We start from the raw sequence: 55,067 nt of genomic DNA on the forward strand, positions 1-55,067 counted from the left end.
CGGCGATGGCTGTGGAGAGGATGCCGTTGCCGTCTCCGGAGCCGTGGGTTGCGGTAGCGGTGGCTCCGGCCACGGAGATGTGCGGGAGCGACCCCGTGTTGTGCAGAGCGAACCCGTGCTGCTGCAGTTCGGCCATCAGGATGCCGTAACTGGTGCCCCCGGTGACGCTCACGGTGAGCGACGCCTCGTCGATCTGGATGTCAGGGTCGAGGCCGGCGAGGCTGATCAGTGCGCCGGCGGTATCCGCAATGTCGGTGAAAGAGTGTCGGGTGCCGAGCGCTCGAACGCGGGGCCAGCGAGCCACAAGCTCTTGTACCTCGGTCACGGTGGTCGGCTGCTCGATCGTTTCGGCACCGTAGCTGAGGTTGCCGGCCCAGTTGGTGGTTTTTGGTGACATCGCGCGCCCTCTTTCCGTGCCCATCACAAAGCTCCTTGAGCGTAGTCAGCAGGGATGGATGTCGGCTGATTCGCCGTCATCCTCGTCGGCGTGTATTCTATTGATAACGAATCTCATTACCGCTATCAGCTACAGCTTTAGAAGGACACTCTCTTGTCTCGCTTCACCTCTGCTTTTTCTGTCACTCCGCGCTCGCGCGCGCTGACCGCCGGAGCCGTGCTCGCGGTCTCCGCGCTGACCCTTGCCGGATGCTCGACCACCGAGCCCGCCGAAGACGACGGCACAATTGCCGTCGTTGCCTCCACCAGCGTCTACGGAGATCTCGTCTCCACGCTGGGCGGCGACGCCGTGTCGGTCACCAGCTTGATCGACAACCCGGCCCAAGACCCCCACAGCTACGAAGCATCCGCCCGCGACCAGCTGGCTGTCTCCGAAGCCGAGCTTGTTGTGCTCAACGGCGGCGGCTACGACCCCTTCGCTGAAGCCCTGTACGAAGCGGCAGGCTCAGGCGCCATTCTCATCAACGCGGTGGACGCCTCTGGCCTGCTCGAGGAAGACGGCGACGATCACGATGAGGACGCCGACGACGAGCATGCTGACGAAGAGGGCCACGAAGACCACGACCACATCGAGGGCTTCAACGAGCACATTTGGTACAGCTTTCACGCCATCGAGCACGTTGCTGAACACATCAGCGAAGAGCTCACTGAGCTGAGCCCCGAGAACAGCGACGCTTTCGAGGCCAACCTCGCTGCTTTCCTTACCGACCTTGAAGGACTCGAAGACCAGGCTGACACCATCGCCGAGAGCGCTGAAGGTAAGGGCGCTGCAGTAACCGAGCCTGTTGCCGTGTACCTGCTCGAAGCGGTCGGTCTCCACGACGACACGTCGCCTGAGTTCACCGAGGCCATTGAAGAGGGTTCGGATGTTCCCCCAGCCGCTCTACTCGAGGTGCTTGAGTTGATCGATTCCGGTCATGCTGCGCTCTTGGCCTACAACGAGCAGACCGCAAGCCCTGAGACTGAGCGCGTCCGCGAAGCGGCCGAAGCGGCCGACCTCCCCGTGGTGTCATTTACCGAGACGCTGCCCGAGGGTGCAAACTACATTCAATGGATGTCTTCAAACTTGGACGAACTCGCGGTGGTCCTTGTCCCGTAACGATGGCAACGCTGTGAGCGATACCCCCGCTACAGCCACTACACCGGCTTCTGCCGCGGATGCTTCGGCGTCCGCGGCAGTTCCCGTGTTGAGCATCCGCGATGGGGTGCTCGGCTTTGGCGCGCGCACTCTCTGGTCAGACCTGAACCTTGATGTCGCGCCCGGAGAGTTTCTGGCGGTTCTGGGAGCCAACGGCTCGGGCAAGTCGAGCCTGCTGAAAACGATCCTCGGTCAGCAGAAGCTCGACTCGGGCACGATCACGGTGGCCGGGCATCCGGTTCGCCGCGGCGATCGTTGCATCGGCTACATTCCTCAACAAAAACTTGCGGCCCCCGGGACTCCATTACGAGGGCGAGATCTCGTGACTCTCGGAGTCAATGGGCACCGTTTCGGATTCCCGACCCTCCCCCGCGCGGTAAAAGACCGCGTCGACGAATTGATCGCTGATGTGGGGGCGACCAGCTACGCAGGCCAGCCCCTCGGTTCGCTGTCGGGCGGCGAGCAGCAACGCTTGCGGGTCGCTCAGTCCCTCGCTGCCGATCCCGTGCTGCTGCTCTGTGACGAACCGCTGCTCAGCCTCGACCTGCAGCATCAGCGAGGCGTGTCTGAGTTGATCGACCGCCGCCGTCGCGAGCACGACACCGCGGTTATCTTTGTCACGCACGACGTGAACCCGATTTTGAGCATGGTTGACCGCATCCTGTACCTCGCCGGTGGCAAGTTCACCATTGGCACACCTGATGAAGTGCTGCGCAGCGAAGTGCTGAGCGAGCTCTACGGCACACCCGTCGAGGTCGTGCGGGTGGGCGGCCGCGTCATCGTGGCTGGCACGCCACAGGGCGACCACCACCACGAGGAGGAGAGCGAATGACCTTCGACGAATTCTGGGGTCAGCTCGTCAACTTCACCAACTACGGCGAATTGCTCAACCTGGTGCGCTTCTCCCTGATTGCCGCCGCGGTGCTCGGCATCGCGGGCGGGCTCATCGGCGTCTTCGTCATGCAACGCGACATGGCGTTTGCGGTGCACGGCATCAGCGAACTCTCGTTTGCGGGAGCTGCCGCCGCACTACTGTTCGGGGTCAACGTTGTCGCGGGTTCGATCGCGGGCTCCCTTGTTGCTGCGATTCTGATCGGGATGCTCGGGGCGAAGGCTCGCGATCGAAACTCGATCATTGGCGTACTCATGCCGTTCGGTATGGGTTTGGGCATCCTGTTTCTGGCGCTCTATCCCGGACGCAGTGGAAACAAGTTTGGCCTCCTCACCGGGCAAATCATTTCGGTAGACAGCGAGCAACTCGGACTGCTGATCGTGATCAGCGTCGTGGTGCTGGCCGCCCTCTTTGTCGTGTGGCGTCCGCTGACGTTCGACAGCCTCGATCCGGAGGTTGCGGGCGCTCGCGGCGTTCCTTCCCGCCTGCTTTCGCTCGGATTCATGGTGCTGCTGGGTCTCATGGTCGCGGTGGCGGTGCAGATTATTGGCGCTCTCCTGGTGATGGCGCTGCTCGTGACGCCAGCCGCGGCAGCGATGCAGGTGTCGTCGTCGCCGAGGCTCGTACCCGTGCTCAGCATGATCTTCGGTTTTGTGTCGGCGACCGGTGGCGTTTTGCTCGCGATCGGCGGCTCCTTGCCGATCAGCCCGTACATCACGACTATTTCGTTCCTGATCTACATCGTGTGTCGCATCATCGCGGTGCGTCGCAACCGGGGCGGCCGCCGCAGCGCGAGCCGCGCATCAGGAGCCGAATTGATCACCGCTAGCCCAGCAGGCAAAAGCTAGAATGGTCGCTATGAAGCGCAATACGTGGCAGCGAGAAGCGGTGCGGGATGCTCTGACTGAGTCAGAGGGTTTCGTGAGCGCTCAGGCGCTGCACACGGCCCTGCGCGACGCCGGTAGCTCAATCGGGCTGGCCACGGTTTATCGCGCCTTGGCCGACCTAGCCGGAGCCGGCGACGCCGATTCACTGCAGCAAGACGGCGAGAGCCTGTTCCGCGCGTGCACGCCCGACTCGCACCACCACCATTTGATCTGCCGCAATTGCGGAACCACGGTCGAAATCAAGGCGGATGCCGTTGAAGAGTGGGCAAAGAACGTCGCCTCTGAACACGGTTTTACGCAACCGCACCACATTGTTGACGTCTTCGGGTTGTGCCCGGCGTGCTCTAGCACGTAACATATACCGTTGATCGAGCGGTATCTTCCGCTCTCGCAGACACATCCCACCCTGATTGAAACCGCGTGAAAACACGGCTCAAGAAGAATGCAGTGTGTGTGCCGACAAGTGATCTTGGGTAAGGCTTAGTCCTTACGGTAACTAGAACAGGAGTATCACCATGGCAGCAACCTGCCAAGTGACCGGCGCCATTCCCGGCTTCGGACACGCAATCTCGCACTCGCACCGTCGCACCAAGCGTCGTTTCGACCCGAACATCCAGAAGAAGACGTACTACGTACCGTCGCTTCGCCGCAACGTAACTCTTCAGTTGTCCGCAAAGGGCATCAAGGTAATTGACGCTCGTGGCATCGAATCCGTTGTCAAGGACCTCCTTGCACGTGGGGAGAAAATCTAATGGCAAAGGCACAGGACGTACGTCCGATCATCAAGCTCCGTTCCACTGCTGGAACCGGCTACACCTATGTGACGCGCAAGAACCGTCGCAACAACCCCGACCGCCTCGTACTCAAGAAGTACGACCCGGTGGTTCGCAAGCACGTTGAATTCCGCGAGGAGCGCTAAACATGGCTAAGAAGAGCAAGATTGCAAAGAACGAACAGCGCAAAGTTATCGTTGCGCGTTACGCCGAGCGTCGTCTCGAGCTGAAGAAGGCTCTCGTCGACCCCGCCGGAACTGACGAGTCACGCGAGGCTGCACGCCTCGGACTTCAGAAGCTCCCCCGCGATGCTTCGCCGATCCGCGTACGCGGTCGCGACGCCATTGACGGCCGTCCCCGTGGATACCTCAAGCAGTTCGGTGTTTCCCGTGTTCGCTTCCGTGAAATGGCTCACCGGGGCGAGTTGCCCGGAATTACCAAGTCAAGCTGGTAGATTCCAAGCGGTTCCGACGTTTTCTAACGTTTCGGAACAACTAACTGCACTACGTCCGAGGAGGACCACCTTATGGCTGACAAGTCGCTAAACCGTACTGAATTCGTAGCGGCGGTTGCCGCAGAGTCTGGCCAGAGCCAGGCTGCCGTATCCGGCGTCGTTGACGCTTTCTTCTCCGTGCTGTCCAAGTCGGTCGGCGAAGGAACCAAGGTTTCGATCCCCGGATGGATGGCTGCAGAGCGTACCTTCCGCGAGGCTCGTACCGGCCGTAACCCGCAGACGGGTGAAGCCATCGAGATCAAGGCCAGCCACGGCGTCAAGCTCAGTGCAGGCAGCAAGCTCAAGGCAGCAGCCAAGGGCTAAGTAGCAACTTTGAAAAGGGCGGCATCCTTCGGGACGTCGCCCTTTTTGCATGGCTGAGGGGCGAACGCCGCGGTGCGTGGCCGCTGGGCACACTCTCGGATAACCGCGAGTACTCTTGAAGCGTGTTACGAATCAGCCGGATAGCCGGTCCCGCGCTGCTGATCGTCGTCGCCTTTGTCGTGGTGGTAGCAGGTTTGCGGTTTGGCGGCGGAGCAGAAGCTCCGATTCTGCTTGACCCCGGCGCCGTCGTGCGGTGGGGCTTGCCCATCTCCAAGCTATTCGTGAACTTGGGGCTCGCTGCCACTATTGGTGCGCTCATGATCGCGATCTTCGCGATGAGCCCGAAGCGTGACGAATTCACGCTCACGCTCGACTTCGCCGCTGCTGGCGCTGCCGTCTGGGCCGTGGCATCCGCTTTCACGGGTTTTTTCACGTTCTTGGCGGTACGCAACCAGCCCATTGACCTCTCAAGCGCCTTTGGTGACGTTCTCGCGAGCTTTTTGACGGTCACCGAACTCGGTCAAGCCTGGCTCGCCACAGTGCTCATAGCGGCTGTTGTGACCGTTCTGTGCTTCGCGGTGCGCAATATGAGCGCGCTCGTGTTCGTTCTCGTGCTCTCTGTTGCCGGCCTCATCCCCATGGCGCTGCAGGGCCACAGCGGCGGAACGGCAGATCACGACGCCGCCACGAGCGCCATCTACCTGCACCTCGTCTTTGCCGCCCTGTGGCTCGGCGGGCTGCTCGCCATCGCGGTAGCCCGCCCTGCTCTGGGCAAGGATCGCCTCGCGATCGTGCTGCGCCGCTACTCGAGCATCGCGCTCGTGAGCTTCATCGTGGTCGCTGCCTCCGGCTATGTGAGTGCAGAAATTCGCGTCGAGAACTTAGCGAACCTACTGTCGCCCTACGGCATCCTCGTGCTCGTCAAGGTGTTTGCTCTGATCGTCATGGGGCTCTTCGGTGCCGTGTACCGCAACTATGCGATCGGCCGCCTCGAATCCAGCCCCCGCAAGGAACGCGGATGGTTCTGGTGGATCGTCACCGCTGAGCTCGCTTTCATGGGCCTCGCCTCGGGCGCTGCCGCTGCACTGGCTACGACACCCACTCCCGTTCCCGAGATCGTGGCCGCCGATGTGCCCGACTCCTCCCCCGCGGCCTACCTCACCGGGTCTCCGCTGCCGCCGCCTGTGAGTGCCAGCAACCTCTTTACCCTCTGGAGCTTTGACCTCATCTGGGTACTCATCTGTGCCTTCGCGATCTTCTTCTACCTCGCGGGGGTCTGGCGCCTCCACAAGCGCGGCGATAGCTGGCCGGTTCACCGCACTGTGTTCTGGGTTCTCGGGATGCTGTTGCTGTTCTACATCACCAACGGCGGCGTGAACGTCTACGAGGGCTACCTCTTCTCGATGCACATGCTCGGGCACATGACGCTCGGCATGATGATTCCCGTGCTGCTGGTTCCGGGCGCTCCCGTGACGCTGGCGATGCGCGCGATCAGCAAGCGCACCGACGGCAGCCGCGGAGCGCGCGAGTGGATTCTGCTGATCGTGCACTCGCGGTATTTGGCCGTCATCGGGCATCCGGTCGTAGCCGCCGCTATTTTCGTGATCTCACTGTGGGTGTTCTATTACACGCCGCTATTCCGCTGGGCGTCGACCGACCATGTGGGGCATGAGTGGATGATCATCCACTTCTTGGCCTCCGGCTACCTGTTCGTGCAGGCGCTCATCGGAGTCGACCCGTCACCACACCGCCCCGCGTTCCCGATCCGATTGCTGATTCTGCTGGCCACGATGGCGTTCCACGCCTTCTTTGGCCTCGGCCTCATGACCGGCACCGGGCTGCTGTTGGCCGACTGGTACGGCGCGATGGGCTGGGATACCGGCGTGAGCGCGCTTGAAGACCAGCGCATCGGAGGCGGTATCGCCTGGAGCGTCGGCGAGATCCCCACGATCGCCCTCGCGATTGCGGTGGCCATCATGTGGCGCCGCAGCGACGGCCGCGCCTCGGTTCGCTACGACCGCAAGGCCGATCGCGACGGCGATGCCGAACTGGATGCCTACAACGAGATGCTCGCTAAGCGCTAAGTAACGAATTCGCAGCGTGGCGGATGCTCGCTAGATCGCGTGGTCGCTTGCGTTGGCCAGCGGCAGATTTACGGTGAACGTGCTTCCCTCGCCGACAACCGATGCCACCGTCACCGACCCGAGGTGTTTGTTCACGAGCCCCTGCACGAGCGGGAGGCCGAGGCCGGTACCGGTAATACCGCGCTCCTCGGCATCGGGAGCGCGGTAGAAACGCTCAAAGATGTGCTCAACCGTCTCTGGGGCCATGCCAAAGCCGGTGTCGGTGACACTGACCATTACTTCCGTCGCGGTGCGCGCGAATGAGACCGTCACGGTGCCGCCCGCAGGAGTGAACTTGAGGGCGTTATTGACGATGTTCGTGAGAATACGATCGAGCTCGATGGCGGGCAGTGCTGCCCGTAACGGATCGCTGGCCGCGACCGTCAGCGTCAGATCAGCGCGCTGGGCAAGCGGTACGAGACTGCGCACGACCTCCTGCGCGGTATGCACGACATCGCTTGTATCGACGCTGGTCGACGGATTGCGGGGGCGGCCGAGCTCGAGCAGGCTCTCAACGAGGTCGGCAAGCCGCCGCGCGTTGCGAGCGATCGTCTCCACTGACGCGCGCTGAAAGTCATCCAGCTCTTCTTCTTCGAGCAACTCGACGTACCCGATGATGCTCGTGATTGGCGTTCGCAGCTCGTGGCTGGCAGAAGCCACAAACTCCTCTTTCTGGCGGTTCAGCTCTGTGACGCGTGCCGTCGCCTTCTGCTCATTCTCGAGCGCGAGCTGCTGGGCTTCCGCGGTACGACGCGCGGCAGAAACATCCACAAATTGGATGCTGTAGCGCTGCAGCGAGGCGGGTTTCTGGGCGGTGATGAGCACGTCGATGTCGGAATGGACTCCGTTGACGCCGGCCTGCCAACTGACATGATCGACGCGTCGGCGCACGGCCACCTTGATTCTTTCAGCGAGTGGGCCATGCCAGAGCACGACGGGCTCTCCATCGGCGTCCGTGCGTTCTTCGCGTTCGGGGCTGATGACGGCCGAGGCGATCTCGTTGGATTCCAATACGACGAACCCCTGCGGATACGTCTCCACGATGAGCAGCCCGACGCGCGACCCGACGAAACCACCCCGAAGAACGCTCTCGCGATCGGTCAGTCGAGAGGTAACCAGTCGGTTCTCATTCTGGGAAGAAGTTGCGAGGAGCACGAATGACGCCACAGAGAGCAAGAAAATCTGAATCAGGGTCGAAGGATCACCTCCCAGTGCGACCGCTTGGTCGAAGGGGCCACCACCGGCCGAGGTCAAGAAAGAGACAGCGAGGGCGATGCCGACGATCTCGAACAGCACCACGCGGGTCGGAAAGCGGAATGCAGCCCAGGCGATAACGGGCAGCGGAAGAAACGAGAGTGGGAGGTTCGCTGTGGGGCCGAAGACGTAGAAAAGCGCCCCGGCCAGAGCAAGCACTTGAACGGCGACTTCGAGCGGATGAACTTGGGTGAGCCGCGTCGCGGGAAGCAGCGCGAACGGAACGATGATGAGCACGGCGGTCCCGTGGGCGGCGCTCACTCCGACCAGGGTGTCGACAAAGGATCCGCCGTCGAAAATAACGACTGTGGCCCCAGCGAGAAACCCAGCTACTATCGCCCCGGCCGCTACCGCAGCACAGAGGCGGTACGCGATCGCGAGGCTATCGAGAGCGGGTCGAGTGCGACCCGCTGCGGTCAGGATGAACGCCACCAGCCAGGCCTCAGCGCTATTGGCGATTCCGAAGGACACGGCGACGAGCAGTTCTCGGCCGCCGACCATATTGGACATCGTTGTGACCGCAATCACGGCGAGAGCGCCCCAGAGCCGCTGGGAGCGGTGGAGTCGCAAGACCAGCAAGACGCTGACGCCAGCGGCGGGCCACCACGCCGCGACGTGGGAGCCCGGAGCGGAGATAGCGACGAAGCCCCATCCCAGCAAAAACACAAGAAAGAGCAAGATAACGGTGGAGGCAGAGGTCACGGAGACCCGCCGAACATCTCCCGGCTTAGTCAACTGCGATCTTGCCATTGCGGCCCCCAGACTCCGACTAATGACAGACTAGTGGCAAGCCTGAGCGCCGGTGCTCGGAGATTAAGCCTGTGGGGAGGCGTAATTATGGCCCTGATCCTGATCGTAGAAGACGATGAAGATGTCCGCGCGCTCGTGGTTCACCGCATGAGACAAGCCGGTCACGAAGTGCAGACCGAGCACGACGGCGAAGCCGGTTTGGGGGCTGCTCGCGCCACCGTTCCTGACCTCGTGATCTTGGACTGGATGATGCCGCGACGCAACGGCCTTGAAGTCTGTTTCGAGCTGCGTGCTGATCCTGCCTTCGAGAAAACCCGCATCCTGATGCTGACAGCCAAAGCGCAAGAGCAAGATATTGAACGAGCGCTCGCCGCGGGTGCCGACGACTATGTCGTCAAGCCGTTCTCCTCTCGGGAACTGCTGGCGCGGGCGACGGCTCTGTTGTCGAGATGATTGACGCGGTCGAGGCGCTCCCAACTATTCCGGGACTCATGATGGCGTTGCTGCTCACGACGGCGACGGTGTGCGGGGTCTTGGCCCTCACTGTCGTAGGCGAGCGTGTCATCCGCACTATCGTCAACGACCGGCAGAAGAAACGGCGAGACCGAGTGCGCCCTGTGCTGCTCGACATCATCGACGGAAACACCAGCTTCGCGTTCTCGCGTGCTGACACTCGAGCCCTCACGCGATTAGCCGCCCACACTGCAACGCAAGTTCGTGGTGACGACCGCGCAGCGCTCACCACCTGGCTGGTCACGCAGCAGTTTCACCGCGAGTGCCTAGCCCACATGAAATCCCCCTTTGCGTTGACGCGAGCGCGGGCGCTCGACCGCTTTGCTCCTCTTGCAGAGCTCGCTCCCGTCTCCGTCGAACGGATGCTCACCGACCGAGATGCGCGGGTGCGCAGTCTCGCCGCTCAGGTCATCGGCCGCGCCGGGCTGAGTTCTCTCGTGCCCGCGCTGCTGCGTAGCGCTGAAGGCTCAAGAGACATCCCTGCGCGCATCGTGTCAATGGCAGTCTTGCGAGCAGCTCCTTCCACCATCGCCGATTTCGGTGACACCCCATCCGACAGCAGTGTTCGTGTTCGCGCGATGGCACTCGACTTGGCCGGGCAACTGAACCTGGTGGATGCGAGAAGGGTGATCGAGGCGGGGCTCTCCTCCCCCAGCGAAGTCGTGCGGTTAGCGAGCATCCGCTCGCTTCAACGGCTCGGTTCGCCCCTGTCGTTGCCCGCTCTGCAGGCCATGGCCACGTACAGCGCCTACGAGCACTCTCACGCGCAAATAGCGATCTACGAACTGCAGGCCGAATGATGCTCGACGTACTTTCGCACGTCACCTACTGGGTCACCTGGGTACTAATCGTTTACTACGGGATGTACAACGGCATCTTTCTCGTGGTCTTACTGCGGGGAGCGCTTGAGGTTTCGCGTGAAGTGAACTGGCCCTCGTCGATGTCGCTCTCCGAAATCTTCGCGAACCCTCTCACGCCCGGGATCTCGGTCATTGTGCCCGCCCACAACGAAGAATCCGGCATCGTAGATGCGGTGCTGGCGCTGCGCAATCTGCGCTACCCCCTGACGCGCATCATTGTCGTTGACGACGGATCGACGGATGCCACCTTCGAGAAGCTCAAAGAAAACTTCGACCTGCGCCTGTCTCCCCGTGAACTCGCAAACGCACCGCATCACGAAGGCAAGATCATCGATCTGTGGGCTTCGCGCAGTGGTGATCTCACAGTCGTACGTAAGGAGAGCGTGCGGCTGCGCTCGGATGCCGTCAACGCGGGATTGCGCGTCGCTGACCAAGAAATCGTCTGCATGATCGACGCGGATTCGCTGCTCGAGCGCGACGCCCTCCTTCACATCGCAGCGCCGTTCGTTGCTGATCCCACCGTGCTTGGCGTGGGCGGAGTCATTCGTCCGGCCAATGGGGTCACGGTCTCGCGAGGCGCCGTCACGAAAGTGGAGATGCCAAAGAAGTGGGTCGAGCGCATTCAGGTGGTGGAGTACTTGCGGGCGTTCCTTGTGGGGCGCACGGGCTGGGCATCCATCAAGGGCCTCATGATCATTTCAGGAGCGTTCGGCGCGTTCCGGCGTGACGCCGTACTTGAAGTGGGCGGGCTCGATGCGACATCGCTTGCCGAAGATGCCGACCTCGTCGTCTCCATTACCAAGAAGGCGCGAGACGAGAAACGGCCGTACCGTATTGCCTTCGTTGCCGAACCCGTGTGCTGGACCGAAGTGCCCAACACCTTTAAAGCGCTCAGCACTCAGCGCCGCCGCTGGTCACAGGGCCTTGGCGAACTTATCGCTAAGCAGCGAAAGATGATCCTGAACCCCCGCTACGGTGTGCTCGGGATGCTCACGCTCCCCTACTTCGTATTGTTCGAATTCTACGGCCCTATCTTCGGTGTCATCGGTGCGTTCATTGCGCTCGCCGGTGCCATCACCGGCCTCATCACGTGGCAACTCTTCGCGCTCGCGTTCTTCGTCTCGGTGGGTCTCTCGCTGATCTCCTCGTTAGCTGCTGTGTTGATCGAGGAGAATGCGTACCATCGCTACTCGCGGCTCCGCGATGTCATCACGCTTCTGCTGACGACTCTCGCGGAACTGATGGGTTTCCATCTCGTACACACCTGGTGGCGGCTACAGGGCGTCTATCGCGCGCTCTTCAAGCGCCCGAGTGAATGGGGAACCATCGCCCGCTCGGGCTTCGATCAGGAGCAGAGCGAGAACCCTGCTGCACGCCCACAATCGCAGTCCTGATGGCGTCGAGCGGGGCGGATGCTCGCTAGTTGGGAAACTGCTCCGTGACGAGTAACTCGTCATCCGGCATCAGGGTAACGAGGTAGCTCGAGGTGAAGTCAACGTCTTGGTCGAAGGTGGAGACCGAACCATCGAAGATCGATCGCACATCAACCTTGAGGTGGGCGGCGGCATCCGTCGTGGGCATGAGCCAGGTTCCCGCTTCGGAGCCGGGAACGAGTGAGACCGCGGGGTAATTCGCGATGCTCCATTCGGGCGAGGTCACGATGCGGTTCGACATGGGCTGGCCGAAGGGGCATCCCGTGGGCAGAAGAACAACCTGGGTGGCACATTCGTCAAGGTAATCGTTTACCTCGCGTTGCACGTGAGACACCATTGCTTCGTTCGCGACGACCTCGAGGTTCGCACGCACGGTGGCCCCAGGCTCGACCGCGGAAACCATGATCGGATCAGCCTTGAGAAACGCGGAAGTGTGGCTGATCTCGAAACTGCTGGGGGTGAGAACTACATAGGGTGCGGCGGCGCCGAAACTCGGTGTGACGAATTCGGAGCCATTGGCCGAGAACTCTTGAGAGTTCGTGACGGTGAGCCGAACGATCTCGAGCGGTGGGGTGACGAACTTCCAGTCGGCGAACACCCCGAAGCTCGTTCCATCGCGCTCAACCGTGAAGGTCGAACTGGAAGCCGTTCCATCGAGAACGAAATCGAACGTCACGGTCTCGGTGCCATCCGCGTTGATTGTGCGGTCGACGAGCTCGATGTCGTCGAGGGTGCTGAGTGCCGACGGTCGCAAAAGATCGTGCGAACCGGCGAGCAGCATCGAGCCGGCGCCGGTGGTGTCGATGGGGGTTGCGCCCGCGCCATCATCCGACGAAGCGCCGAACTCTTCAGGCAGCTGGATGTCGGAGATCTGCAAGGCGGATGCCATGTCGTGGCGCGCGAGAGCTCCGAGGTAGCTGCGCACAAAGCCACCCGCACTGAACAGCGTGGAGTTCACGATGAGAACCGTCGTGATGAAGGCAGCAATGATGAGCCCGAGCACGATAGACCAGGTGACAAGCTCGCGACGCATTCACACATCCTAAACCGCTGAGGTGAGAGATCCCCTGCACACAGAATGCGGCGCGCAGGCACAGTCGAGGCCATCAGCAGCATTAGGGTGATTGAGTGTCCACAATAACCCTCGCGCCCGAGCAGGCAGCCGTCTTCGCTGCCATCGAGACGACGCGCGAGAACCTCTTTGTTACGGGGCGGGCGGGCACCGGTAAATCCACGCTCCTTAACCATTTGGCGCACAACACCTCCAAGCAGATAGTGATTTGTGCACCCACCGGGGTTGCCGCGCTCAATGTGGGCGGTCAGACGATCCACTCGCTGTTTCGTTTGCCTATTGGCGTCATCGCCGACCACGAGCTCGAACAGACTGATCAACTGCGCAAGCTGCTCAACACGATCGAGACGCTCGTCATCGACGAAGTCTCGATGGTCAATGCCGACCTGCTCGACGCGATCGACCGCAGTCTGCGTCAAGCGCGGCAACGCAAGAAGGAACCGTTCGGCGGCGTGCAGGTCGTGCTCTTCGGCGACCCGTATCAACTCGCTCCGGTTCCGGGTGACCCCGACGAACGCGCGTACTTTGAAGACCGCTACCGCTCTATCTGGTTCTTCGACGCTCTCGTGTGGCAAGAAACCGACCTGACGATTTACGAACTCACGAGCATCCACCGCCAGCATGAAGATGAGTTCAAGTACATGCTCAATGCGGTGCGTCACAATGGCGTCACCGCCGAGATCGCGGCCCGCCTGAATTCCGTCGGCGCTCGCCCCGCACCGAACGACGGAACGATAACGCTGGCGACCACGAACAGCACCGTGACACGCATCAACGCCTCGGCGCTCGCCCGCCTGCCCGGTCGAGTGCTCACCGCCAAAGCGCAGATCTCGGGAGAGTTCGGCGGACGCGCGTACCCGGCCGACGAAGCCCTTGAGCTTAAGGTCGGTGCTCAAGTGATGTTCCTGCGCAACGACACGCAAGAGGGCGGCACCCAGCGCTGGGTCAACGGCAGCGTTGGCACCGTGGTCAAGGTCGCCGACACCGTTTGGGTCGAGATCGACGGGCGCGACTACGAAGTGAAGCCCGCTGTCTGGGAGAAGTTCAAGTATTCGTATTCGGCGCGCACCAAAGCGCTGCGTAAAGATGTCGTGGCCGAGTTCACGCAGTTTCCGCTGCGCCTGGCGTGGGCCGTGACGATCCACAAGTCGCAGGGTAAGACCTATGACAGCGCGATTGTCGATCTCGGGCCACGTTCGTTCGCACCGGGCCAGACCTATGTTGCACTCAGTCGCATCAGCCGGCTTGAGGGGCTGTACCTCACGCGCCCGCTGCGCCCGAGCGACATCATCGTCGATGAAAACGTGGTGCGCTTCATGTCGCGATCGAAGCCCATTCCCGCCATTCAGGCGTAGCGGACTGGGCTAGCGCTCCCCCGGGTTGGGATCGCACTCCCCCGCTTTCGCGTTCGTGCGGTGCGACCTTCGCCTACTTCACGCTGCCGGCCGTGATGCCTTCCACGATCTGCTTATTGAAGACGATGTAGATCACAATCATCGGCAGCGTCACGATCGAGAGCGCCGAGAAGAGCAGCCCGTAGTCGGTTACATACCGGCTGGAGAATGCGAGCAGTCCGGTGGGAATCGTTTTGAGCGCGTCATCCTGAATGTAGAGCAGCGCGAGCAAGAACTCGTTCCAGCTCGAGAGCGCCGAAAAGATGGCGACCGTCGCGAGACCGGGGCGAAGAAGCGGCAGAGCGATCGATCCGAAGACGCGCAGGTCGCTGGCCCCGTCGATGCGCGCGGCTTCGAAGAGTTCATGGGGTACGGCATCCAGATAGACCTTGAGCAAGTACACGGCCAGCGGTAAGCCCATGGCGGTGTACGGGATGATGAGTGCCCAGCGAGTGTCGGTAATGGCCAGCTGGGTGAACATGGTGGACTGTGCAATGAAGTACGACTGCAGGGGCAACAGCAAGCCCAGGGCGAGTAACCCCATGAGAAGGTTACGACCGCGAAAGCGGTAACGGCTGAAGGCGAAGGCTGCGGCGGCCCCGAACAGTAGGATGCCCAACACCGAAGCGCCCGTGACGATGATGCTGTTCAGCGCGTACTGGCCGATATGGCCGACCTCGAAGGCCTCAACCCAGCGACCGAAGTCGATCTCGGTCGGCAGCGCAAAGGGAGTCGCGAAGATCGCGGAGTTTGATTTGAAGCTGGAGAACACCATCCAGAGCATGGGGAAGAAGAACACCACGGCGATGACCGCGAGAGCAGCAGTGAAGAGCACATCGGGTAAGCGCCGGGGAGTCGTGCGCCCGGCATGATGCCGACTACCGGGGGCTCGCCGTGCAGCGGAGGGTGCCGTGCGTTTGGTCAGGCTCATGAGCGCACGTCCTCTGGCTTCTCACGATTCACTCGCATAAAGATCAGGCCCAAAGCAACGACGACAGCAGTGAGCACGACCGCCATCGCTGAGCCATAGCCAACATTCTGGAAACTGAATACAGACTTCACGAGGTAGGTGGTGGGGATCTCGGTGGCGCCGTACGGGCCACCGTTGGTCATGACGTAGAAGAGATCGAAGCCTTGGAAGCCGCCGGTAATGCAGAGTAAGAGTGCGACGGTGATCGCATTGCGGATCATCGGTACCTTGACGCGGCGAAAGAGTTGCCATTCGTTCGCGCCATCGAGTCGAGCAGCCTCGACCACCTCGGTCGGCACTTGGTTGAAGGCAGCATAGAAGATAGTCATGTAGAAACCGGCATATACCCAACCGGAGACCACGCTGACCGCGATCAGCGCCGTGGCGGGATCGCCTAGCCAGACGCGTTGGAGGCTATCAAGGCCCAGAGTCTGTAGTGCAGCGTTGAGAAGACCGAAGTCGTTGTTGTAAACGAAAGCCCACAGCACGGCCACTACGACCATCGGCAACATGACGGGCGTGAAGATGGCGACGCGGAACCAGAGCGAGCCGCGGCGGTGCACACTCACGAGGCCAGCGAGAACGAGGCCAACGACGACCTCCAACACGATCGTGATGGCGATATAGATGAGAACGTGCACGAACGAGTCGCGGAACAGCGCGTCGTTAGCGGCTTTGAGGTAGTTGTCGATGCCGACGAACACCATGGTGCCGTAGCCGTTCCACTCTGTGAAGCTGTACGCGAACGTCATGATTACAGGGAAGAGCACCGCGAAGCCGAAGACCGCCATGGCGGGCACCACGAAAAGATACGGGGTTACCGTACGGTTCGGCTTCATGGGGAGATCCCTTCGAAAGAGAGAACTGGTCGTCCGCCTTCGGGTGACGGACGACCAGAGGAGGGGCTAGCTAGCGGGGCGGCTAGCTAGCGAGGCGTTGCTAGCCCAGCTTCTGATCTATACCGGCAACGGCATCCGCCGGAGCGGTCTGACCACCGAGCACCTCAGCAAGGGCTGCGTACAGCGCGTTGGCGGTCTCGAGGTCATACCCGTTGTCGGGCGGGAGAACGATCGCCGGGGCAGTCTCCAAGAGCGAAGTGAGCGACGCCGTGCGCGAGTCGATGTCTTCGCCGGATGCCGCCGAGAGCGTCATCGGGGTAAGTTCTGCTCCGATGAATTGCTGAACGTTCTCGTCGCTGTTGAGCAGTGCGAGGAACTCTGCTGCCTCATCCTGTTTCGTGCTCTTGGCATTGACGACGTAGCCGGTGACAACACCGATCACGCTCTCCTGGTTTCCTTCGCCGGGCATGGCGGGGAGGTTGACGTAGTCGAAGTTGAGGTCGGGTGCCTCGTCGATTGCCCAGCTGACAAGCCAGGAACCAATGGCATGCATGGCGGCTTTGCCCTGGAAGAACAGTTGCGCGCCTTCGTTGTCGTCAACCGCATTCACGCTTTCGTTGACGCAGTTGTGGTCGGCGAGTTCTTCGACATAACCGAAGGCTTCGATCCACTCGGGGGTGTTGAAATCGGTTTCGCCGGCGAGAGCTGAGCTGTAGGCGTCCTCGCCAACTACCCGCGAAGTCAGATGGGCGAGCCAGTTGCCGGCAGCCCAGAGATCCTTGTTTCCGGAGGCGATGGGGATGATTCCCTGAGCATCAAGGGCGTCACACGTGGCGAGCAGTTCGTCCCAGGTGGTGGGCGGGGTGAGTCCGGCATCCGCGAAGATGTCTTCGTTATACCAGAGCACGTTGGTGACGTCAGCGGAGTGAGGCACCATCACGACGGCGCCATCGACGGTGAGCGAGGTGAAGACTTCGTCGTCGAAGAGGCCAGCGATGGGGCCGGAGGTCACGGCATCCGTCAGGTCGGCGGCAAAACCGTCAGCGGCACGCTGTTCGAGCCGCGCGCCTGCCCACTCGAAATAGATGTCGGGAGCGTTGCGGCCATTGAGCAGGTTGGGCAGCCCAATGGTTTGGTACAGATCGTCGTCTTGGTAGTTCATTTCGACGGTCACGTCGGGGTTGGCGGCCTCGAACTGGGCGGCAACGTCGTCCCAGACGCGGATTTGGGCTTCTCCGGGGGAGCCCATGGCGATGCGGAGTACGTTGTCGTCGGAGCCTTCACCGCCGGCAGAACAACCGGTGAGGATCAGGGCTGTGGCGCTGAGGGCAGCGACAGCAGCGAGAGTCGTCTTTCTCGTGACGGGCATGATCATTCCTTTGCTGTAGGTGATGCAGTGTCGGGTGATGCAGTGCGGGGTGGAGCAGGTGATGCGGGTGGTGCGGGTGGTGAAGCCCCGGCGGCAACGAGCTCCGCCAAAGTCATATCGAGCAGGTCGCCGAATACTCGGCGGCGAGCGGCGCGGAGCGCGTCGAGGAAAGGACGAAGCCGCGCGGGGCCGTCGGTGGTGAGCTGGCCTGCCGCTGCGAGCTGTGCGACCTCGACGAGAGCGTGAGCCCCCACGCGGAACGATTCGAGCCAGGGGCGAACTTCGTCAATGAGCGGTTGGTTAGTGACTGGACCGTCGAGCAAGCGGTCGGCGCTATGCACCATCGAGTCTGCAATCGTGAGCAACTCGGATGCCGCAGCGACGGGGTCGCCATACTCCGACTCAAAAGTGAAGCGTTCGAGGGCCTCGCCCAGGGCGGGAGCATCGTCAGCAGAGAGGCACGAGGAGCGAACGGTGTCGGCAAAGACGCTGAAGTCTTCGGCGTTTTCGGGACCAACGACATCCAGAATCGCTTGCTTCCAGCTGGCTTCGGGGTCGTAGCCCTCGGGGTCGCGCAGGTAGTCGGCGATCGTTGCGAAGGGAATCTTGGAAGACTCGAAAAGCTCCATACCGTTGGCGATAATGCCGGTCGAGAACCGGTGTAACTGCGGGTCGCGGCCACGATAGGGCCCGATGTGCAGCTCATGGCCCATGGCGACATCGTTTACGGGATAGTTATCCCAGTAGGTAGCGGGGCGACCTGTCGCGCGAGCGAAAACGGCGGCGTCGGTGAGGTCGAGCGTGGCCGAACAGATGGCGCGGCCCGTCCAGAAGAGGTCGATGCGCGGGTCAATGCCGAGCCCGAGCCGGCTGATGTACTCCTCGTCGCCGTATCCCCAGTACTGCGTGGGGCACACGGTGAGCTGAGTGCTCGAGTCAAACTTCGCGAACACGCGGCCAACGACCGATTGGTGGGCGGTGACGAGATCGGGGAAGGCCGCTCTATCCGCTGGATGCTGCAGCCGGGTGGGAATGTCATCCAACAACAGGCCGAAGCTGGTGACGCCCAGTTCGCGCACGGAGCCGAACTTGGCGAGCAACATGTCGATGTCGTCTTCGCTGGAGTACTTCATCGTGAGTCCGGGGGAGAGGCAGTACATGAAAGTCATGTCGTGCGTGGCACAGCGCGCAATGAGTTCGGCCAGGCGCTCAAGCTCGGAACCTTCGTAGGGGGTGCGCCAGTCGTGACGCACGAGCGGGTCGTCTTTGGGGGAGTATACGAAGGTGTTCATGCCCCGCTCCCCGAGAAAATCGATCAGGTTGAGGCGCTGTTCATGGCTCCAGGGCGCGCCGTAGAACCCCTCGATAACGCCGCGGACGGCGAAGGGCGAGGGGATGGCGCCGCCCCGAGAGCTAGTGGTCATGGTGTCGTTATCCGGCCAACGAATTGGTGGTTGCTGAGATCTCCGCTGGCCGTGTTACTGCTTTCGTAAACATCGGGAATCACTCCGGCATCGACGGAAAGTTGAATCGCTTCGGCCATCACGGCGTTCAGAATTGCTGCTCCCACCACAGTAGAGGTCGCGGAGACTCGGCTGCCCAGGCCAGCGATATCGACAGCAGCATCCCCGACGGCGCCACCGTTATCGATCACGACGGTCGCGAGCTCGTGGAGTCGCGGCAGTGTGGTGGGGCGGGCCTCGGGGGAGGTGGCGTGGTTCAGGCTGGTGATCGCGATGACGGGGGTGCCACCAGCCATCGCCAACTGCACGAGTTCAGAAGTCACGGCGTTGCTGCCCGAGTTAGATGCCACGATCAACACGTCATCGGGGGCGATGGGGTGATCGCGCAACAGCGCCGCGGCGAGGCCGGGCAGGCGCTCGAGCGAGGTGCTGAGCAGAGCGCTCGTGTGCAGCATGAGGCCCTCGAAGAGCAGGGGCTTCACGTTGACGAGACCACCAGCGCGGTAAAACAACTCCTCCGCCAGCATGTGTGAGTGGCCAGTACCAAATATGTGGATGGTGCGCTGGGCGACAAGAGCGCGAGCGACGATGCGGGCGGCGGCAAGAATGTTGCCGCCCTCGTCGGTGCGCAGCCGCTCGACGAGGGTCGTGGCGACATCCAAGTAACGAGCAGCGGGCGAGTGCTCGTCGAGGGTGGTGGGGCTCGGGCTCGGGTGAGTCATGCGAGGTTTCCTTCTTTCCACACGTGGATGAGGCTGCGATAAAGATTGTCGGTGGCGCCCGTGCCGATCAACAGCGCGCCTTCCAGCGCCGAGCCATCGGCGGGACGGAACGACATACCTTCAGCGGCGAGGTGCTCGACGAGGCGAGCGAAAAGCAGAGTGTTGGGGCCGAGCAATTTGCCGCCGAGCGCGAGCGGAGCATCCGCTGCCACCCAGTCAACGGCTACGCGTGCGGTGAGAAAGAGCTCGCGCGCGGCTTCCTCCATGATGCTGTTGGCAACGGCATCTCCGTCGCTTGCTGCGGCGAGAACCGAGCGCGCGAACTGAGAAATGCGATTGACCGGGCGGTGAGCACTATGAAGTCGGGCCGCGAGATTGCTGAGCCCGTCAAACTGCTCGGCGGCTCGAGCACTGAGCGCCGTTTTTTCTCCGCGGCCGTCGCCGGCACGGAGTACCGCCGAAATTCCGCGGCTGCCGAGCCAAAACCCGCCGCCAGAGTCGCCCAAGAGGTAGCCATCACCATCGACCGTGTGCGTTTCCCCGTTTTCGCGCACGGCGAGGCACGCGACGCCCGTTCCCGTATTGAGCGAGACGCCCGCCTCGGCAGACAGGGCGCCGGCGTGGGAGGTGGCAGTGTCATTGGCGATCCACACTTCGCTCGCCCCCGTGGTCGTAGCCACCAATTCGGCTAGGCGTGAAAAGGAGGAAGCGTCGGCCGGAACAGTCGTCAGCCCCATGATTACGCGGTCAACCGGGGCGAATTTGCCATGGCCCCACGCCACAGCGACTGCACCAGCGACGGACCGCATGGTGTCGCCTTCGAGACGGCTGACGCCATCCACTTCAACGGTGCCCGGCTGTGCGCTGCTTTTGAGCCGGATGCCAGACTGGCCGCCATCGACAGCGAGCACGCGAAGCATTAGCTTTTCCGAGCCTGATCTGAAGTGAACGCTCCGCCGGAGACCTGCGCGGTGAGCTGGTACTTGTCGCCGCGGTAGAAACAGTTAGCGATCATAATGATGTTGCCCCGTGCGTCAGAATCGACCATCCGAATGCGCAGGCACGCTTGGTTCTCACTGATGGTGAGCAGCTCGCGCACACGCTCGTCGGGCAGCACGGGCTCGATTGAGACGTTCGCAGCACCGGGAGCGATGCGGTATCGGTTGCTCAGGAGCTCGTAGAGCGAGCCGCCGAGATCGCTGCCGTTGATGCCGGGAACGAGGGCTTGGGGAATCCAAACGGTCTCGACGGCCATTGCCTCGCCACTGCCGAGGCGCAGTCGCGTGAAACTAACTACAAGGTCGCCAGGGGTGATGTGCAGTTGGGCGGCGATAGCGGAATCGGCGGGAGCCACGCGATAGGCGAGCAAGCGTGCGCTCGGCTCGAGGCCACGGTCGCGCATGTCTTGTGAGAACGAGGTGAGCCCGAGCAATCGAACGAACGGCTGAGGGGTGACGTAGGTGCCGGAGCCGTGGCGGCGTTCGACCAAACCTTCGGCCACAAGGGCATCGACGGCGCGACGAATGGTCATGCGGGCGACACCCCAGCGGGCGCTCAAGTCGCGCTCGCTCGGGAGGCTCTTGCCGACCTCCGTGGAGGCCACGAGCTCCCGCAGGCGTGCGCGAAGGGTGTGCCGGGTTGACTCTTCTACGACTGTCACCCTCTCATTGAAGCCCATTTTGAGGGGAGCGGTAAAGAGCCGAGTAGACCAATTTGGGGTGCATTGTGTCGTAACATTCTCGAAACATCCCTCTAGCTGCGCCCTTTGAGTAGGCGAATATTGCTCTTTATTGGGTCTGCTTAGACCACTGGAGCCGGGTTGGGACGTGGTCAATGTAGACCAGTTGACGCGACCGCTAGGGTGAATCCATGAGCAACATTCGGCCCGCGGCGCTCCATGATCTTCCCGGCACCTATCGTGTGTGTCTTCAGACTGCGGATGCCGGGGCCGACGGCAGCGCACTCGTCGAGAATCCTGACCTCCTGGGCCACGTCTACGTGGGCCCGTATCTGGTCGGTGCCCTCGATCTTGCGTTCGTCATCGCGGACGAACTCGGAGTCGCCGGCTACGTTCTGGGTGCCGCCGATACGCGCGAATTCGAACAGTGGCAAGAGCGTGAATGGTGGCCGGTGCTGCGCGAACAGTATCCGGCAACTGCGGGCAGTTCGCTCGACGACGAACTCATCGCGCAGCTTCACACACCGGTGAAGTCGCCGGCAGCGGCGGTCGACAACCATCCCGCCCACCTCCACATCGACCTACTGCCACGCGTGCAGGGCACGGGGGCGGGGCGCGCAATGATGGAAACGCTCTTCACGGCGTTGCGCGCTCGCGGAGTGCGCGGCGTTCATTTGGATGTTGGCGAAGACAACCACAATGCGATCTCGTTCTACCATCACCTCGGCTTCGTTGAGCTGGCTCGCGGCACCGACTCGATCTACCTGGGAATGGAACTGTCATGATCTTGCCTGAATCGACAGCAACCCCGCTTCGGGGCGGCCCGACAATGCGCTGGGGCGTTCTCGCTCCCGGCGGCATCGCCACCGACTGGGTCGCGGCGATGCACGCGAACACCGACCAGCGGGTAGTCGCTGTGGCGTCTCGCTCGGCCGATCGCGCCGCCGATTTCGCCCAGAAGCACGGCATCGAGCGCAGTTATGGCAGTTACGACCAGCTCGTTGCTGACCCCGACGTCGACATCATCTACATCGCCGCGCCCAACGTGTTTCACCAGCCTCTGGCGCTGCTTGCGATCGCCGCGGGCAAGCACGTTTTGATCGAGAAGCCTCTCGGTATCGATGCCGCTGACGCCCAAGTAATTGTGGATGCCGCCCGCGCCGCTGGTGTCTTCGCCATGGAAGCCATGTGGACCCGCTTCTTGCCGCAAACCACGATCGTGGCGCAACTGTTAGCAGCCGGCGAGCTCGGAGACGTGGCGATGGTCACGGCAGATTTCGGCGCCAACTTTGGCGAACCATCCGGTCAACCCGTCTTCGACCCGGCGATGGGCGGCGGTTCGCTTCGCGACATCGGCATCTACCCGGTCTGGTTTTCGCAGTTTGTGCTCGGCGCCCCCAGCGCAGCCGTGGCAACGGGGCGGATGCTCGCGAGCGGTGTTGATGCGCAGGCGGCCATGATTCTCGACCACGCGACCGGTGCCCAGGCTGTGTTGCACACCACGATGCTCGCCGACACGCCCACGGAGGCCCGCATCAGCGGCACGCGCGCTCGCGTCGAGGTGCGCACTCCGTTCTATGCGCCGAACGGGTTCGCGTTTGTGCGCGATGACGAACGCACCGAGTTCACGGATCGCACAGGGTTGCGGGGCCGCGAGGGGCTCGCTTTTCAAACGACGGCGATTGCGGCGCACGTTGCGGCCGGACGAACGGAAGCGCCCGAGCATCCGCTCGATGCATCGCTCAGCGTGCTGCGCACGCTTGATGGGCTGCGGGCGCAGGTAGAGGCTGCGGGGTAGCCCAGCTTCAGAGGCGACCGCGGGCAGGGTCACATTGGTCCGCGCATAAAGAGCCCAAGGCGGGCCGTGCCGGTTCGGCGACACGACCCGCGCGGCAGGCTAGGCGGCCGCTTTCGCGCGCGACAGGTCGATGAACAGGTCGGTGTTGAACTTGTACGCGGCGAGCACTTCGTCAATGACTCGGTCGCGTTCAGCGTCATCCCACTCGACAGCATCAAGCTGATCGCGGTACGTGATTTTGAACTCTTTGGGCTTGGCAATTTCGTCGAACAGGTAGAAGCCGACGCCGTTGGTGTCGAAACCGAACTGGCGTTGCATGATGGTGCGGATGACCTGACCGCCCGACAGATCGCCGAGGTAGCGGGTGTAGTGGTGGGCGATGAAGCCACCGGCCCAGTTTTGGGCGGCGATTTCGCGCACGCGAGCGGCGTAGGCGGCGGCGGTCGGTAACGCAGTGATCTTGTCGCGCCAGTCGGCGCCGATCAAAAACTCGAGGTCTGCTTCGATCGCGGGGAGGCGGGTGAGCTGCGACGTGATGAACGGCGCCGCCTCGGGGTTGGTGGAGAAGTGGTCGGCTGCCGCTTCAATCGCTTCATAAATGAAGTAATGCTGGGCAACAAGAGCAACGTAGTCTTCGCGCGTTCCCTTGCCCGTCATGAGGTCTTTCATGAAGTCGGCACCCTCGCTATCGCCGTGGCTCGACCAGGTGCGCTCGCGAAGTGCCTGCGAGAACGGAATTACTGCCACGGGGTCTCCTAGCGAAAGCGGGGTTAGGTGACCCTCACTCTAGCGAAGGCGAATTGGGCGAAACATCATCCGAAAGTTGGGTCTTCGGCGGGACTGTATCGTGAGCAGGTGAGTGCAACTGAACAGCCCCGAGTGCTGGCAACGACGAAGCAATGGCTGGCGCTCGGCGTACTGATGTTGCCGACACTGTTGGTGTCGATCGACAACACCGTGCTCAGTTTTGCGCTGCCGAGCATTGCCCGCGACCTGCGCCCGAGCGCGGTTGCCCAGCTGTGGATTGTTGACGTTTACCCCCTGGTCTTAGCCGCGCTGTTGGTCGGGATGGGTAATCTCGGCGATCGCTTCGGTCGCCGCCGTTTGTTGCTCATCGGCGCCTCGGGGTTTGGCATCGTTTCGGTGCTTGCGGCGTTTGCTCCGGATGCGACCACTCTTGTTCTCGCTCGCATTCTGTTGGGCGTCTTTGGCGCGATGCTGATGCCGTCGACGTTGTCGCTGCTTCGCTCGCTGTTTGTCGATCGCCGTCAGCGCCGGCTCGCGATCGCGATTTGGGCCGCCGGGTTCTCGGCCGGTTCGGCCATCGGGCCGCTCGTCGGGGGAGTGTTGCTGGAGAACTTCTGGTGGGGCTCGGTATTTCTCGTCGCCGTGCCGTTCCTGCTTCCGCTGTTGATCTTCGCGCCCATCTTGATCCCTGAATCGAAGGATCCCGCCCCGGGACCGTTCGACTGGGGCAGCATCATCTTGTCGATTCTCACGCTCGGGCCGGCCGTCTACGCCATCAAGGAGCTCGCCACCGAGGGCGTGGGAGTGCTGCCCATTGCCCTTTTGGTAGTCGCCGCGCTGTCCGGCACTTTCTTTGTGCGCCGCCTGCTGGGGCAGACAAACCCCATGCTCGATATGCAACTGTTTCGAGTGCCCTCGTTCAGTGGTGCCGTGCTCGTGAATCTCGTGAGCGTCTTTTCGCTGCTCGGCTTGCTCTTCTTTCTCACCCAGCACCTCCAGCTTGTGGAAGGGCTGAGCCCCTTTGACGCGGCCCTCGCCCTGACCCCGGGCATTCTCGTGATCATCGTGGCTGGGCTAGTGGTGGTGCCCGTAGTGCGCTTTGTACGGCCGGGCTATCTGATGGCGGGTGGCCTCACGCTGTCGCTGCTCGCGTACGGTTTTATCGCGTTGACCGGCAGCGAAGCCACGGTTCTGAGTTACATCATCGCGTTCTGTGTTCTCGGTGCCGGTATTGGTTCGGCCGAGACCCTCTCAAACGACCTGATCATCTCGAGCGTTCCGCCAGACAAGGCGGGAGCGGCATCCGGAGTCTCCGAAACCGCGTACGAACTGGGCGCTGTGCTGGGCACTGCGGTGTTGGGCAGCATCCTGACCGCGTCGTATCGTTCAACGATCGAGATTCCACAGGGGGTCGCGCCTGGCGATGCAACAGCGGCCCGCGAAACGTTGGGCGGCGCGGTAGAAGTCGCCTCGACTCTGCCCGCAACGACCGCCGAAGAGCTGCTTATTTCGGCGCGTCACGCCTTCGATTCGGGAGTCGTCACCACCTCGTGGGTGGCCGTAGCGCTCATGGCGGTGGCGATTGCGATCACTCTGGTGACGTTGAGGTCAGTGCGCAGCTAACGCGGCGATTGGTCGTACTTCCCCGTTAAACACTGACGCCGGAAGCCCGACTGTCGGCTCCGATGCCCACGACAAGCAGCACGACGGCCGCGGCGAAGTGCAGAACATTGTCGGCCGGATTGATCGCCAAGATATTGAACTCCGAGCCGACGAGAAGCAGCCCCGCGAAACCGAGAACGAGAAAAGTGAAGCCGAGGCCGGCGTTGACCGCACGTGATGCGGCCCGATGTGAGAGCGCTGCCAGCACCAGAGCGGCACCTATCACTATGTGGATAACGTTGTGGAAAACGTTGAGTTGAAAGAGATTGGCGAGCAGCCCGCCCTCGGTGGCGAAGAAGCCGACGCCGTTCGTAACGGTGAAACCGAGTAGCCCGAAGAGCACAAAAAATGCGCCCACAATCGCGCCGAGCATGCGGTTAGGTGATCGAGTCATGAGTACTTCCCCCTTGCGCACCCTAGGTAAGTGCGCGATCGTGCTCTCTATTGGTACTCCTAACCGGGGGCATTTGGCTAGGGGAGCGCCGGGTGAAACATAACGCGTTGTGGCGGATGCCGCAGCAACGCTAGCTGTGAGGTCGAGCCTCAACACCCAACTTTTCACACGCGGCGTCGTACAGTTTCACGATCTCATGGCGGATCTCCGCGCGCTCGGTGATCTCGGTGCTCCAGGGCACGGTTACGTGGTGTTCGATGCCATCGACATCCGAATACTGCCAGGTGCCCTCGGTGCCGTCGAGCGACACCATGGCCGCGGAGATGGCGGCAGATTCCGCAAACGCACGAACGATGAGCAGATTGTCATCGTTGTGGTCGCTATTCATGTGGGCGAGAACTGCGGACACTATTTCTGCGCTGAAGGTGATCACGGGTCTACGGTAGCTGGGAGTTGAGTTCTTTGAGTTGAGGCATACCCTCTAGGGGTATAGCGTGGCGCTCATGGATCACTCTCACCATGTCGCTCAGTTCCGCCGGCTTTTCTGGATAATGCTGGTGATGGCAATTCCGGTTGCCGGCTTCAGCATGATGTTTGCGCAGATCCTGGGGTACTCGCTGCCCGATGTCGCGCTCCTTCACTGGATCTCGCCGGTTCTCGGCACCGTCATGTACTTCTGGGGCGGCAAGCCATTCCTCACGGGCGGTTTTTCTGAGTTGAAAGCCCGTAAGCCGGGAATGATGCTGCTGATTTCTCTGGCGATCACCGTCGCATTCGTTGCATCATGGGCATCCACTCTCGGCCTCATCGCGGCCGAGCTCGACTTTTGGTGGGAGCTCGCGCTACTCATCGTTGTGATGCTGCTCGGTCACTGGGTCGAGATGCGGTCGCTGGCTCAGACCTCCAGCGCGCTCGACTCTCTTGCCGCTTTGCTTCCGGATGAAGCGGAGAAGGTTGAGGGCGACGACTTCGTCACCGTGCCGCCGGCTGACCTCGTGGTGGGCGACGTCGTCATCGTGCGCCCCGGCGGACGAGTGCCCGCCGACGGCGAAGTGATTGACGGTTCAGCCGAGGTGGATGAGTCGATGATCACCGGAGAGTCGCAGCCGGTTAAGCGGGGCCTGGGCGACCGCGTCGTGGCGGGAACCGTTGCGACCGATAACTCGATCCGGGTGAAGGTCACCGCGATTGGCGAGGACACGGCGCTCGCGGGCATCACGAAGCTCGTCGAAACGGCGCAAAGCTCGTCGTCACCCGCGCAGCGCATCGCCGACACCGCGGCGGGCTGGCTGTTCTGGTTCGCTCTCGGTGCCGCGGCGATTACCGCTACAGTGTGGACGCTCGCGGGGAGCCCCGATGATGCGATCGTGCGCACCATCACCGTGCTTGTGATCGCGTGCCCGCATGCTTTGGGTCTTGCGATTCCGCTTGTCGTCTCGATTTCTACCGAGCGTGCTGCTCGCGCCGGGGTGCTCATCAAGGATCGTCTCGCTCTTGAAACCATGCGCAAGGTTGACACTGTGTTGTTCGACAAGACTGGCACCCTCACCAAGGGCGAGCCCGCTGTCACGCACGTGGTCGCTGTCGGGGAGTCGAGTGACGATGAGGTGATTCGGCTCGCTGCCGCCGCAGAGTTCGACAGCGAGCATCCGCTGGCCAAGGCCATTGTGACGGCAGCGAAAGATCGTGACCTCGACCGGGCGACAGCCTCACAATTCAGCTCGTCGAGCGGCGTAGGTGTCGAAGCCACCGTCGACGGAGCCACCATCAGCGTTGGTGGACCGAGCATGCTCCGCCAGCACGACCAAACCGCGGTCGAGGTGACCGCGACGTGGGCGGCTGAGGGCGCAATCATTCTGCACGTGCTCTCGGACGGGCACGTGATTGGTGCGATCGGTCTCGCGGATGAAGTGCGCGAAGACTCCCGCCAGGCTGTCGATGCACTCCACGATCGTGGCATCACCGTGGTCATGATCACGGGCGACGCGGATGCCGTTGCTCAGTCAGTAGCCGCCGAACTCGGCATCGACCGGGTGTTCTCGGGCGTGCATCCCGAAGACAAAGCAAGCAAAGTCGCCGAACTGCAGAAGGCAGGCGCCACTGTTGCCATGGTCGGTGACGGCGTGAACGATGCGCCGGCCCTTGCGCAGGCGGATGTCGGAATCGCGATCGGCGCCGGAACTGACGTAGCGATCGCTTCCGCCGGCGTCGTGCTCGCCAGTGACGACCCGCGCTCAGTGCTTGCCGTGATCGAACTCTCGCGCCGCAGCTACGGCAAGATGCGCCAAAACCTATGGTGGGCTGCCGGCTACAACCTCCTCGCAGTGCCGCTCGCTGCTGGCGTGCTTGCGCCTATCGGCTTCGTGCTGCCCATCTCGGTGGGCGCGCTACTGATGTCGGCCTCGACCGTTGTTGTCGCGGCGAACGCGCAGCTGCTGCGTCGCCTCGACCTGCGGCCCGAGGCGGTTATCGCCAAGGACTAACCAGCGGCCGAGCTCTCACCGTGTGCGCGCTTCGGCGTCGGTGGCGCTGTGATTTCGTCGTCAGCATAGTTTCAGGATTGAGAGGGGCAGTCGGCGGAATCGAAGTCGTCGGGTTCGGCGCCGATGCTGTTCAGCGCCTTAGTGAGGACCGCGAGTTCGTTCGCGTCGAGACGGTCGAGCACGCGCCGACGGGCGCTGTCGCGGTGGCTGGGCCAGGCCGCTTTGAGGCGTTTCAGGCCGACGTCGGTGAGTACGACATCCGCGCCCCGACCGTCGCTAGCGGAGCGCTCTCGGGCGACAAGCTCGAGGGCTTCGAGGCGGTTCACGGTGCGGGTCGCGCCGCTGATGGTCATCGATAGCCGGGTGGCGACTTCGTTGATGCGCAGGCGCTGGCCTTCTGCCTCAGAGAGGTAGGTGAGGGCGAAGTAGTCGGTGAGAGGCAACTGCTGGTCGCGCTGAAGGTCGGCATCGAGCACGCGCGGAACGACGCTAATCGCCCGCGAGAGTGCCTGCATTAGAGCCTTTTCGTCGCGCGTCATGCCGTTGTTGTGGTGAGCCATAACGCAATTGTACTTGATCAAGCAAGTAAGTGTTATAGTTGCCCAGTCAAGTAAATTCTCACCGAGCGACAGGCTCGAGATCGGTAAAGGCGAGACCATGAACGAACACGAAAGCGCGACCGCGGTAGTAACTGGCGCGGCGAGCGGGCTCGGCAAAGACATTGCCGAGGAGCTCGCAGCGAAGGGCTACACCGTGTACGGAACGACGCTCAGCAGTGAGCCGGCAAGCGGCAACCCGCGCATTGTTCTCTCCCGCGTTGACATCACGAACCCTGATGCCGTGCGTACCTGGGCCGAGAACGTCGCGGTCAAGTCCGGGGGAAAGGTCAACCTGCTCATCAACAACGCGGGCATCCTGACCCCAGGCCCGCTTGAGCTTGTGCCTCTTGACGCGATTCGCCAAGAATTCGAAGTCAACACCTTCGCGCCGCTCACCGTTGTCAACGCATTCCTGCCGCAGCTGCGAGCAGCTCAGGGGCGAATCGTTCAGATCAGCACCATTTCGGCCGTATTTCCGATGGCGTTCAACGCGCCATCCGCTGCCTCCAAGATCGCCGTCGAAGCGCTGATGAAGGCGTACCGCACCGAACTTCACCGCTTCGGGGTTGAAGTCACGATTATCCAGCCCGGCAGCATGCTCACGGGAGGCCCCGCCAAGTCGGCCGCTCTCCTCGGCCAACTCACGAACTCTCTCACCGATGACCAGCGCGAACTCTACGGCGAAGCTCTTGCCCGTTTTGCGGCTGGGTTCAACGACGGCCAAGCGAAGGGCCTCACTTCGGCGGCCGCGGCAGCCGAAGTCATTGACATCGCCGAACGCATCCCTGCCCCCAGCACCGCCACGATCGGTGACGACGCTGCGCAGCTCGTGCAGTTTCTTCGAACCTCTACGGCCGAAGAGCAAGACGCCCTGCGTCTCACTCTCGCCTAACCAACACCGCCTAACCCATCCCACCCCTAGAAAAGGAAACAGATCATGATTGAAGCAGTAGACCCCACCGACGAGCGTGCCGTTCGTAACAAGAACAACCTCATCGACTTCTATGAGCAAGCCATCAACCAGAAGAACTCGGTTGAAGCGGCAAACAAGCTCGTCGCCGACGAATACATTCAGCACAACCCGCTGCTGCCGGATGGCGCTGCCGGACTCGGTGCCACCTTCGCTGCTCTCACGGCTGAGCGCCAGAACGCGCGCGTCGTCATCCACCGCATCATTGCTTCTGGCGACTGGGTGTGGGCACACGTCAACTTCCTCAACCTGTACAACGATGACGCTGACGATCTGGGCGTGGCCGGCGTCGACATTTGGAAGATGGATGCCGACGGCGTTGCCCTCGAGCACTGGGATGTTCTTCAGCCCATCACGGCCGCGGTTAGCCCCGTCAACGGTCACGGAATGTTCTAACCGAACCCTGTTGCGGCAGTGCGCCGCGGATGTTGGCCTCGGTCGAACACCCGGCGTACTGCCTCTCTGTCTAAAATCTTTACCTCAGAATTGGAGCCCTCATGGACTACGGTCATCCGTTGAAATTCGGCGCGTTTGTGACACCCGCGAATGCATCGCCGCAAGCACCCGTCGAAACGGCGCAGCTCGTGGAGTCTTTGGGCTTCGATCTCGTCACTTTTCAGGACCACCCTTACCAACCCTCGTTTCTCGACACGTGGACGTTGATCTCGTACGTTGCGGCGAGAACTGACCGCATTCACATTGCGCCGAACGTCATGAATGTTCCGTTGCGTAATCCCGCTGTTGCGGCCCGAGCGGCGAGCAGCCTCGACCTTCTATCGGGCGGGCGCATCGACATGGCGTTGGGGGCGGGAGCGTTCTGGGATGCTGTGGTCGCCATGGGCGTTCCGCGGCTCACTCCCGGAGAATCGATCACCGCACTCGAAGAGGCGATCGACATCATGCGGGGAATCTGGGATGCCGGAAATCGGCAACTTTTGCGCTTGGATGGCACCGTGCACAGCGTTCGCGGTGCTCAACGCGGGCCGCTCGCAGCTCACGATATTCCGATCTGGATTGGCGCTCTCAAACCGCGCGGCCTGCGCCTCATTGGTCGCAAAGCCAATGGCTGGCTGCCGTCGCTGGGGTATCTCCAGCCCGGAGATTTCGCGCGTGGCAACGCCACCATCGACAAGGCAGCAGTATCGGCCGGCCGCGATCCTCGCGAAATTCGCCGGCTCGCCAACATCACCGTTCCTCAGACTGGTTTGGATGGCTGGGCTGAGCAGCTTGCAACGCTGGCGTTAGAAGACGGTGCGAGTACGTTCATCCTTGCCAACGACAGCGCGATGGTCTTGCAACTCTTCGCCGAAGAAGTGATGCCTGCGGTACGCGAACTGGTCGCGGCGGAGCGAGCCCGCACGGGTCTTGAACCAGCCGAAGTGAAGAGCGCCGCAGCGGTCGCCGCGCGGCGAAGTGGGATTGACTATGACGCTGCGCCCGAGGGTGTGCGCACCATTGAGCCCGGCGACTACAACTTTTCCAGTGTGAAATCCACCTACATGCGCGGCGGTTCCCCGGGTCTGGTATTGCAGCCCAGCACTGTGGAGGAGGTTGTCGAGAGCGTCGAGTTCGCTCGCACTCATCGCCATCTTGAGCTTGCTGTGCGCAGCGGAGGCCACGGTATCAGCGGCCGAAGCACCAACGATGGTGGCCTGGTCATCGATCTCAAAGAACTGAACTCGATCGAGATTCTCGACCGCGAAGCGAAGACCGTACGCATCGGGCCGGGTGCCCGGTGGTCTGACGTCGCGACCGTCTTGGGCGACGAAGGCTGGGCGTTGAGTTCCGGCGACTACGGCGGAGTAGGAGTGGGTGGGCTCGCGACGGCGGGTGGCGTCGGCTGGCTTGCGCGCCAACAGGGGCTCACGATCGACCACCTCATCGCCGCCGATATCGTTTTGGCCGATGGCTCGCTCGTGCACACCAGTGCTGAAGAGAACCCGGATCTGTTCTGGGCGATCCGTGGTGCCGGCGCCAACATGGGAATCGTCGTCAGCTTCGACTTTGTGGTGGAAGAAGTCGCCGACATCGGATTCGCCCAGCTGGGTTTCGATCCCGGAAACATGCCGGAGCTGCTCGAACGGTGGGGTGCTGCGATGGAGGAAGCTCCCCGCGACCTCACGACCGAGCTTGCGATCGTTCGCCAGAACTCGGCGCCGTACGTTGGCGTCAACGTCTTGGGTGCTGTGGCGTCAGACGAACCAGACACCATCCTGAACCGCCTGCAGCCGCTCGCCGAAATTGCGCCCCTCACCAGTCAATCCGTTCAGCTTCTGCCGTACAGCGCGCTGATGGGCAATGCCAGCCCGGCACCACATTCCGGGCGGGGCGAACCCGTTTCTGCATCCGGCCTCATCGAGCACCTCACGCCTGACGTTGCCGAGGCGTTGGCGCGCTTCATCGAAAGCGGGGCCAGCACGTTCATCCAGATTCGCTGCGTCGGCGGTGCCGTCTCAGATGTTGCGGCGGATGCCACGGCCTACGCCCATCGGTCAGCAAACTTCGCGATCAGTGCGGGCAGCTCCAACGCCCAACGCCTCGCCAAAGAGTGGGCCAAGGTGAAGCCCTTCCTCAGCGGAACCTACCTGAGCTTCGAAACATCGCTCGACCCCGAACGAATCCACGATGCCTTCCCGCCGCCGACACTCTCCCGTCTTCGCGACATCAAGGCGCGCGTTGACCCGCAGGGGCTGTTCCGCGACAACTTCTCGGTGATTCCGGCGGCGGGCGCACCCGGCGAGTGGCGTAACTAGCCGAACGGGTCAACGCTCGGAACGTTCGCTCTCCCCATCGACCTCAACACACGCTCAACGGAACGTGCGTCACGGATTCTTTGGGAACATCTCCGTGAGCTCGTGAAGGTACTCGGGCACTGGTCCAATGAGCGAGGACGCTAAGAGCTGCCCTGTTTCGATGGACAACCCATCTGTGGTGGCGAACTGACGGGCCGCTGAAGGCGATGTCCACCACTCGATCACAACGAGTTGTGATGGCTGGCCGATCACGGGGTAAACGTTGAAAGAGATGCAACTTTCTTGGCCCCGAACGTTCGGTATCTGCCGTTCGTACGCAGCGATGACCGCGTCTCGCAGGCCCGGCTTGAAGTCGAACACCGCAATCGCCACGAGTTCGCCTGGTTCAGCGGAGCGAGAAACTTCATCGTCCTCACTGACAATCGCGTCCTCTAAAAGGAACGCGACCGGAGGTTCGACGAGACCCTTTTCGGCGACTTGCATCAGAGCGACCTCGTAGGACTGCGCGCGGTGGAACGCCACCGCGTCGGCGTCTACGAACCGTTCATCCCCGTAAAACAAGTCGGGCTCGTGGCGATCCTCGTACAGGCGGATCCCAAGACACCCTTCTTCCTCAACAGAGCCGGTGCGGACCCCTAGCAGCGCGGCCTTCACCTCAGCGCGAAACTCAGGCTTAGCTCGGAAACAACCAAGAACGTGAACCATGATTCTCCTCTTTGGGCCCAGACAGCCCCCTGACGGAGCAGTGGGGCCAGCGTATCAAGCACATCGAAAAACTGATGTGGGTTGGGGGCAAACTAGCCACCGAGCCAGCCGCCATCCACGTTGAGGATGGCGCCCGAGAGGTCGCTGCCGACGCCCCAACGGCCGGCCGGAATGAGGTCGCCGGAATGCTTGCCCTGCCGGGTTTTTCCATGTGGCTTTCGCGGCATTTCCTCCCTCGCTGCGCTCAGTCCGGTATTCCACGGTCCATTGCGCTCTCCCCCTCAGCCGCTACTTGATTCACTCGCCAGACAGGCAAAACAAATGGTGGCAAAGAGGAAAGAGTCAGAGATGGGAACCCTGCAGATGGACAGCAGCGAACGTCGGATCGTGGCAGTGGACAACGCAGTGCGCGCAGTCGAGGCGTACCTGCCATTCGTCGTAACGCTCGAGGCAGACATGGGCGGAATGTTCGCCCTCCGCATCGACCTCGGCACCCGCGGAAACGTCGACGACCTCCAGTGGTACTTCGGCATCGCCGGCGGAACCACCACGATCGCGTCAGGGCTTCACCTCGACGCTCGACCCGTAGAAGTCGCGGGCTGGATCACCGAACAAGCGCGACGCGCTGACTCGCCCGCCATCAGTGACCTCGTCCGCTAAACGACTGCCGAAAGCGGCCCAATGGACACGCTAGAAAACTTCGGACCCGAACCCGTCAGCCCCGAGCAAGAGAACCTGCAGAAGGTGATCGACACGTTCGAGCGCGAGATCCACGCACACCATGGCGACATCCACGCCGCAGCATTCGAGGTATTCCGCCTGATGACCGGGAACTGAAAGCTCCAGAGAGGTAATCGAATGTCGGTCTAGGACTGAAGCGGCTGCATGGTTTCGGCTACATCCTCTGTGGCTTCGGGTTCCACGCTCGCGGCGATGCCAGCCGTCGTGCTGCCTGCGCTCATTGCTTCTAGATGCTGATGCACGATCTCAGCGAACGTCGGGCACTTCGCCAATATTAGAGCCTCGCGTAGCGTCCTGCTGTTTTCCCGCTTTCGGTAGTAGGCCAGCTGCTGGTTGATCACCTCGTCGACGGCCTCCGGGGCGTTCTCGGCGATCAACTGGAAGAACGAGTCGGCGGAGTGCACCTCGTAAGGCAACTCGTCTGCGACATTGTGAAACCCCTGGTCATCGGTAACTAGGTAGCTGGCCTCGCAGGTAACCGATGCGGCGTAGACGTGAGTGTCGTGCTCGTCGTCTCCAGGGAAAACCATCCCCGCGGGGAAATCGCGGACGGTCTCATCGAGAGCCTTCTCGATGATCTCCTTTATGTTGCCTGTGCGTTGTCCTGGAGCGCTCGGGTTATTCTTTCGACTCCAGTACAGAACCTCGGCGATAACGTCGTTGGAGCTCGCTACGGTGAACAATTCGCAGCGGGTCTCTCGCCGAAGCAGGAACAGCCAGTCCCGAAGGGTCTTCGAATATAGGACGTTTGCGTCCACGAAGACAATCGGTATTCCCATCCAATCAGGATAGAGGTGTTGTGGAAACCTCGCAAAGAGTGGTGCTTTATTCGCCGCCGAAGTCGGCTTCGAGCAATTCCTCGATAGCAACCGAACGTGCAGTTTCGCGCGCCTGTTTGAATTCCGACAGGTCGCTCCAGCGCACCCTCCGATGTGTGCCTCGATTGACGGCGGGGAGCTTGCCGTCGGTGATCAGCTTCACCAGCGTGGGACGAGAGACTCCGAGAACGTCAGCAGCGTTCGACGTGGTCAACAGTTCAGGCATCGACTCCAGCACCACACGGCCGCCCTGCTGTACCCGGTGCACGACGGAGTCGAGGAGCTCGGCGAAACCAGCCGGCAGCTGAATGCTCCTGCCGGTCTCTGTTGTGATCGTCACACCGGAGAACTTCTCATCGCCAACCTCTGCGACGACTTCGACAGCCTCGGCGCGTAGTTCATCAGTGATAGTCACCGACGAGCGCGCCACTGTTGACACAGTCATGATCTTTCCTTCGCTAAGCCGAGGCACTGCTCTCTTCCGTTGAAGAGAGTGGCCAATCGTCTTTCGTTTGTAAGTGTAAGCATAATCGATCGTGCTGTAAAGGTCACGCAGTGCTACGGAGGAGCGCGATGGCATATAGGCGGTTGGAGAGATAGGCGCCTATTCCACATGAGATGCCGGCCACCCCCGGCCTTGGCTATAGCGAAATAATTCTGCAAGCCAGCAGCAACGGATAAAGCTGCGTCCCATAAGCCGATCCCCAAACGGGACTACTTCTAGCCGCTATCGAGAGATCGGTACGCCCCGTTCTTCCGCGATTCAGGAATCCCGTAAAGCCTGTCCGAGTCAGAATCTCGAAAGGGCCCCCTAAACGGTCCCGCAAAGCAGTGCTCGTAGTTGCCGGCGCTGCTGTCGCTGCACATTTTCGGCATACCCAGAAACAACTGTTGGCACCCACCGACGAGGATGGATGCCAACAGTCTGCTGGGGGAGAGCTAGCGACCGAGCCAGCCGCCATCCACGTTGAGGATGGCGCCCGAGACGTAGTCGGAGGAGCGCGAGGCGAGGAACACGGTGGCACCTGCGAGGTCGCTTCCGACGCCCCAACGGCCGGCCGGGATGCGGTCGAGGATCGCCTTCGAGCGGTCGGGGTCGTCTTGCAACGCTTGGGTGTTGTCGGTCGCGATGTAGCCGGGGGCGATCGCGTTCACGGTGATGCCCTTGCCGGCCCACTCATTCGAGAGTGCCTTGGTGAGGCCGGCGATGCCGGACTTCGCTGCCGTGTAGCCGGGCACGTTGATGCCGCCCTGAAAGCTGAGCAGCGATGCGGTGAAGATGATCTTGCCGCGACCGCGCTCAATCATCGAGCGAGCAATGGCCTGAGTGAGGGTGAACTGGCTCGACAGATTCACCTGAAGCACGCGATCCCACAGCTCGGTGGGGTGCTCGGCGGCGGGGGCGCGCTCGATGGTTCCGGCATTGTTGACGAGGATGTCCACGGTGCGGGTCGAGAGCGTCGTACCCAGCGCCGCTACGGCATCCGGGTCGGCAAAGTCGCACGCGATGCCCTCGAAAGTGCGGCCGTACGAGGTGACTGCCTTTTCGATGTCGCTGCCCGAAGCTTCGATCGTGGCGCTGACGCCGATGATGTTCGCGCCGGCGGCGGCGAGTGCCTCGGCCATGGCGAAGCCGATTCCGCGACGGGCGCCGGTGACGACCGCGGTGGTTCCGGTGAGGTCAAACATGACGTTCAAGGGGTTACCTTTCTCTGTCGTGCTCACTTTTGGCCCGCGACATCCACGAGAATCTTCATCGCTTTGCCCGCGGCAAGGTCAGCAAAAGCTTCGCTGGTCTGCGACAGCGGCACAATGCGCGTGATCAACAGATCGGCCGGGATGACACCGCCATCAAGCAATTCGATGGCCTTTTCGAAGTCGGTGCGTTGGTAAACGCGCGCTCCCATAATCGTGAGTTCGCGCCAGAAGACGCGCTGCAGGTTGATCTCGCGGGGCGTGGGGTGGATGGCGACAACTACGAGAGTTCCGCGCACCTTCGCGAGGTCGGTGGCGCCGAGCACGGCAGCCGCAGCACCCGATACTTCGAAGACCACGTCGGCACCGGCATCCCCGGTCCACTCGTTGACCCAGGCGACCTGATCAACTTCGAGCGGGCTGAGGGTGGTGAAGCCGAGGGCGTCGATCTGAGCACGGCGGGCAGCATCGATTTCGATGACGGCAACCTCAGCGCCAAACTCGCGCGCGACCGAAGCGATGAGAACACCGATGGGGCCGCCACCGATAATCACGGCCTTGTCGCCGGGCTTGAGGCCCGAACGGCGCACATCGTGCACGGCAACGGCCGTGGGTTCGACGAGCGCAGCGTGATCGAGGCGCAGCTCGGGCGGCAACGCAACCAGCGTTTCGGCGGGAACGTTCCACTTTCCCTGCAGGGCGCCGGGGGAGTCGATGCCGATGAAGTCGAGGTTCTGGCAAATGTGCTGGTTACCGGCGAGGCAGGCGGGGCAGGTGTTGTCCCACCAGAGCGGCATGACCGTGACGTGGTCGCCGACGTTCCAGCCGTCAACGCCGTTGCCGAGAGCGGAAATGGTGCCGCTCATCTCGTGACCAAAGGTCAAAGGCAACTGCACGCGGGCATCCATATTGCCGTGCAGGATGTGCATATCGGTGCCGCACAGCCCGTTGTAGGCGACCGCAATTTGAACTTCACCGGCGGCCGGAGGCTTCGGTTCGTACTCTTTGACCTCAAGGCGTTGCTCGCCTACATAACTCACGCTCAGCACTGGTGCGCTCCTTTGCGATTAGTGGTGCGCGCGGGTCGAGTGTGAGCCGGATGCCGGAATGCGGCCCGTCTGAAGCACTGTTTCCCTTGCGCCTATTTCTGCGTCATACTAGCATGATCAAACGATTGTTCACGAGTATCTACAGAAGGCTGAACAGCAATGACTGACCACCACGGCGCGCCAACGGAGTCTGCGCCACTGGACCGCCCCCTCGAGGGAATCCTTGTTCTGGACTTCAGCCAATTCTTGGCCGGACCAGTCGCAGCGATGCGTCTCGCCGACCTCGGAGCCCGCGTCATCAAGATCGAACGCCCCGGCACGGGAGACATCGGTCGCACCCTCGCTTTCGCCGGTCGCGAGTTCGACGGCGACACTGTTTCGTTCCACGCGATGAACCGCAACAAGGAGTCGATCACCGCTGACCTCAAGGTCGCCGACGACCTCGCCTACGTGAAAGAGCTCGTCGAACGTGCCGACGTGATCATCCAGAATTTCCGCCCCGGCGTAATGGAGCGCATCGGGCTCGACTTTGAATCCGTGCGCGCCATCAACCCCAGCATCGTCTACGCCAGCGCGACCGGCTACGGCGAAGAAGGCCCGTGGAAGGATCGCCCGGGGCAAGACCTGCTCGCTCAGTCGATGTCGGGCATCCCGTGGCTCAACGGCTCGAAGACCGACGGCCCCGTGCCGGTCGGGCTCTCGATCGCCGACCACCTGATGAGCTGCCACATCGCCCAGGGAGTGACCGCGCTTCTCGTGCGCAAGTTCCGCACCGGCAAGGGTGGCCTCGTGCAGACGAGCCTGCTCGAAGCGATGCTCGACCTACAGTTCGAGCTGCTCAGCACCAAGCTCAACGACGACAGCATCACGGTGCAGCGCCACGGCGAACACTCGGCTCACGCTTTTCTCGCGGCGCCGTACGGCACCTATCCCACCACTGATGGTTACATCGCCATGGCCATGAATCCACTGCCGAAACTGGGCGACCTGCTCGGCATCGCAGAACTCAGCGCCATGCTCGACCCTCAGCTCGCCTGGGATCGCCAAGAGTATGTCGAAGAGGTTCTCGCCGCGCACTTCGCGACCGGCACCACCCAGCAGTGGCTCGACATTCTCGATGCCGGCGACGTGTGGTGTGCTCCGGTGCTCACGCTCGACGAACTGTTGGCCTCGGGCGGGTTTGAAGCGATTCGGATGACGCAGCCCGTCAGCCGCGGAGGCAACGACCTGCTGACCACCCGCAGCCCCATCCGCGTTGACGGCCAGATTCTCACGAGCACTAAAGCGGCCCCGACTCTCGGAGAAGACAACGACAGTGTGCGGGCTGAGTTCCCGTCGCGCGCTGCTGCTGCCGCCGGTGCTGCCGGTGCCGCTCCCGCCGCAACCGCAACCGCGACCCAGGAGGCCTCCGCATGAGCCCGACCGTCATCCGCGGAATGACCTGGGAACACGAGCGCGGCTACGGCAGTGTCGTGAAGGCGGCCGAAGCGTATCGCTCGGTTGCTCCCGATGTTGAGGTGCAGTGGGAGTACCGCTCACTGCAGGCTTTTGCCGACCAAGATCTGGAGAGTCTGGTTGAGCAGTACGACCTGCTCGTGATCGACCATCCGCACATTCCGGTTGCGGCAGAAGACAAGCTCTTCACTCCGCTGAACGGGCGCGGCTTCGACGCCGAGTTGGCCACGCTGGCCACCCAGTCGGTCGGGCGCTCGCACGAGTCGTACCAACACCTTGGACAGCAGTGGGGCCTCGCGCTCGATGCTGCCGCGCAGGTTGCTGCGTACCGCCCCGATCTTCTCGAGGCACCGCCGCGCACCTGGCCCGAGGTGATCGCGCTCGCCGAAGAAGGCCGGGTGCTGTGGCCGTTCAAGCCCGTCGACTCGTACTCGAGCCTCATCACGATCGCCGCCGGACTCGGCGAAGACCCGATGGCAACGCCCGGTGTCTTCCTCTCCGAAGACGTGCTGACCCGTTCGATGGAACTGCTCACGCGTCTGGCCCGCTTGGTGCCCGCCGACAACGCCGGCTTCAACCCGATTCAGGTCGCTGATGTGCTCGCCGAGAGCGACACCTTCGCGTACTCGCCGCTGCTCTTCGGCTACACAAACTATTCGCGTGCCGGCTACCGGTCGAACCGCGTTCAGTACATCGACATCCCGAGCTCGACGCGCGGCCTCGCCGGTTCGCTGCTCGGTGGCGCTGGAATCGCAGTCTCGTCACGCAGCCAGGTGATGGATGCCGCGATCGCGCACGCCTTCTGGCTCGCCTCGGGCGACGTGCAAGAGAGCTCGTATTACGACGGTGGCGGCCAGCCCGGCAATGCGGTCGCGTGGGAAAGCGCCCGCACCAACGCCGACAGCCTCGACTTCTTCACCGGCACGCGCGCAACGCTCGAAGGCGCCTACCTGCGCCCTCGCTTCGCGACCTACATCGAACTACAGAATGCGGTCTCCCCGCTCGTGACCTCAGCCCTCCTGGGCGAAATCACAATCGCTGAACTACGCGAACGCCTCGATGAGGGCGTCGCAGAATGGCTGGTGCGCTGATGCTCACGAAAGACCGCTGGTATGACGACCACGAGGTAGGCGAGCGTCGCGAGACCGTCGGCCGCACCATCACCGAAGCCGACATCGTGCTGCACGCTGGACAGACCGGCGACTTCTTTCCGCACCACATGGATGCCGAATGGATGGCGACGCAGCCGGCCGGTCAGCGCATCGCCCACGGCACGCTCATCCTCTCCGTTGCGGTGGGAATGACGGCGGGCGACATCAACCCGCAGGCCATGAGTTATGGGTATGACCGCATCCGCTTCATCCGCCCCGTCTTCATCGGCGACACCATTCGAGTGACGGCGGAGATCAACGAGATGTCGTTGCACGCGAAGCGACCGGAGCAGGCGGGCTACCTGCACGAACTGGTGACGGTAACCAACCAACATGGTGACACCGTGATGGTGCTGACCCACCTGTATTTGGTCAATCGACGTACCAGCGAGTAGTTGCCCGAATACACTGGCAACCATGGCTACCTTGAGTGATGTTGCAACCCGCGCCGGAGTTTCGGTGTCGGCGGTCTCGCGTGTGCTGAGCGAAAAGCCGGGCGTGCGGGTGAGCGTGGCAACCCGGCAGCGCATCCACGATGCCGCGAAAGAACTCAACTACCGGCCCAACTTCACGGCGCGGGCGCTCAAATCATCGCGCACTCACGCCGTTGGCCTTGTGGTGCCTGGCGTCACGAACGCCATCTTCGCTGAGCTGATGCGCGGTGTCGAAGAGGAAGCCCGCACCAAGGATTACATGGTGCTGATCGCGAGCACCGAACGGTTGCCCGAGGGCGAAGAGTCCATCCCGCGCCTCATGGGCGAGGGCCGAGTCGACGGTGTTCTCGTGCAATTCGGCGACCACTTGAGTGGTGACGATCTGCGCACCGTGACCGACAGCGGCCTGCCCGTGATCTCCATCAACACCATCAACCCTGGCAAGGGCGGTTCCGTTCGCGTTGAAGATGAGGCCGGGATGCGCCTGGCGACCGAGCACCTCATCGAACTGGGTCACACCCGCATCGGCTACGCCGGCGGTGTGCCGACATCAGAGTCGGGCCAGCGTCGTCTCGCCGGGTTCATGGAAGCGATGGCGACCGCGAAGCTCACCGTGGAGCCCGAACTTGTCACTGACTTTGGTTACTACCCCAAGCAGGGTGCTCAAGCTTTGGATGCCATGGCCGAGCTCTCGACGCCTCCCACCGCGGTGGTGGTGGCGAACATCAACGCTGCGCACGGTGTGCTTTCCGAGGCACGACGGTTGGGCATCCGCGTGCCTGAAGACATGTCGATCGTCGCGATGCACGACACCTGGACGGCCGAAATCGCGTGGCCGCCACTCACCTGCGTGCGTCTGCCGCTCTACGAACTCGGCCGCGCCGCGATGGCGAGCCTGTGGGACAACATCAACTCCGGCACCGCCGAAGACTGCGTTATCGCCGACCCAGCACCGGAGCTGATCGTGCGTGAATCAACTGCGCCACCCGCGCGCTAACACTCCCTGGAGAAACCACTAGTGAAGACCAGATCAACTCAGCGTGGACTTGAACTGACCGAAATCGGCCTCGGTGCCGCCCAGCTGGGCAATCTTTATCGCGAAACCACCGACGCCGAAGTCGAAGAGGGCGTGGCTGCGGCCTGGGATGCTGGCGTTCGCTACTTCGACACTGCACCGCACTACGGGCTGGGACTCTCCGAGCGTCGCCTGGGCGAACAACTGCGCACTCACCCGCGCGATGAATACGTCATCTCCAGCAAGGTCGGCAAGCTTCTCGTACCCAACCCCGGTGGAGAAGACCGGATGGATGACCAGGGTTTCGCCGTGCCCGCCGTCACCAAACGACAGTGGGATTTCAGTCGCGACGGCATCCTCCGCTCGGTCGAAGAATCTCTCGCCCGCACCGGGCTCGACCACTTCGATGTGCTCTACATGCACGACCCCGACGACCACTTTGAGCAGGCATCCACCGAGGGCATCAGTGCGCTCATCGAGCTGCGCGAGCAGGGCGTCGTGAAGGCGGTCGGTGCGGGCATGAACAGCTCCGCGTATCTGGCTGAGCTGATCCGTCGCGCCGACGTCGACCTCGTGATGTGTGCTGGACGCTTCACTCTCATCGACGATTCGGCGCTCGCCGACCTGATGCCCCTCGCGCTCGAGCGCAACGTTGGCGTCGTCGTCGCCGGGGTCTACAACTCCGGCCTCCTGGGCAGAAACCGTCCCAGCCCCGACGCCACTTTCGACTATGAACCCGTACCGCCGGCAATTCTCGAGAAGGCCAATCGAGTAGCAGACGCGTGCGAAGCCCACGGTGTCACGCTGCCGGAAGCGGCCATCGCTTACGTGCTGCGGCATCCGGCGGTTGTCTCGGTGGTGGTCGGCGCTCGCGGTGGCGACCAAGTGCGTTCAAACATTGAGCGGTACGAAACGGCGATGCCTGAGGGGCTCTGGGCCGACCTCGAAGCTGCCGGGTTGGTTGCTGCGCTCTAACTTCGCGTGACGACCGCTCCTTCACGGATGCGGTCTCACGCGCTTGTGATCAAACGATTGATCAGATACCGTAACCACTATCGCTCGCTATTAGAAATGAGGAGCCCTTTCCATGGGACTCACTGACACAGCCCTAACCATTACCGCCGTGCGCGCAGTGTTGCTTTCGCACCGGTACCAGCCCGGAGAAGAACTCACGTGGGTAGGTGGCACCATTTGGTCGTGGGATGCCGCGCTCGTCGAAGTAACCCTCTCTGATGGAACCACCGGAGTCGGAGAAGCGGGAGCGGGCATCATGGCCGCCGCCGCCGTGCCCGGAATCGTCGATGCCTTCCGCCCCTATGTTCTCGACCACGAGTTCGCTCACCCGCTCGAAGTTGCTGACCACCTGCGCGCGTACACCGCCTTCTGGGCACGTGGCGGAATGCTCAACGGTGTTGCCGGAGCAATCGAAACCGCGGCCGTGGATGCGGTCGGCAAGCGCCTCGGCGTTCCCGCCTACGAGGTGCTCGGTGGCCTCAAGCGCGACTGGATCGAGTCGTACGCCAGTGGCGGGCTCGGCACCACCTTCGGCGAGGTTTCCGACTGGGCCGCGGCTCAGATCGAAGCCGGCTTTGGCACTGTGAAGTTCCGCGCCATGACCGATCCAGACACCACCATCAAGCTGCTCGACCACGTGACCGCGCTGCTGCCCGAGGGCGTGCAGTTCGTCATCGACGCCGTGCAGGCCTGCGCCTCTGACCCGTGGCCCGTCGACGAAGCGATTCGCGTCGGCAAGAAGGCTGCCGAACTCGGAGCCCGCTGGTACGAAGAACCTTGCCAGGCGGATGACGTGGCTGGCTACGCCGCCGTGCGTGCCGCCGTGAACGTGCCGATCTCCGGTGTCGAATCCAACGGAACCGTGCGGGACTTCGCGCAACTGCTCGACGCCAACGCGCTGGATGTTGCTCAGCCCGACGTCACTTTCGTGGGTGGGCCCAAGGCCTTCGCGCAGGTTGCCGAGCTCGCTCACGCCACCGGCGTGAAGACCGTGCCTCACGTGTGGGGCAGCGGCGTTACGTTCGCCGCCAACCTGCACACCGTGCTTGCGAACCCCTACGTGGAGCTCTTCGAGTACTGCACCCTGCCCAACCCGTTGCGCGAAGCGATGCGGGTGGAAGAGGTTGACTTCCGTGACGGCGGAATCGTGGCTCCGAAGGCTCCCGGCCTCGGTATCCAGCTGACTCCCGAAATCGAAGCGCAGTTCCCCTTCAGCCCCGGAGGTGGACATGTCATCCGCTAACGCCGCCGGCGCCGCCAACGATTCAGGTTTCACGCCGCTGCCCGGCGATGAGCGCCTCACGACCGCGATTCTGAGCGACTCGTGTGATGAATCCGGGCTGCGTAACCAGGTTCTCAACCAGCGCTTCGCTCCGATCACGCCCGGTTCGCGTGCCTTCGGGCGTGCCCGCACCGTGCGGTTCGCTCCGGCGCTCGAGTCAGATCTCGACGATCCGTATGAGGAGTCGATCGACTTCATCGACGGCATCGGCGCTGGTCAGATGATCGTGATCGCCACCGACAACAGCAACGACTCGGGCTTCTGGGGCGAACTGTTTAGCGCGGCGGCCCTGGGTGCGAAGGCCTCCGGCGTCATCACCGATGGCAACCTGCGCGACACCGACAAGATTGCCGAACTCGGCTTTCCGTCGTTCTCGCGCTCGCGCCGCCCGATCGACTTTCGGGCCCGGATGCGCGTAATCGCCTCGGATGTTGTTGTCGAGTTGGCGGGGGTACTCATTGCTCCCGGCGACTTGGTGATGGCGGATGACGATGGTGCCGTCGTGATCCCGCGGGCGCACGAAGAAGAAGTGCTCACTCGCGCCCGCACGCGCGCGGCCAACGAATCAACGGTCTTGGCAGAACTGCTGGCCGGCGACTCGCTGCGCACGGTGTGGGAGCGGCACGGCATTCTCTAAACTGGCCACCTGCGAAGGGACAAACCGTGGCTTTTCCGATCATCGACGCTCACCAGCACATTTGGGATCCCAACCGGGCCCACTATGACTGGCTCGACGAATCACTGGCACCGATCAATCAGGTGATGACCTTCGATCAGCTCCGCCCCGAATTGCAGGATGCCGGCGTCGATTACACCGTTCAGGTGCAGTCGGCCGACAACTTCGATGACACGCGCTTGATGACGGAGTGCGCGGCCGCCAACCATGAAGTCGCGGCGATCGTGGGCTACGCGCCCCTCGACCGGCCCGAGCAGGCGGCCCGCACGATTGAGGCGTGGGAGGGCGACACCCGCATGGTCGGGGTGCGCACTCTCATCCACAATCAAGAAGATCCCGAGTGGCTGCTGCGACCCAACGTCGATGAGGGGCTCACGGTGCTGGAGCGCGCCGGGCTCACCTTCGACGTGGTCGCGGTGCTCCCCGAGCACTTGGCGATTATCCCGGAGCTGTCGCGGCGGCATCCGGAACTTCGCATGGTTATCGACCATTTGGCTAAGCCGCCGATCGGGCTCGACGAGCGTGAGCCCTGGTGGTCGGCGATTGCGGCGGCAGCCGAGAACCCGAATGTGTACGCCAAGGTCAGTGGCCTGTATTCGGCAGCCGGTGACCCGCAGCAGTGGACCACCGAATATGTGCGGCCGTTCTTTGAGCGAGCACTCGACGTGTTCGGCCCTTCGCGCCTGATGTACGGCGGCGACTGGCCCATTTCGGTGCTTGCCGGCGGCTATACGCGCGTCTGGCAGGGCCTTCAGCCCCTCCTTGACAGCGTGGATGCCGCTGACCGCGAGCAGTTGCTTGGCCGTACCGCTGCGGAGTTCTATCGCATCGACCCCGCGCGCATTGGCTACTGAAGCGCTGCGCGCGAACCGTTAGATAACAGTTGAAAAACCTTTGATCAAACGTTTGCACAACTCCCACGGTTGGTATAACGTTTGAGCACCGGAGAAACCGAGCCGTTCCAGCGGCTCGATTTCTCCACTACGAAGCAGTAGTAACCCTCACCAAGGAGTGTCAATGAAGACGAAGAGGTTCCTTTCCGCCAGTGCAGGAGTGGCGATTATTTCCGCCGCTGCACTCGTTCTATCCGGCTGTTCAGCAGGTGGTGGCGATGCCGCCCCCGAGCAAACTGACTCGGGTGGAAAAATCACGGTATGGGTTGACCCGCCCCGTGTTCCCGCCGCCGAAGCTTTCCAGGAAGCTCACCCGGAGATCGAAATCGACGTTGTTCAGATCGACGGCACTGTTGGTGGCCAGACGGTCAAGCAGGCGTTCGCTAACTTCGACTCCGCCGGATCCGGATGGCCTGACGCCATCTTCTTCCCCTCCAACGACGACATCGCGTGGGCAACTGGCGCAGCCAGCAACTACGCAGCCGACCTCACCGATCTGCTTCCCGATGTCATCGATGGTTACGACCCCGCAGTGCTCTCGTTCTGCGACATCGATGGTCAGATCCGTTGCCTGCGTAACGATGCTGCCCCCGACGTGTTCTGGTACAACAAGGCCTTCTTCGACGAGAACGGCTACACGCTGCCCACCACATGGGAAGGCTATGGCGACCTCGCCGTACAGATCGCCGACGAGCACCCTGACAAGATCAGTGGATTCCTCGGTGACGCTTACGCTGTGAACCGCTACCTGCAGGCTGCAGATTGCCCCACAAACGACCGCCTCTCAGAGTCGGAAGTTCACATCAACCTCGATGACCCGAACTGTGTTCGTGCCAACGAACTGCTCACGCAGATGTATGAGGGTGGCGCACTCACCACGCAGGGCATCTTCGATGGTGACGCCGCAGCAGCTGGTGTCAACATGGTCATGAGCCCGGGTGCTGTCTGGTGGGGTAACTACCTCTTCCGCGACACCTGGAAGATCCCGGCCGAACAGATGAGCGCAAGCGCACCGTTGACGTGGGAAGGCGAATCAAGCCCGACCGCCGGTAACGAAGGTGGCGGCCTCTGGGGCGTCTCCTCACACATCACCGGAAAGCAGCTCGAGAACACGCTGACCTTCGCAACCTTCGTTGCGACTGACCCGGCGTGGCAGGTCGAGCTTTCGACTGGTCTCCCCGGTTATGGCCCGATCCAGGATGCTTGGCTCGACAAGCTCGCGGATGACGCCTACTTCGCCGACGTTCCCGCAGTGCAGCAAGCATTCAAGGACGCAGCGGCAGCAGTAGCTCCGTACTCGTACATGCTCTACGACACCGGTGCTGCGTGGACCGAAACGGTCAGCCCCACGCTGATCGCTGACGGCTCCATGAGCGACGCCCTCAGCACCTTCGGTACAGAACTCGTGAACCGCGCCGACTCGGTCGGCTACACGGTCACCGCCGAATAGAAGTACCCAGCTAGGCACAGCATGTGTGGGGGTTTCAGATCCTTGAAACCCCCACACTCTGTTCCACTCCCGAACTCACAGGCGAGGACAACATGAGCAGCTCAACGCTAGCCACGAAACGCACGGAGCCACCGGCTTCCGGCCCCCGTGTATCCACTACACCCCGGCGTCATCGCACACGCCACGCAGAATCACGCGGCGCTTGGATCTTGCTCGCCCCGTACCTCGCGCTTTTTCTCGTTGCTGCGGCAATCCCCATCGGCTACGCCTTTTGGATCGCCCTGCAAAAAGCACCAACTCTCGTCAACCCGGCCAGCGGGTTCGGCGGTATTGAATCGTTCATCACGGTAATCACCGACTATCGGTTCTCCGGAACGTTCATCAACATCTTCTCCGTCATGATCGTGTGGTTGCCGCTCATGATGATCGGCATCGTCGGTTTGGCCCTGCTGGTTCACGCCAGCCCCGGCCGCTTCGGTGCCACGATGCGCTTCTTCTACTTCATCCCTGGTGCGTTGAGCGGAATCGCTAACTTCGTGCTCTGGGTTTACCTGCTCCACCCCACGCAGTCGCCCCTCGCGCCGCTGTGGCAAGAAGTAGGATTCGGCTCGCTCAAAGAAATCGTCACCGACGGCAACATGCCGATGATCCTCACCGGAATGCTGTTCTTCCAGGGCGTCGGAACATGGATCATCGTCGTCAACGGTGGCCTCAACGGCATCCCCGATGAGATCTTCGAAGCCGCCAAGATTGACGGCGCCAACGCCTGGGACCTCGCCTGGCACATCAAGCTCCCGCTCATCCGCCCCTGGATCGGCTACGCGGCTCTCATGAACTTGGCCTACGGCTTTCAGCTCTTCCTTGAGCCGTACTTGCTGCGACAGATCTCGTCGGGAGCGATAGCCGGTGAGTGGGCGCCGACCCAGTTGGGTTACGCCTTTGCGTTCACTAACCGAAACTTCCCGGCCGCGGCCGCACTATCAATCATCCTGCTCGTGATCACCCTGAGCATCGGAGTCGTCATCGTGATGAAGAGCGGACTCTTCGGCGACGAGAAGGAGAAGAAGCGATGAGCAACAGCGCTCCCGGCGTCGTTGGCGCCAAACACTGGACCGTAGGTCGCATTGCCCGCATCACCGTCATGGTGATCATCGCCGCCGCGTTCATCCTGCCCATCATCGGCTTCATCGCCATGGCCTTCCGCAGTCAAGAAGGCGTGCTGGCGGGTACCGACGGGTTCCTCGGGCTCGGCGGAATGTCGTGGGACAACGTCGTGTTCAGCTGGAGCCAGATCAACGGCTTCGGTCCGGGCGGTGGAGGTCTCTTCACGCGCTGGGTCGGCAACTCGCTCGTCGTCGCCGTCATCGGTGGAGTGCTCGCCCTCGTCGCGGCCCTTCCGGCCGGCTACGCGCTGGCACGGTTGCGATTCCGTGGCCGCAAGGTCATGCTCTTCGCAACACTGCTCGCGATGGTGATGCCCAACACGGTTCTCGTCATCCCGCTGTTCCTCGAAGTGAACGCGATCGGTGCGGTGGGCGAGCTGTGGCCCGTCGCGGTCATCATGGGCTTCTTCCCCTTCGGCACCTACCTCGTCTATATCCACTTCATGACGACGATGCCGCAAGAGCTGGTCGAAGCAGCCCGCATTGACGGCCTCAGCGAGATCGCCACCTTCTTCTACGTGGCACTGCCCATCTCCAAGCAGGTCATCGCCCTCGTTGCCTTCTTCTCCTTCGTGGCCAACTGGACGAACTTCTTCCTCCCGCTGGCGCTGCTCACCTCGAGCCAGGAAAACAAGACGATCTCGATCGGCATCCAAGAGCTCATCGGTGCCAGCCCGCTGTTCAACGCCACAGTGGCAGCCGGCCTCGACGTGAAGCTCTACATGCCGCAGCTTGCGCTCGCGACATTCCTCTCGATGATCCCGCTGCTGATCGTGTTCCTCACAGCGCAGCGCTTCCTCATCCGTGGACAAACCGTTGGTGCGGTGAAGGGATAACAATGAAACGAGTAGCCCAAGTGATCGGGATGCCTCCCGAGAACCGCGAAGAGTACGAGCGGTACCACTCCGCCGTCTGGCCAACGGTTCTCGAACGGCTCGCGGCGAGCAACATCCACAACTATTCGATCTATCGCCACGGCGACCTGTTGTTCTCGTACTTCGAATACACGGGGGACGACTACGAAGCCGACCAGGCGGCAATCGCGGCCGACCCTGAGACGCAGCGCTGGTGGGCTCTGCAAGAACCACTGCAGCGGCCGCTGGATGACCGGGCCGAGGGCGAGTGGTGGAAAGAGCTACCCGAGGTCTTCCACGTTGACTAGCTGACATCGCGACTCTCAAGCATTACCGCGCACCGCAGCGCACCCAAACGCGCCTCACCCGCGCACATACCTTTTACCGGTTCTGAGCAAGGAGAACTCTTCAGCATGACTACTATCACCAGCGTTGACGTCTATGACGTGCGTTTTCCGACGTCGCTCACCGCCGACGGCTCAGACGCCATGAACAAGGATGGCGACTACTCGGCCGCCTATGTCGTACTCCGCACAGACGAAAAGGGCGTCGCGGGCTACGGCTTCACCTTCACCATTGGCCGCGGAAACGACATTTGCGCGCTCGCCGCTGAGCAGCGTGCCGCACCGCTCGTGGGGCGGGACGTCGACGAGATCGTCGGCGACCTCGGTGGCATTTACCGCGAGTTGAAGTCTGACTCGCAACTGCGCTGGCTCGGGCCAGAAAAGGGTGTCGAACACCTGGCGATGGCCGCCGTAATGAACGCCGTGTGGGATCTGGCTGCTCGTCGGGCCAACAAGCCGCTCTGGCGTCTGCTCACCGACATGACTCCGGAACAGCTCGTCGACACCGCCGACTTCCAGTACCTTACCGACGCCCTCACTAAGGAGGAAGCCGTCACGATGCTGCGCGAGCTCGCTCCCACCAAGGAGCAGCGTATTGCCGAACTCACCGAGTCGGGCTACCCCTGCTACACGACGAGTGCCGGTTGGTTGGGTTACTCCGACGAGAAGCTTCGCCGTCTCTGCCAGGAGGCCGTGGATGCTGGCTACCGCCACATCAAGCTGAAGGTCGGAGCGAACCTCGACGAGGACATCCGCCGCTGCCGCATTGCTCGCGAAGTGATTGGTGACGACGCCAAGCTCATGATCGACGCCAACCAGGTGTGGGATGTCGACGAGGCGATCGACTGGGTGAAGGCGCTCGCCGAGTTCAAGCCGCTGTGGATCGAAGAGCCGACGAGCCCCGATGACGTGCTCGGCCACGCCACGATCCGCAAGGCTGTTGCCCCGATCGGTGTCGCCACCGGAGAGCACGGCATGAACCGCGTGCTCTTCAAGCAGATGTTCCAGGCCGAAGCGATCGACTTCTGCCAGCTCGACTCCGCCCGCCTTGCCGGCCCCAACGAGATCATCGCCGTGTACTTGATGGCCAAGAAGTTTGGCGTTCCAGTCTGCCCGCACGCCGGTGGCGTTGGCCTCTGCGAGCTCGTGCAGCACCTCTCGATCTTCGACTACGTCGCCGTATCGGGCACGCTCGAGAACCGGGTAACCGAGTTCGTCGACCACCTGCACGAACACTTCGTCGACCCCTGCATCGTCGAGAACGGCGCCTACCGCGTGCCAATGGCGCCGGGCTACTCGGCCCAAATGCACGAGTCGTCGCTCGCCGAGTTCTCGTTCCCCGCCGGCAGCTACTGGGCGGGTGTCGCTGCGGCTGTCGCGTCGTAGCGACGTGAGAGTGCGGGGCTGCGCTGCCGAGCATCCGGTTCATAATCGGGGCCGGGGCGCGTGCCCGATTCGAGGCGGGGGCACGCCGCTAGTGCTCAGGCGCACGGAATAACGTGGCGATGCAGCAGGTTCACCCCTGCGACGACCTTTCCTCGATCATTGGAGCGCCATGAATCTCACTCAGCAGCTCAAAGAACGTGCCGACGCCACTGCGGCTAGCAAGTCAGCCGAAGATCTCGCCACCCTCACGAACTCGGTGACGGAAGTCGAAAATGCGGGCATCGTGAACAACGCATTGAAGGTCGGCGATACCGCCCCCGACTTTGCTCTCGCGGATGCCGAAGGCAACACGGTGCGATTGAGCGAACTGTTGGAGAAGGGCCCCGTTGCGATCGCATTCTACCGCGGAGCCTGGTGCCCCTACTGCAACCTCGAACTCAAGGCACTGCAGGAACTGCTGCCCGAATTCCGTGCGGCCGGCGCAACTCTCGTAGCCATCTCGCCGCAGACGCCCGACGAATCTCTCTCCACCGAAGAGAAGCACAACCTCGAATTCCCGGTGCTTTCTGATAGCGAGCTCGAAGCGATCAACGGCTTCGGCCTCATTCACCCCGTCGACGAGCGCACCAAGGTGTACTACGAGAAGGCAGGCTTTGACCTCGTCAAGTCCAACGGTGCGGCCGGATGGCAACTGCCGCTGCCCGCAACCTACGTCATCGCGCCCGACCGCCGCATCCGCTTCGCTTTCGTGAATGCGGACTACAAGCTGCGTGCAGAGCCTTCGGATGTGCTCGCGGCGATCAAGGCGATCTAGCTCTCTCGCGTCGTGCGGCTATGCTCATGCGCGACGCCCCAAGGAGAACAGATGACTTCGCTTGTTGATCACGGAATTGTTGCCCCGAACGCTGAACTTGAGCGGCTCCTCACGGGGTATATGTTTCTCGAAGGCCCCGCGTGGGATGCCGACAACGATCGACTTATTTTCAGCGACATCCCCGCCAGTGTGATGTATTCGTGGTCGCCCGACAGCGGCGTTGCCGTCTTTCGGGCACCAAGCGACAAAGCGAACGGCAACACGTTCGATTCGAGTGGACGCCTGATTAGCTGCCACCATGCCACCAGCAGCGTGACCCGTACCGAGTCGGATGGCACGATCGCTACGATCGCATCGCACTATGAGGGGTTCGAATTGAACAGCCCCAACGATGTGATTGTCGGCGCCGACGGTGCGATCTATTTCACGGACCCGTCGTACGGGCGCCTTGAGTACTACGGTGTTGCGCGCGAAACCCAACTCGACTACCGAGGCCTCTATCGGCTGGGCACCGATGGGGTGCTGAGTCTCCTCGCGAGCGACTTTGACCAACCGAATGGCCTCTGCTTCACCCCCGACGGAGCGCTGCTCGTCTGTGACACCGAACGATTCCATATCCGGCGCTTCGATGTATCGCAACCTGACGCCGTAACAGGAGGCGAAGTCTGGGCGACGGTGGAAGGCGAGGGTGACGGAGCCCCCGACGGCTTGAAGTGCGACAGTCGCGGCAACGTGTACTGCACCGGGCCAGGCGGAGTGCACGTCTTCGACGCGTCCGCCTCATGGTTGGGAAGAATTGACGTGCCCGAGGGATGCGCGAACTTCACGTTCGGCGGAACCGACGGGGCAACACTGTTTCTCACTGCCTCGACGAGTCTCTATTCGATCAGGATGGCGCTGCCGAGTGATGGCGTCTCTGACTGAACGCAGCGGCACTCGTCGTAGTGTGGAGAGCATCACATTGCCCTTCGGAAGGTAACACCGCATGACTCACCAGTTCTCCAGCTACGTTGCCATCGGCGACAGCTTCACTGAAGGCGTCGGAGACGAGCTGCCGGATGGTCGCGTGCGCGGCTGGGCCGATCAAGTGGCTCTCGGGCTCGCACTTGCCTCGCCCGAGCCGGTCACCTACGCCAACCTCGCGATTCGCGGCCGCCTTCTGGCGCCCATCGCGGGGGAGCAGTTGCAGGCAGCGGTTGCCCTCCGGCCTCAGCTGATGAGCCTCAACGGCGGCGGAAACGACATCATGCGCCCCAAAGTTTCGCTGGAATCGATCACCGACCAGTTGCTCGCTGCCGTCGACACGGCCACGGCCAGCGGCATCCACGTTCTCTTGCTCAGTGGTGGCAACCCGAGCAAGCACTTGCCGTTCGGATCGGTGATGGCCACGCGCGGCGACAATCTGGCGCGCGAAGTCATGGCGCGGGCGTCAAAAGACAACGTGACGTTCGTGAACAACTGGGCCGACCAAGAGTTGACCAAACTCCAGTACTGGTCGGTCGATAAGCTGCACCTCAACGCGCGCGGGCACGCCCGGGTCGCGAGCAACGTGCTGTCGGCGCTTGAGATTCCGGTGCCCGACTTCGCCGCCGATGAGGGGCCAGCGGATGACGCCCGCCCCCGCACCGCGGCCTACTGGCGTGAATACGTGCTCCCGTGGATCGGCCGCCGTCTCACGGGGCGCTCCTCGGGCGACAACCGTGAACCGAAGAGTGCAACCCTGCAGCTCGTGGAGGTTCCGGGGCGCTAGTGCTCTGCTCGCTTAGGTGAGCTGCGGCTGAGCCGGGACCGAAAGCAGCGCGCTAGGAGCGAGCCGCGAGCAGTTCAGCCAGACGCGGCAACTGGGTCTCGTCGGCGAGTGCCGAACCGACCGCAACGACCTTCGCGCCCGCTGTGAGGTAGTCGCCGGCGTTGCTGGCATCCATTCCGCCGGTCGCGACGAAGTTCATTCCGGGGAACGGTCCGCGCATGGCGCCAAACCAGCTTGTGCCCAAGAGGGACGCCGGAAAAGCTTTCACCCAGCTGAGACCAGCGGTCTGGGCGGCCTGGACTTCGGTGGCACTGGCAATTCCGGGAAGCGGGGGCATGCCCGCCTCGAACGAGGCGCGAACGACGTCGAGGTCGAAGCCGGGGCTCACGGTGAACGCCGCTCCGGCATCCGCCGCTTGGCGTACGTGTTCGAGGGTGACGACGGTTCCGGCGCCGACTGCCTTGCCGAGTTCCTTGCCGGCGGCGATGACCGCGCGCAGTGCCGCGATGTCTTCGTCGGTCTGGATGGGGACCTCTACGGAGTCGATGCCAAGCTCCCACGCGGTGCGTGCCAGAGCAACACTGCGCTCGACGCCGAACCCGCGCAGGATCGCCATGAGCGGCTGGCCGTCGAAGAGCTGGTCGAGCGAGGCGTTTGAGATCTGAGTCATGGGAAGTGCCTTTCAGGAGCGATCGAGAGTTGCGGTGAGGAGCTAGAGAGTGGGGAGGTCGGTCGTGGACTGCAACACGAGAGCTGCGCGGTCGTGGCCGAGGCTGAGGCGCTGTTCGGCAGTGCTGCCGGCAAGGTAGCCGGAGAGGTAACCGGCCGCGAAAGCATCGCCGGCGCCGACAGCCTCAACGACGTCCACCTTGTGGGCGGGGACGAAGACTCGTTCGGCGCCGCTGAATTCGGTGGCGCCGACATCGCCGTCTTTGATGACGAGGATGCGGGGGTCGGGCAGCAGGGCCCGCACGGCATCCGGCGTCGTGGTTCCCCACAGAACTTCGGCTTCATCGAGGCCGACGAGCACGATGTCGCACTGCTGGGCGAGAGCGAGAAGGGTGGGGCCGGCTTCGGACACCGGCCAGAGCGCGGCGCGGTAGTTCACGTCGAAGCTGAGGGTCGTGGTGCTGTGTTTCGCGCGGTCGATTACCGACTCGATGAGGGCGTTGCAGCTGACCGACAACGAGGGGGTGATGCCCGAGATGTGGGTGAGGGCTGCCTGCTCGAAGGGGACCTCCGTGAGGTCATGCGGGGTCATCTTCGATGCAGCGGAACCGGCGCGATAGTAGATCACGCCATTGCCGGGGTCTTTGAAGTAGAAACCGGTGGGGGCGTCGTCGCTGAACTTTACGAGGCTCGTGTCGACTCCGCGTTCGCGGAGTTGGCGTTCGACGCGACGACCGAAAGCATCCGCTCCCAGGTGGCTCACCCACGCCGCATGGTGGCCGAGGGCGGAGAGGTGCACGGCCAAGTTGGATTCAGCGCCACCGGTCTCAAGGCGGAACAGTTCGGCTGTTTCGAGAGGCTCGGCAACGGTGGGCGTGATGAGCACCATCGTCTCGCCAA

At 62.4% G+C, this 55,067-nt stretch carries 60 protein-coding genes (2 of these 60 only partly in view); 38 read left to right on the forward strand and 22 right to left on the reverse strand.

The window, feature by feature from the left end; genetic code table 11:
- Positions 1–397, reverse strand: the beginning of a protein-coding gene (locus I6E58_RS01620) for an FAD-binding protein (RefSeq protein WP_197129654.1). It extends 857 nt beyond the left edge of the window; only the first 397 of its 1,254 coding nucleotides appear in the window; its start codon is at positions 395–397; the stop codon falls past the left edge of the window.
- Between the two features lie 153 nt (positions 398–550).
- Between I6E58_RS01620 and I6E58_RS01625 the strand changes: the two genes are divergently transcribed.
- The 9 genes from I6E58_RS01625 to I6E58_RS01665 all read left to right on the forward strand — a co-directional run bounded on the left by I6E58_RS01625 (position 551) and on the right by I6E58_RS01665 (position 7,047).
- Positions 551–1,555, forward strand: coding sequence for a metal ABC transporter solute-binding protein, Zn/Mn family (locus I6E58_RS01625; protein ID WP_197129656.1), 1,005 nt, complete (start codon positions 551–553; stop codon positions 1,553–1,555).
- Positions 1,556–1,568: 13 nt separating this feature from the next.
- Positions 1,569–2,426 carry a metal ABC transporter ATP-binding protein gene (locus I6E58_RS01630; protein ID WP_197129659.1) on the forward strand — a complete coding sequence of 286 codons (858 nt, stop codon included), beginning with the start codon at positions 1,569–1,571 and terminating at the stop codon, positions 2,424–2,426.
- Entirely contained in the window at positions 2,423–3,334 is a 912-nt protein-coding gene (locus I6E58_RS01635) for a metal ABC transporter permease (protein WP_197129662.1), read from the forward strand. The genes I6E58_RS01630 and I6E58_RS01635 overlap by 4 nt, the downstream gene beginning before the upstream one ends.
- 10 nt (positions 3,335–3,344) lie before the next feature.
- Complete coding sequence (locus tag I6E58_RS01640; RefSeq protein WP_129072583.1) at positions 3,345–3,728, forward strand: Fur family transcriptional regulator; 384 nt, start codon at positions 3,345–3,347, stop codon at positions 3,726–3,728.
- Between the two features lie 160 nt (positions 3,729–3,888).
- The gene (rpmB, locus tag I6E58_RS01645) at positions 3,889–4,125 is read left to right on the forward strand and encodes a 50S ribosomal protein L28 (RefSeq protein ID WP_129072582.1); all 237 of its coding nucleotides are present in this window, start codon (positions 3,889–3,891) and stop codon (positions 4,123–4,125) included.
- Positions 4,125–4,292: a 50S ribosomal protein L33 gene (gene rpmG, locus I6E58_RS01650; RefSeq protein WP_009773536.1), complete on the forward strand. Its 168-nt coding sequence runs from the start codon at positions 4,125–4,127 to the stop codon at positions 4,290–4,292. The genes rpmB and rpmG overlap by 1 nt, the downstream gene beginning before the upstream one ends.
- A 2-nt stretch (positions 4,293–4,294) precedes the next feature.
- Entirely contained in the window at positions 4,295–4,600 is a 306-nt protein-coding gene (rpsN, locus tag I6E58_RS01655; RefSeq protein WP_197106841.1) for a 30S ribosomal protein S14, read from the forward strand.
- 72 nt (positions 4,601–4,672) lie between these two features.
- Complete coding sequence (locus I6E58_RS01660; protein ID WP_100387826.1) at positions 4,673–4,963, forward strand: HU family DNA-binding protein; 291 nt, start codon at positions 4,673–4,675, stop codon at positions 4,961–4,963.
- A 122-nt stretch (positions 4,964–5,085) separates the two neighbouring features.
- The gene (locus I6E58_RS01665) at positions 5,086–7,047 is read left to right on the forward strand and encodes a cytochrome c oxidase assembly protein (protein ID WP_307841925.1); all 1,962 of its coding nucleotides are present in this window, start codon (positions 5,086–5,088) and stop codon (positions 7,045–7,047) included.
- A 30-nt stretch (positions 7,048–7,077) separates the two neighbouring features.
- Here I6E58_RS01665 and I6E58_RS01670 read toward each other — a convergent pair whose 3' ends face one another.
- Positions 7,078–9,042 carry an ATP-binding protein gene (locus I6E58_RS01670; protein ID WP_197129665.1) on the reverse strand — a complete coding sequence of 655 codons (1,965 nt, stop codon included), beginning with the start codon at positions 9,040–9,042 and terminating at the stop codon, positions 7,078–7,080.
- Positions 9,043–9,177: 135 nt separating this feature from the next.
- Here I6E58_RS01670 and I6E58_RS01675 point away from each other — a divergent pair, with 135 nt between their 5' ends.
- Genes I6E58_RS01675 through I6E58_RS01685 form a run of 3 tightly spaced genes read left to right on the forward strand, consistent with a single transcriptional unit; the run spans position 9,178 to position 11,857 of the window.
- Positions 9,178–9,543, forward strand: coding sequence for a response regulator transcription factor (locus tag I6E58_RS01675; RefSeq protein WP_197129668.1), 366 nt, complete (start codon positions 9,178–9,180; stop codon positions 9,541–9,543).
- Complete coding sequence (locus I6E58_RS01680) at positions 9,540–10,403, forward strand: HEAT repeat domain-containing protein (protein WP_197129671.1); 864 nt, start codon at positions 9,540–9,542, stop codon at positions 10,401–10,403. The genes I6E58_RS01675 and I6E58_RS01680 overlap by 4 nt, the downstream gene beginning before the upstream one ends.
- Positions 10,400–11,857, forward strand: coding sequence for a glycosyltransferase family 2 protein (locus I6E58_RS01685; RefSeq protein WP_197129675.1), 1,458 nt, complete (start codon positions 10,400–10,402; stop codon positions 11,855–11,857). Before I6E58_RS01680 ends, I6E58_RS01685 begins: the two co-directional genes overlap by 4 nt.
- A gap of 25 nt (positions 11,858–11,882) precedes the next feature.
- On the opposite strand, the gene I6E58_RS01690 is transcribed toward I6E58_RS01685, so the two are convergent.
- Positions 11,883–12,929 (reverse strand): hypothetical protein, encoded by a 1,047-nt coding sequence (locus I6E58_RS01690; protein WP_197129677.1) that lies wholly within the window; start codon positions 12,927–12,929, stop codon positions 11,883–11,885.
- Between the two features lie 95 nt (positions 12,930–13,024).
- Here I6E58_RS01690 and I6E58_RS01695 point away from each other — a divergent pair, with 95 nt between their 5' ends.
- Complete coding sequence (locus I6E58_RS01695; RefSeq protein WP_129072579.1) at positions 13,025–14,323, forward strand: ATP-dependent RecD-like DNA helicase; 1,299 nt, start codon at positions 13,025–13,027, stop codon at positions 14,321–14,323.
- Positions 14,324–14,396: 73 nt separating this feature from the next.
- Here the strand turns inward: I6E58_RS01695 and I6E58_RS01700 are convergent, their stop codons facing one another.
- The 7 genes from I6E58_RS01700 to I6E58_RS01730 all read right to left on the reverse strand — a co-directional run bounded on the left by I6E58_RS01700 (position 14,397) and on the right by I6E58_RS01730 (position 21,385).
- Positions 14,397–15,293 (reverse strand): carbohydrate ABC transporter permease, encoded by an 897-nt coding sequence (locus I6E58_RS01700; RefSeq protein ID WP_231595113.1) that lies wholly within the window; start codon positions 15,291–15,293, stop codon positions 14,397–14,399.
- A complete protein-coding gene (locus I6E58_RS01705; RefSeq protein ID WP_197129679.1) occupies positions 15,290–16,171 on the reverse strand; it encodes a carbohydrate ABC transporter permease in 882 nt (293 codons plus the stop codon). The genes I6E58_RS01700 and I6E58_RS01705 overlap by 4 nt, the downstream gene beginning before the upstream one ends.
- A gap of 100 nt (positions 16,172–16,271) precedes the next feature.
- Positions 16,272–17,540: an ABC transporter substrate-binding protein gene (locus I6E58_RS01710; protein ID WP_197129682.1), complete on the reverse strand. Its 1,269-nt coding sequence runs from the start codon at positions 17,538–17,540 to the stop codon at positions 16,272–16,274.
- A gap of 2 nt (positions 17,541–17,542) precedes the next feature.
- On the reverse strand, positions 17,543–18,964 hold the full coding sequence (locus tag I6E58_RS01715; RefSeq protein WP_197129685.1) for a beta-N-acetylglucosaminidase domain-containing protein: 1,422 nt from the start codon (positions 18,962–18,964) through the stop codon (positions 17,543–17,545).
- Positions 18,961–19,725 carry a sugar isomerase domain-containing protein gene (locus I6E58_RS01720; protein ID WP_129072575.1) on the reverse strand — a complete coding sequence of 255 codons (765 nt, stop codon included), beginning with the start codon at positions 19,723–19,725 and terminating at the stop codon, positions 18,961–18,963. The genes I6E58_RS01715 and I6E58_RS01720 overlap by 4 nt, the downstream gene beginning before the upstream one ends.
- Positions 19,722–20,645: an N-acetylglucosamine kinase gene (locus I6E58_RS01725; protein ID WP_197129688.1), complete on the reverse strand. Its 924-nt coding sequence runs from the start codon at positions 20,643–20,645 to the stop codon at positions 19,722–19,724. The genes I6E58_RS01720 and I6E58_RS01725 overlap by 4 nt, the downstream gene beginning before the upstream one ends.
- Positions 20,645–21,385, reverse strand: a complete 741-nt coding sequence (locus I6E58_RS01730; protein ID WP_246837279.1) for a GntR family transcriptional regulator — start codon at positions 21,383–21,385, stop codon at positions 20,645–20,647. Before I6E58_RS01730 ends, I6E58_RS01725 begins: the two co-directional genes overlap by 1 nt.
- A 209-nt stretch (positions 21,386–21,594) precedes the next feature.
- Here I6E58_RS01730 and I6E58_RS01735 point away from each other — a divergent pair, with 209 nt between their 5' ends.
- Complete coding sequence (locus tag I6E58_RS01735) at positions 21,595–22,188, forward strand: N-acetyltransferase (protein WP_197129691.1); 594 nt, start codon at positions 21,595–21,597, stop codon at positions 22,186–22,188.
- Entirely contained in the window at positions 22,185–23,201 is a 1,017-nt protein-coding gene (locus I6E58_RS01740; RefSeq protein ID WP_197129694.1) for a Gfo/Idh/MocA family protein, read from the forward strand. The genes I6E58_RS01735 and I6E58_RS01740 overlap by 4 nt, the downstream gene beginning before the upstream one ends.
- A gap of 99 nt (positions 23,202–23,300) precedes the next feature.
- On the opposite strand, the gene I6E58_RS01745 is transcribed toward I6E58_RS01740, so the two are convergent.
- Positions 23,301–23,948 (reverse strand): heme oxygenase (biliverdin-producing), encoded by a 648-nt coding sequence (locus I6E58_RS01745; RefSeq protein WP_129072571.1) that lies wholly within the window; start codon positions 23,946–23,948, stop codon positions 23,301–23,303.
- Positions 23,949–24,056: 108 nt separating this feature from the next.
- On the opposite strand from I6E58_RS01745, the gene I6E58_RS01750 reads away from it, so the two are divergent.
- Positions 24,057–25,571, forward strand: a complete 1,515-nt coding sequence (locus I6E58_RS01750; RefSeq protein WP_307841927.1) for an MFS transporter — start codon at positions 24,057–24,059, stop codon at positions 25,569–25,571.
- A 25-nt stretch (positions 25,572–25,596) separates the two neighbouring features.
- Here I6E58_RS01750 and I6E58_RS01755 read toward each other — a convergent pair whose 3' ends face one another.
- Together I6E58_RS01755 and I6E58_RS01760 are read right to left on the reverse strand one after the other, a co-directional pair.
- On the reverse strand, positions 25,597–26,004 hold the full coding sequence (locus I6E58_RS01755; protein ID WP_197129697.1) for a DUF4383 domain-containing protein: 408 nt from the start codon (positions 26,002–26,004) through the stop codon (positions 25,597–25,599).
- Positions 26,005–26,134: 130 nt separating this feature from the next.
- A complete protein-coding gene (locus I6E58_RS01760) occupies positions 26,135–26,437 on the reverse strand; it encodes a DUF2470 domain-containing protein (RefSeq protein ID WP_129072569.1) in 303 nt (100 codons plus the stop codon).
- A gap of 70 nt (positions 26,438–26,507) precedes the next feature.
- On the opposite strand from I6E58_RS01760, the gene I6E58_RS01765 reads away from it, so the two are divergent.
- Positions 26,508–28,487: a heavy metal translocating P-type ATPase gene (locus tag I6E58_RS01765; RefSeq protein ID WP_197129700.1), complete on the forward strand. Its 1,980-nt coding sequence runs from the start codon at positions 26,508–26,510 to the stop codon at positions 28,485–28,487.
- A gap of 71 nt (positions 28,488–28,558) precedes the next feature.
- On the opposite strand, the gene I6E58_RS01770 is transcribed toward I6E58_RS01765, so the two are convergent.
- On the reverse strand, positions 28,559–29,047 hold the full coding sequence (locus I6E58_RS01770; protein WP_197129703.1) for a MarR family winged helix-turn-helix transcriptional regulator: 489 nt from the start codon (positions 29,045–29,047) through the stop codon (positions 28,559–28,561).
- 97 nt (positions 29,048–29,144) lie between these two features.
- Here I6E58_RS01770 and I6E58_RS01775 point away from each other — a divergent pair, with 97 nt between their 5' ends.
- The 3 genes from I6E58_RS01775 (at position 29,145) to I6E58_RS01785 (ending at position 32,809) form a co-directional block, all read left to right on the forward strand.
- Positions 29,145–29,978: an SDR family NAD(P)-dependent oxidoreductase gene (locus tag I6E58_RS01775; RefSeq protein ID WP_197129706.1), complete on the forward strand. Its 834-nt coding sequence runs from the start codon at positions 29,145–29,147 to the stop codon at positions 29,976–29,978.
- A 45-nt stretch (positions 29,979–30,023) separates the two neighbouring features.
- Positions 30,024–30,452: a nuclear transport factor 2 family protein gene (locus tag I6E58_RS01780; RefSeq protein WP_129072566.1), complete on the forward strand. Its 429-nt coding sequence runs from the start codon at positions 30,024–30,026 to the stop codon at positions 30,450–30,452.
- Positions 30,453–30,553: 101 nt separating this feature from the next.
- Positions 30,554–32,809, forward strand: a complete 2,256-nt coding sequence (locus I6E58_RS01785; RefSeq protein WP_197129708.1) for an LLM class flavin-dependent oxidoreductase — start codon at positions 30,554–30,556, stop codon at positions 32,807–32,809.
- Between the two features lie 69 nt (positions 32,810–32,878).
- Here I6E58_RS01785 and I6E58_RS01790 read toward each other — a convergent pair whose 3' ends face one another.
- Together I6E58_RS01790 and I6E58_RS14280 are read right to left on the reverse strand one after the other, a co-directional pair.
- Positions 32,879–33,514 (reverse strand): putative quinol monooxygenase, encoded by a 636-nt coding sequence (locus tag I6E58_RS01790; RefSeq protein WP_197129712.1) that lies wholly within the window; start codon positions 33,512–33,514, stop codon positions 32,879–32,881.
- A 92-nt stretch (positions 33,515–33,606) separates the two neighbouring features.
- A complete protein-coding gene (locus tag I6E58_RS14280) occupies positions 33,607–33,741 on the reverse strand; it encodes a hypothetical protein (protein WP_255531446.1) in 135 nt (44 codons plus the stop codon).
- A gap of 121 nt (positions 33,742–33,862) precedes the next feature.
- Here I6E58_RS14280 and I6E58_RS01795 point away from each other — a divergent pair, with 121 nt between their 5' ends.
- Together I6E58_RS01795 and I6E58_RS01800 are read left to right on the forward strand one after the other, a co-directional pair.
- Positions 33,863–34,174, forward strand: coding sequence for a hypothetical protein (locus I6E58_RS01795; RefSeq protein ID WP_197129715.1), 312 nt, complete (start codon positions 33,863–33,865; stop codon positions 34,172–34,174).
- A gap of 21 nt (positions 34,175–34,195) precedes the next feature.
- A complete protein-coding gene (locus I6E58_RS01800; RefSeq protein ID WP_197129717.1) occupies positions 34,196–34,351 on the forward strand; it encodes a hypothetical protein in 156 nt (51 codons plus the stop codon).
- A gap of 29 nt (positions 34,352–34,380) precedes the next feature.
- On the opposite strand, the gene I6E58_RS01805 is transcribed toward I6E58_RS01800, so the two are convergent.
- From I6E58_RS01805 to I6E58_RS01820, 4 genes are all read right to left on the reverse strand, one after another.
- On the reverse strand, positions 34,381–35,034 hold the full coding sequence (locus I6E58_RS01805; RefSeq protein ID WP_197129719.1) for a type II toxin-antitoxin system VapC family toxin: 654 nt from the start codon (positions 35,032–35,034) through the stop codon (positions 34,381–34,383).
- A 46-nt stretch (positions 35,035–35,080) separates the two neighbouring features.
- A complete protein-coding gene (locus I6E58_RS01810; RefSeq protein ID WP_197129721.1) occupies positions 35,081–35,518 on the reverse strand; it encodes a helix-turn-helix domain-containing protein in 438 nt (145 codons plus the stop codon).
- 494 nt (positions 35,519–36,012) lie between these two features.
- Positions 36,013–36,762 (reverse strand): SDR family oxidoreductase, encoded by a 750-nt coding sequence (locus I6E58_RS01815; RefSeq protein WP_197132759.1) that lies wholly within the window; start codon positions 36,760–36,762, stop codon positions 36,013–36,015.
- A gap of 32 nt (positions 36,763–36,794) precedes the next feature.
- Positions 36,795–37,817 (reverse strand): zinc-binding dehydrogenase, encoded by a 1,023-nt coding sequence (locus I6E58_RS01820; protein ID WP_197122415.1) that lies wholly within the window; start codon positions 37,815–37,817, stop codon positions 36,795–36,797.
- Between the two features lie 159 nt (positions 37,818–37,976).
- Here I6E58_RS01820 and I6E58_RS01825 point away from each other — a divergent pair, with 159 nt between their 5' ends.
- The 16 genes from I6E58_RS01825 to I6E58_RS01900 all read left to right on the forward strand — a co-directional run bounded on the left by I6E58_RS01825 (position 37,977) and on the right by I6E58_RS01900 (position 53,498).
- Positions 37,977–39,233, forward strand: a complete 1,257-nt coding sequence (locus I6E58_RS01825) for a CaiB/BaiF CoA-transferase family protein (RefSeq protein WP_197129723.1) — start codon at positions 37,977–37,979, stop codon at positions 39,231–39,233.
- Complete coding sequence (locus tag I6E58_RS01830) at positions 39,230–40,363, forward strand: extracellular solute-binding protein (protein ID WP_197129726.1); 1,134 nt, start codon at positions 39,230–39,232, stop codon at positions 40,361–40,363. Before I6E58_RS01825 ends, I6E58_RS01830 begins: the two co-directional genes overlap by 4 nt.
- Positions 40,348–40,818 (forward strand): MaoC/PaaZ C-terminal domain-containing protein, encoded by a 471-nt coding sequence (locus tag I6E58_RS01835; RefSeq protein ID WP_197129730.1) that lies wholly within the window; start codon positions 40,348–40,350, stop codon positions 40,816–40,818. Before I6E58_RS01830 ends, I6E58_RS01835 begins: the two co-directional genes overlap by 16 nt.
- Before the next feature lie 22 nt (positions 40,819–40,840).
- On the forward strand, positions 40,841–41,854 hold the full coding sequence (locus I6E58_RS01840; RefSeq protein ID WP_197129733.1) for a LacI family DNA-binding transcriptional regulator: 1,014 nt from the start codon (positions 40,841–40,843) through the stop codon (positions 41,852–41,854).
- 21 nt (positions 41,855–41,875) lie between these two features.
- Positions 41,876–42,847, forward strand: a complete 972-nt coding sequence (locus I6E58_RS01845) for an aldo/keto reductase (protein ID WP_197129737.1) — start codon at positions 41,876–41,878, stop codon at positions 42,845–42,847.
- Between the two features lie 112 nt (positions 42,848–42,959).
- On the forward strand, positions 42,960–44,129 hold the full coding sequence (locus I6E58_RS01850) for a mandelate racemase/muconate lactonizing enzyme family protein (protein WP_197129740.1): 1,170 nt from the start codon (positions 42,960–42,962) through the stop codon (positions 44,127–44,129).
- Positions 44,116–44,805: an RraA family protein gene (locus I6E58_RS01855; RefSeq protein ID WP_197129743.1), complete on the forward strand. Its 690-nt coding sequence runs from the start codon at positions 44,116–44,118 to the stop codon at positions 44,803–44,805. The genes I6E58_RS01850 and I6E58_RS01855 overlap by 14 nt, the downstream gene beginning before the upstream one ends.
- 26 nt (positions 44,806–44,831) lie before the next feature.
- A complete protein-coding gene (locus I6E58_RS01860; RefSeq protein ID WP_197129746.1) occupies positions 44,832–45,698 on the forward strand; it encodes an amidohydrolase in 867 nt (288 codons plus the stop codon).
- Between the two features lie 163 nt (positions 45,699–45,861).
- Positions 45,862–47,187, forward strand: a complete 1,326-nt coding sequence (locus I6E58_RS01865; protein WP_197129749.1) for an ABC transporter substrate-binding protein — start codon at positions 45,862–45,864, stop codon at positions 47,185–47,187.
- 209 nt (positions 47,188–47,396) lie between these two features.
- On the forward strand, positions 47,397–48,260 hold the full coding sequence (locus I6E58_RS01870; RefSeq protein WP_231595114.1) for a carbohydrate ABC transporter permease: 864 nt from the start codon (positions 47,397–47,399) through the stop codon (positions 48,258–48,260).
- A complete protein-coding gene (locus I6E58_RS01875; RefSeq protein ID WP_197129754.1) occupies positions 48,257–49,186 on the forward strand; it encodes a carbohydrate ABC transporter permease in 930 nt (309 codons plus the stop codon). Before I6E58_RS01870 ends, I6E58_RS01875 begins: the two co-directional genes overlap by 4 nt.
- A gap of 2 nt (positions 49,187–49,188) precedes the next feature.
- On the forward strand, positions 49,189–49,512 hold the full coding sequence (locus I6E58_RS01880) for an L-rhamnose mutarotase (RefSeq protein ID WP_197129757.1): 324 nt from the start codon (positions 49,189–49,191) through the stop codon (positions 49,510–49,512).
- A gap of 105 nt (positions 49,513–49,617) precedes the next feature.
- On the forward strand, positions 49,618–50,934 hold the full coding sequence (locus tag I6E58_RS01885; protein WP_129072549.1) for an L-fuconate dehydratase: 1,317 nt from the start codon (positions 49,618–49,620) through the stop codon (positions 50,932–50,934).
- Between the two features lie 169 nt (positions 50,935–51,103).
- Positions 51,104–51,748: a peroxiredoxin-like family protein gene (locus tag I6E58_RS01890; RefSeq protein WP_197129760.1), complete on the forward strand. Its 645-nt coding sequence runs from the start codon at positions 51,104–51,106 to the stop codon at positions 51,746–51,748.
- 51 nt (positions 51,749–51,799) lie between these two features.
- Complete coding sequence (locus tag I6E58_RS01895; protein ID WP_197129763.1) at positions 51,800–52,672, forward strand: SMP-30/gluconolactonase/LRE family protein; 873 nt, start codon at positions 51,800–51,802, stop codon at positions 52,670–52,672.
- A gap of 61 nt (positions 52,673–52,733) precedes the next feature.
- Positions 52,734–53,498, forward strand: a complete 765-nt coding sequence (locus I6E58_RS01900; protein WP_197129765.1) for an SGNH/GDSL hydrolase family protein — start codon at positions 52,734–52,736, stop codon at positions 53,496–53,498.
- A 52-nt stretch (positions 53,499–53,550) separates the two neighbouring features.
- Here the strand turns inward: I6E58_RS01900 and I6E58_RS01905 are convergent, their stop codons facing one another.
- Together I6E58_RS01905 and I6E58_RS01910 are read right to left on the reverse strand one after the other, a co-directional pair.
- Entirely contained in the window at positions 53,551–54,168 is a 618-nt protein-coding gene (locus I6E58_RS01905) for a bifunctional 4-hydroxy-2-oxoglutarate aldolase/2-dehydro-3-deoxy-phosphogluconate aldolase (RefSeq protein WP_197129767.1), read from the reverse strand.
- 42 nt (positions 54,169–54,210) lie between these two features.
- A protein-coding gene (locus I6E58_RS01910; RefSeq protein WP_307841929.1) for a sugar kinase crosses the window boundary here: on the reverse strand, positions 54,211–55,067 show its 3' portion. Its footprint extends 46 nt past the window's final position; the window shows 857 of its 903 coding nt (coding positions 47–903); the start codon falls outside the window, past its right edge; its stop codon occupies positions 54,211–54,213.

Origin of the sequence: Salinibacterium sp. SWN1162, assembly GCF_015864675.1 — a bacterium.
GTDB lineage: Bacteria > Actinomycetota > Actinomycetes > Actinomycetales > Microbacteriaceae > Rhodoglobus.

Bases quoted from the DNA above. Each gene is read 5' to 3' on its own strand.
- I6E58_RS01635 (WP_197129662.1), top strand. From the start codon at position 2,423: ATGACCTTCGACGAATTCTGGGGTCAGCTCGTCAACTTCACCAACTAC.
- I6E58_RS01640 (WP_129072583.1), top strand. From the start codon at position 3,345: ATGAAGCGCAATACGTGGCAGCGAGAAGCGGTGCGGGATGCTCTGACT.
- rpmB (WP_129072582.1), top strand. From the start codon at position 3,889: ATGGCAGCAACCTGCCAAGTGACCGGCGCCATTCCCGGCTTCGGACAC.
- rpmG (WP_009773536.1), top strand. From the start codon at position 4,125: ATGGCAAAGGCACAGGACGTACGTCCGATCATCAAGCTCCGTTCCACT.
- rpsN (WP_197106841.1), top strand. From the start codon at position 4,295: ATGGCTAAGAAGAGCAAGATTGCAAAGAACGAACAGCGCAAAGTTATC.
- I6E58_RS01660 (WP_100387826.1), top strand. From the start codon at position 4,673: ATGGCTGACAAGTCGCTAAACCGTACTGAATTCGTAGCGGCGGTTGCC.
- I6E58_RS01675 (WP_197129668.1), top strand. From the start codon at position 9,178: ATGGCCCTGATCCTGATCGTAGAAGACGATGAAGATGTCCGCGCGCTC.
- I6E58_RS01680 (WP_197129671.1), top strand. From the start codon at position 9,540: ATGATTGACGCGGTCGAGGCGCTCCCAACTATTCCGGGACTCATGATG.
- I6E58_RS01685 (WP_197129675.1), top strand. From the start codon at position 10,400: ATGATGCTCGACGTACTTTCGCACGTCACCTACTGGGTCACCTGGGTA.
- I6E58_RS01690 (WP_197129677.1), bottom strand. From the start codon at position 12,929: ATGCGTCGCGAGCTTGTCACCTGGTCTATCGTGCTCGGGCTCATCATT.
- I6E58_RS01700 (WP_231595113.1), bottom strand. From the start codon at position 15,293: ATGAGCCTGACCAAACGCACGGCACCCTCCGCTGCACGGCGAGCCCCC.
- I6E58_RS01705 (WP_197129679.1), bottom strand. From the start codon at position 16,171: ATGAAGCCGAACCGTACGGTAACCCCGTATCTTTTCGTGGTGCCCGCC.
- I6E58_RS01710 (WP_197129682.1), bottom strand. From the start codon at position 17,540: ATGCCCGTCACGAGAAAGACGACTCTCGCTGCTGTCGCTGCCCTCAGC.
- I6E58_RS01715 (WP_197129685.1), bottom strand. From the start codon at position 18,964: ATGACCACTAGCTCTCGGGGCGGCGCCATCCCCTCGCCCTTCGCCGTC.
- I6E58_RS01720 (WP_129072575.1), bottom strand. From the start codon at position 19,725: ATGACTCACCCGAGCCCGAGCCCCACCACCCTCGACGAGCACTCGCCC.
- I6E58_RS01725 (WP_197129688.1), bottom strand. From the start codon at position 20,645: ATGCTTCGCGTGCTCGCTGTCGATGGCGGCCAGTCTGGCATCCGGCTC.
- I6E58_RS01735 (WP_197129691.1), top strand. From the start codon at position 21,595: ATGAGCAACATTCGGCCCGCGGCGCTCCATGATCTTCCCGGCACCTAT.
- I6E58_RS01740 (WP_197129694.1), top strand. From the start codon at position 22,185: ATGATCTTGCCTGAATCGACAGCAACCCCGCTTCGGGGCGGCCCGACA.
- I6E58_RS01755 (WP_197129697.1), bottom strand. From the start codon at position 26,004: ATGACTCGATCACCTAACCGCATGCTCGGCGCGATTGTGGGCGCATTT.
- I6E58_RS01765 (WP_197129700.1), top strand. From the start codon at position 26,508: ATGGATCACTCTCACCATGTCGCTCAGTTCCGCCGGCTTTTCTGGATA.
- I6E58_RS01770 (WP_197129703.1), bottom strand. From the start codon at position 29,047: ATGGCTCACCACAACAACGGCATGACGCGCGACGAAAAGGCTCTAATG.
- I6E58_RS01775 (WP_197129706.1), top strand. From the start codon at position 29,145: ATGAACGAACACGAAAGCGCGACCGCGGTAGTAACTGGCGCGGCGAGC.
- I6E58_RS01780 (WP_129072566.1), top strand. From the start codon at position 30,024: ATGATTGAAGCAGTAGACCCCACCGACGAGCGTGCCGTTCGTAACAAG.
- I6E58_RS01785 (WP_197129708.1), top strand. From the start codon at position 30,554: ATGGACTACGGTCATCCGTTGAAATTCGGCGCGTTTGTGACACCCGCG.
- I6E58_RS01790 (WP_197129712.1), bottom strand. From the start codon at position 33,514: ATGGTTCACGTTCTTGGTTGTTTCCGAGCTAAGCCTGAGTTTCGCGCT.
- I6E58_RS14280 (WP_255531446.1), bottom strand. From the start codon at position 33,741: ATGCCGCGAAAGCCACATGGAAAAACCCGGCAGGGCAAGCATTCCGGC.
- I6E58_RS01795 (WP_197129715.1), top strand. From the start codon at position 33,863: ATGGGAACCCTGCAGATGGACAGCAGCGAACGTCGGATCGTGGCAGTG.
- I6E58_RS01800 (WP_197129717.1), top strand. From the start codon at position 34,196: ATGGACACGCTAGAAAACTTCGGACCCGAACCCGTCAGCCCCGAGCAA.
- I6E58_RS01805 (WP_197129719.1), bottom strand. From the start codon at position 35,034: ATGGGAATACCGATTGTCTTCGTGGACGCAAACGTCCTATATTCGAAG.
- I6E58_RS01810 (WP_197129721.1), bottom strand. From the start codon at position 35,518: ATGACTGTGTCAACAGTGGCGCGCTCGTCGGTGACTATCACTGATGAA.
- I6E58_RS01815 (WP_197132759.1), bottom strand. From the start codon at position 36,762: ATGTTTGACCTCACCGGAACCACCGCGGTCGTCACCGGCGCCCGTCGC.
- I6E58_RS01825 (WP_197129723.1), top strand. From the start codon at position 37,977: ATGACTGACCACCACGGCGCGCCAACGGAGTCTGCGCCACTGGACCGC.
- I6E58_RS01830 (WP_197129726.1), top strand. From the start codon at position 39,230: ATGAGCCCGACCGTCATCCGCGGAATGACCTGGGAACACGAGCGCGGC.
- I6E58_RS01835 (WP_197129730.1), top strand. From the start codon at position 40,348: ATGGCTGGTGCGCTGATGCTCACGAAAGACCGCTGGTATGACGACCAC.
- I6E58_RS01840 (WP_197129733.1), top strand. From the start codon at position 40,841: ATGGCTACCTTGAGTGATGTTGCAACCCGCGCCGGAGTTTCGGTGTCG.
- I6E58_RS01850 (WP_197129740.1), top strand. From the start codon at position 42,960: ATGGGACTCACTGACACAGCCCTAACCATTACCGCCGTGCGCGCAGTG.
- I6E58_RS01855 (WP_197129743.1), top strand. From the start codon at position 44,116: ATGTCATCCGCTAACGCCGCCGGCGCCGCCAACGATTCAGGTTTCACG.
- I6E58_RS01865 (WP_197129749.1), top strand. From the start codon at position 45,862: ATGAAGACGAAGAGGTTCCTTTCCGCCAGTGCAGGAGTGGCGATTATT.
- I6E58_RS01875 (WP_197129754.1), top strand. From the start codon at position 48,257: ATGAGCAACAGCGCTCCCGGCGTCGTTGGCGCCAAACACTGGACCGTA.
- I6E58_RS01880 (WP_197129757.1), top strand. From the start codon at position 49,189: ATGAAACGAGTAGCCCAAGTGATCGGGATGCCTCCCGAGAACCGCGAA.
- I6E58_RS01885 (WP_129072549.1), top strand. From the start codon at position 49,618: ATGACTACTATCACCAGCGTTGACGTCTATGACGTGCGTTTTCCGACG.
- I6E58_RS01890 (WP_197129760.1), top strand. From the start codon at position 51,104: ATGAATCTCACTCAGCAGCTCAAAGAACGTGCCGACGCCACTGCGGCT.
- I6E58_RS01895 (WP_197129763.1), top strand. From the start codon at position 51,800: ATGACTTCGCTTGTTGATCACGGAATTGTTGCCCCGAACGCTGAACTT.
- I6E58_RS01900 (WP_197129765.1), top strand. From the start codon at position 52,734: ATGACTCACCAGTTCTCCAGCTACGTTGCCATCGGCGACAGCTTCACT.
- I6E58_RS01905 (WP_197129767.1), bottom strand. From the start codon at position 54,168: ATGACTCAGATCTCAAACGCCTCGCTCGACCAGCTCTTCGACGGCCAG.